Annotated in this window: 55 protein-coding genes (1 of these 55 only partly in view); 30 read left to right on the top strand and 25 right to left on the bottom strand. The window is 60.8% G+C overall.

All coding sequences use genetic code 11. From position 1 onward, the window contains the following. A protein-coding gene (locus tag BP846_RS06805) for a S1C family serine protease (RefSeq protein WP_292393719.1) crosses the window boundary here: on the bottom strand, positions 1 to 540 show its 5' portion. 516 nt of this gene lie to the left of the window's left edge; 540 of the gene's 1,056 nt are visible here — the first part of the coding sequence; the start codon lies at positions 538 to 540; its stop codon lies off the left edge, out of view. Positions 541 to 784: 244 nt separating this feature from the next. Between BP846_RS06805 and BP846_RS06800 the strand changes: the two genes are divergently transcribed. After that, entirely contained in the window at positions 785 to 1,429 is a 645-nt protein-coding gene (locus BP846_RS06800; RefSeq protein WP_292393717.1) for an alpha/beta hydrolase, read from the top strand. A gap of 35 nt (positions 1,430 to 1,464) precedes the next feature. On the opposite strand, the gene BP846_RS06795 is transcribed toward BP846_RS06800, so the two are convergent. Then, positions 1,465 to 2,169, bottom strand: coding sequence for a glycerophosphodiester phosphodiesterase (locus BP846_RS06795; protein ID WP_292393715.1), 705 nt, complete (start codon positions 2,167 to 2,169; stop codon positions 1,465 to 1,467). A 320-nt stretch (positions 2,170 to 2,489) separates the two neighbouring features. Further along, positions 2,490 to 2,744, bottom strand: a complete 255-nt coding sequence (locus BP846_RS06790; protein ID WP_292393713.1) for a DUF2795 domain-containing protein — start codon at positions 2,742 to 2,744, stop codon at positions 2,490 to 2,492. A gap of 352 nt (positions 2,745 to 3,096) precedes the next feature. On the opposite strand from BP846_RS06790, the gene BP846_RS06785 reads away from it, so the two are divergent. Next, positions 3,097 to 4,017: an aldolase gene (locus BP846_RS06785; RefSeq protein ID WP_292393711.1), complete on the top strand. Its 921-nt coding sequence runs from the start codon at positions 3,097 to 3,099 to the stop codon at positions 4,015 to 4,017. Positions 4,018 to 4,021: 4 nt separating this feature from the next. Continuing rightward, positions 4,022 to 5,056 (top strand): 6-phosphofructokinase, encoded by a 1,035-nt coding sequence (locus BP846_RS06780; protein WP_292393709.1) that lies wholly within the window; start codon positions 4,022 to 4,024, stop codon positions 5,054 to 5,056. A 557-nt stretch (positions 5,057 to 5,613) separates the two neighbouring features. Here the strand turns inward: BP846_RS06780 and BP846_RS06775 are convergent. Next, entirely contained in the window at positions 5,614 to 6,417 is an 804-nt protein-coding gene (locus BP846_RS06775; RefSeq protein ID WP_292393708.1) for a hypothetical protein, read from the bottom strand. A gap of 155 nt (positions 6,418 to 6,572) precedes the next feature. Next, positions 6,573 to 7,364, bottom strand: a complete 792-nt coding sequence (locus BP846_RS06770; protein WP_292393706.1) for a DUF5518 domain-containing protein — start codon at positions 7,362 to 7,364, stop codon at positions 6,573 to 6,575. A 183-nt stretch (positions 7,365 to 7,547) separates the two neighbouring features. On the opposite strand from BP846_RS06770, the gene BP846_RS06765 reads away from it, so the two are divergent. Both BP846_RS06765 and BP846_RS06760 read left to right on the top strand, forming a co-directional pair. Then, positions 7,548 to 9,392, top strand: coding sequence for an ABC transporter ATP-binding protein (locus BP846_RS06765; RefSeq protein WP_292393705.1), 1,845 nt, complete (start codon positions 7,548 to 7,550; stop codon positions 9,390 to 9,392). Positions 9,393 to 9,438: 46 nt separating this feature from the next. Further along, positions 9,439 to 10,152: a DUF5714 domain-containing protein gene (locus BP846_RS06760; protein ID WP_292393703.1), complete on the top strand. Its 714-nt coding sequence runs from the start codon at positions 9,439 to 9,441 to the stop codon at positions 10,150 to 10,152. Here the strand turns inward: BP846_RS06760 and BP846_RS06755 are convergent. Then, entirely contained in the window at positions 10,137 to 10,328 is a 192-nt protein-coding gene (locus BP846_RS06755; RefSeq protein WP_292393701.1) for a hypothetical protein, read from the bottom strand. The genes BP846_RS06760 and BP846_RS06755 overlap by 16 nt on opposite strands. 110 nt (positions 10,329 to 10,438) lie before the next feature. Between BP846_RS06755 and BP846_RS06750 the strand changes: the two genes are divergently transcribed. Next, entirely contained in the window at positions 10,439 to 11,125 is a 687-nt protein-coding gene (locus BP846_RS06750) for a metal-dependent hydrolase (protein WP_292393700.1), read from the top strand. Positions 11,126 to 11,130: 5 nt separating this feature from the next. On the opposite strand, the gene BP846_RS06745 is transcribed toward BP846_RS06750, so the two are convergent. Continuing rightward, a complete protein-coding gene (locus BP846_RS06745; protein WP_292393698.1) occupies positions 11,131 to 11,745 on the bottom strand; it encodes an archaellin/type IV pilin N-terminal domain-containing protein in 615 nt (204 codons plus the stop codon). Continuing rightward, entirely contained in the window at positions 11,723 to 12,283 is a 561-nt protein-coding gene (locus BP846_RS06740) for a flagellin (RefSeq protein ID WP_292393696.1), read from the bottom strand. The genes BP846_RS06745 and BP846_RS06740 overlap by 23 nt, the downstream gene beginning before the upstream one ends. 222 nt (positions 12,284 to 12,505) lie before the next feature. Here BP846_RS06740 and BP846_RS06735 point away from each other — a divergent pair, with 222 nt between their 5' ends. Together BP846_RS06735 and BP846_RS06730 are read left to right on the top strand one after the other, a co-directional pair. After that, positions 12,506 to 13,285, top strand: coding sequence for a DUF1616 domain-containing protein (locus tag BP846_RS06735; RefSeq protein ID WP_292393694.1), 780 nt, complete (start codon positions 12,506 to 12,508; stop codon positions 13,283 to 13,285). 206 nt (positions 13,286 to 13,491) lie between these two features. After that, entirely contained in the window at positions 13,492 to 13,986 is a 495-nt protein-coding gene (locus tag BP846_RS06730; RefSeq protein WP_292393692.1) for a hypothetical protein, read from the top strand. 522 nt (positions 13,987 to 14,508) lie between these two features. Here the strand turns inward: BP846_RS06730 and BP846_RS06725 are convergent. From BP846_RS06725 to fdhF (BP846_RS06710), 4 genes are all read right to left on the bottom strand, one after another. After that, entirely contained in the window at positions 14,509 to 15,747 is a 1,239-nt protein-coding gene (locus tag BP846_RS06725; protein WP_292393690.1) for a Coenzyme F420 hydrogenase/dehydrogenase, beta subunit C-terminal domain, read from the bottom strand. A 2-nt stretch (positions 15,748 to 15,749) separates the two neighbouring features. Next, entirely contained in the window at positions 15,750 to 17,816 is a 2,067-nt protein-coding gene (gene fdhF / locus BP846_RS06720) for a formate dehydrogenase subunit alpha (protein WP_292393688.1), read from the bottom strand. A 225-nt stretch (positions 17,817 to 18,041) separates the two neighbouring features. Further along, entirely contained in the window at positions 18,042 to 19,193 is a 1,152-nt protein-coding gene (locus BP846_RS06715; protein ID WP_292393686.1) for a Coenzyme F420 hydrogenase/dehydrogenase, beta subunit C-terminal domain, read from the bottom strand. 2 nt (positions 19,194 to 19,195) lie between these two features. After that, entirely contained in the window at positions 19,196 to 21,262 is a 2,067-nt protein-coding gene (gene fdhF / locus BP846_RS06710; RefSeq protein ID WP_292393684.1) for a formate dehydrogenase subunit alpha, read from the bottom strand. A 431-nt stretch (positions 21,263 to 21,693) separates the two neighbouring features. Here fdhF (BP846_RS06710) and BP846_RS06705 point away from each other — a divergent pair, with 431 nt between their 5' ends. Then, positions 21,694 to 22,296 (top strand): hypothetical protein, encoded by a 603-nt coding sequence (locus BP846_RS06705; RefSeq protein ID WP_292393682.1) that lies wholly within the window; start codon positions 21,694 to 21,696, stop codon positions 22,294 to 22,296. A 74-nt stretch (positions 22,297 to 22,370) separates the two neighbouring features. Here the strand turns inward: BP846_RS06705 and BP846_RS06700 are convergent, their stop codons facing one another. After that, positions 22,371 to 23,294, bottom strand: coding sequence for a hydantoinase/oxoprolinase family protein (locus BP846_RS06700; protein ID WP_292393680.1), 924 nt, complete (start codon positions 23,292 to 23,294; stop codon positions 22,371 to 22,373). Then, positions 23,291 to 24,178, bottom strand: a complete 888-nt coding sequence (locus tag BP846_RS06695) for an ATP-grasp domain-containing protein (protein ID WP_292393678.1) — start codon at positions 24,176 to 24,178, stop codon at positions 23,291 to 23,293. The genes BP846_RS06700 and BP846_RS06695 overlap by 4 nt, the downstream gene beginning before the upstream one ends. A gap of 82 nt (positions 24,179 to 24,260) precedes the next feature. On the opposite strand from BP846_RS06695, the gene surE reads away from it, so the two are divergent. Together surE and rpiA are read left to right on the top strand one after the other, a co-directional pair. Then, the gene (gene surE / locus BP846_RS06690) at positions 24,261 to 25,052 is read left to right on the top strand and encodes a 5'/3'-nucleotidase SurE (RefSeq protein WP_292393676.1); all 792 of its coding nucleotides are present in this window, start codon (positions 24,261 to 24,263) and stop codon (positions 25,050 to 25,052) included. Further along, positions 25,053 to 25,772 (top strand): ribose-5-phosphate isomerase RpiA, encoded by a 720-nt coding sequence (gene rpiA, locus BP846_RS06685; protein WP_292393674.1) that lies wholly within the window; start codon positions 25,053 to 25,055, stop codon positions 25,770 to 25,772. Here the strand turns inward: rpiA and BP846_RS06680 are convergent. The 3 genes from BP846_RS06680 to acs all read right to left on the bottom strand — a co-directional run bounded on the left by BP846_RS06680 (position 25,761) and on the right by acs (position 29,115). After that, positions 25,761 to 26,141, bottom strand: a complete 381-nt coding sequence (locus BP846_RS06680) for an ArsR family transcriptional regulator (protein ID WP_292393671.1) — start codon at positions 26,139 to 26,141, stop codon at positions 25,761 to 25,763. The two genes, rpiA and BP846_RS06680, sit on opposite strands and share 12 nt — an antisense overlap. Positions 26,142 to 26,611: 470 nt before the next feature. Continuing rightward, on the bottom strand, positions 26,612 to 27,175 hold the full coding sequence (locus BP846_RS06675) for a TATA-box-binding protein (protein ID WP_292393669.1): 564 nt from the start codon (positions 27,173 to 27,175) through the stop codon (positions 26,612 to 26,614). Between the two features lie 41 nt (positions 27,176 to 27,216). Then, positions 27,217 to 29,115 carry an acetate--CoA ligase gene (gene acs, locus BP846_RS06670; RefSeq protein WP_292393667.1) on the bottom strand — a complete coding sequence of 633 codons (1,899 nt, stop codon included), beginning with the start codon at positions 29,113 to 29,115 and terminating at the stop codon, positions 27,217 to 27,219. A 688-nt stretch (positions 29,116 to 29,803) separates the two neighbouring features. Between acs and BP846_RS06665 the strand changes: the two genes are divergently transcribed. Then, complete coding sequence (locus tag BP846_RS06665) at positions 29,804 to 29,908, top strand: serpin family protein (RefSeq protein WP_394339963.1); 105 nt, start codon at positions 29,804 to 29,806, stop codon at positions 29,906 to 29,908. Positions 29,909 to 30,200: 292 nt separating this feature from the next. Here the strand turns inward: BP846_RS06665 and BP846_RS06660 are convergent, their stop codons facing one another. Further along, the gene (locus BP846_RS06660) at positions 30,201 to 30,515 is read right to left on the bottom strand and encodes a transcription factor S (protein WP_292393665.1); all 315 of its coding nucleotides are present in this window, start codon (positions 30,513 to 30,515) and stop codon (positions 30,201 to 30,203) included. Positions 30,516 to 30,641: 126 nt separating this feature from the next. Between BP846_RS06660 and artA the strand changes: the two genes are divergently transcribed. Continuing rightward, positions 30,642 to 31,466, top strand: a complete 825-nt coding sequence (gene artA / locus BP846_RS06655; protein ID WP_292393662.1) for an archaeosortase A — start codon at positions 30,642 to 30,644, stop codon at positions 31,464 to 31,466. Between the two features lie 355 nt (positions 31,467 to 31,821). On the opposite strand, the gene BP846_RS06650 is transcribed toward artA, so the two are convergent. After that, positions 31,822 to 32,454, bottom strand: coding sequence for a CDP-alcohol phosphatidyltransferase family protein (locus BP846_RS06650; protein WP_292393660.1), 633 nt, complete (start codon positions 32,452 to 32,454; stop codon positions 31,822 to 31,824). Positions 32,455 to 32,597: 143 nt separating this feature from the next. Here BP846_RS06650 and BP846_RS06645 point away from each other — a divergent pair, with 143 nt between their 5' ends. Beyond that, positions 32,598 to 33,320 (top strand): dihydrofolate reductase family protein, encoded by a 723-nt coding sequence (locus tag BP846_RS06645; RefSeq protein ID WP_292393658.1) that lies wholly within the window; start codon positions 32,598 to 32,600, stop codon positions 33,318 to 33,320. 26 nt (positions 33,321 to 33,346) lie between these two features. Here BP846_RS06645 and truD read toward each other — a convergent pair whose 3' ends face one another. Together truD and pth2 are read right to left on the bottom strand one after the other, a co-directional pair. Beyond that, positions 33,347 to 34,618 (bottom strand): tRNA pseudouridine(13) synthase TruD, encoded by a 1,272-nt coding sequence (gene truD, locus BP846_RS06640; protein WP_292393655.1) that lies wholly within the window; start codon positions 34,616 to 34,618, stop codon positions 33,347 to 33,349. Next, the gene (pth2, locus tag BP846_RS06635; RefSeq protein WP_292393653.1) at positions 34,615 to 34,977 is read right to left on the bottom strand and encodes a peptidyl-tRNA hydrolase Pth2; all 363 of its coding nucleotides are present in this window, start codon (positions 34,975 to 34,977) and stop codon (positions 34,615 to 34,617) included. The genes truD and pth2 overlap by 4 nt, the downstream gene beginning before the upstream one ends. 405 nt (positions 34,978 to 35,382) lie before the next feature. Between pth2 and BP846_RS06630 the strand changes: the two genes are divergently transcribed. From BP846_RS06630 to gyrA, 10 genes are all read left to right on the top strand, one after another. Continuing rightward, positions 35,383 to 35,976, top strand: coding sequence for a hypothetical protein (locus tag BP846_RS06630; RefSeq protein WP_292393651.1), 594 nt, complete (start codon positions 35,383 to 35,385; stop codon positions 35,974 to 35,976). A gap of 4 nt (positions 35,977 to 35,980) precedes the next feature. Next, positions 35,981 to 36,202: a hypothetical protein gene (locus BP846_RS06625; protein ID WP_292393649.1), complete on the top strand. Its 222-nt coding sequence runs from the start codon at positions 35,981 to 35,983 to the stop codon at positions 36,200 to 36,202. Between the two features lie 150 nt (positions 36,203 to 36,352). After that, positions 36,353 to 37,504 carry a geranylgeranyl reductase family protein gene (locus tag BP846_RS06620; protein WP_292393762.1) on the top strand — a complete coding sequence of 384 codons (1,152 nt, stop codon included), beginning with the start codon at positions 36,353 to 36,355 and terminating at the stop codon, positions 37,502 to 37,504. Positions 37,505 to 37,567: 63 nt separating this feature from the next. Next, positions 37,568 to 38,206, top strand: coding sequence for a cobalt transporter CbiM (gene cbiM / locus BP846_RS06615; RefSeq protein ID WP_292393648.1), 639 nt, complete (start codon positions 37,568 to 37,570; stop codon positions 38,204 to 38,206). Continuing rightward, positions 38,206 to 38,556 (top strand): PDGLE domain-containing protein, encoded by a 351-nt coding sequence (locus BP846_RS06610; RefSeq protein ID WP_292393646.1) that lies wholly within the window; start codon positions 38,206 to 38,208, stop codon positions 38,554 to 38,556. Before cbiM ends, BP846_RS06610 begins: the two co-directional genes overlap by 1 nt. Positions 38,557 to 38,586: 30 nt before the next feature. Beyond that, positions 38,587 to 39,420, top strand: a complete 834-nt coding sequence (locus BP846_RS06605) for an ATP-binding cassette domain-containing protein (RefSeq protein ID WP_292393643.1) — start codon at positions 38,587 to 38,589, stop codon at positions 39,418 to 39,420. Further along, a complete protein-coding gene (cbiQ, locus tag BP846_RS06600) occupies positions 39,417 to 40,232 on the top strand; it encodes a cobalt ECF transporter T component CbiQ (protein ID WP_292393641.1) in 816 nt (271 codons plus the stop codon). Before BP846_RS06605 ends, cbiQ begins: the two co-directional genes overlap by 4 nt. Before the next feature lie 55 nt (positions 40,233 to 40,287). Next, positions 40,288 to 40,602, top strand: coding sequence for a hypothetical protein (locus BP846_RS06595; RefSeq protein WP_292393639.1), 315 nt, complete (start codon positions 40,288 to 40,290; stop codon positions 40,600 to 40,602). 252 nt (positions 40,603 to 40,854) lie between these two features. Then, the gene (gene gyrB, locus BP846_RS06590) at positions 40,855 to 42,825 is read left to right on the top strand and encodes a DNA topoisomerase (ATP-hydrolyzing) subunit B (protein ID WP_292393637.1); all 1,971 of its coding nucleotides are present in this window, start codon (positions 40,855 to 40,857) and stop codon (positions 42,823 to 42,825) included. Continuing rightward, complete coding sequence (gene gyrA / locus BP846_RS06585) at positions 42,815 to 45,262, top strand: DNA gyrase subunit A (protein ID WP_292393635.1); 2,448 nt, start codon at positions 42,815 to 42,817, stop codon at positions 45,260 to 45,262. Before gyrB ends, gyrA begins: the two co-directional genes overlap by 11 nt. Before the next feature lie 230 nt (positions 45,263 to 45,492). Here gyrA and BP846_RS06580 read toward each other — a convergent pair whose 3' ends face one another. After that, positions 45,493 to 45,708: a hypothetical protein gene (locus BP846_RS06580; protein ID WP_292393633.1), complete on the bottom strand. Its 216-nt coding sequence runs from the start codon at positions 45,706 to 45,708 to the stop codon at positions 45,493 to 45,495. 210 nt (positions 45,709 to 45,918) lie between these two features. Between BP846_RS06580 and BP846_RS06575 the strand changes: the two genes are divergently transcribed. Further along, complete coding sequence (locus BP846_RS06575) at positions 45,919 to 46,332, top strand: secondary thiamine-phosphate synthase enzyme YjbQ (protein ID WP_292393631.1); 414 nt, start codon at positions 45,919 to 45,921, stop codon at positions 46,330 to 46,332. A 142-nt stretch (positions 46,333 to 46,474) separates the two neighbouring features. Here the strand turns inward: BP846_RS06575 and BP846_RS06570 are convergent, their stop codons facing one another. Further along, positions 46,475 to 46,738, bottom strand: a complete 264-nt coding sequence (locus tag BP846_RS06570) for a UPF0147 family protein (RefSeq protein ID WP_292393629.1) — start codon at positions 46,736 to 46,738, stop codon at positions 46,475 to 46,477. A gap of 66 nt (positions 46,739 to 46,804) precedes the next feature. Here BP846_RS06570 and BP846_RS06565 point away from each other — a divergent pair, with 66 nt between their 5' ends. Further along, entirely contained in the window at positions 46,805 to 47,203 is a 399-nt protein-coding gene (locus tag BP846_RS06565) for an autoantigen p27 domain-containing protein (RefSeq protein WP_292393628.1), read from the top strand. Here BP846_RS06565 and BP846_RS06560 read toward each other — a convergent pair. Together BP846_RS06560 and glyS are read right to left on the bottom strand one after the other, a co-directional pair. After that, positions 47,194 to 49,443 carry a DEAD/DEAH box helicase gene (locus tag BP846_RS06560; protein ID WP_292393627.1) on the bottom strand — a complete coding sequence of 750 codons (2,250 nt, stop codon included), beginning with the start codon at positions 49,441 to 49,443 and terminating at the stop codon, positions 47,194 to 47,196. The genes BP846_RS06565 and BP846_RS06560 overlap by 10 nt on opposite strands. Next, positions 49,440 to 51,170, bottom strand: coding sequence for a glycine--tRNA ligase (glyS, locus tag BP846_RS06555; RefSeq protein ID WP_292393761.1), 1,731 nt, complete (start codon positions 51,168 to 51,170; stop codon positions 49,440 to 49,442). Before glyS ends, BP846_RS06560 begins: the two co-directional genes overlap by 4 nt. A gap of 308 nt (positions 51,171 to 51,478) precedes the next feature. Here glyS and BP846_RS06550 point away from each other — a divergent pair, with 308 nt between their 5' ends. From BP846_RS06550 to BP846_RS06535, 4 genes are all read left to right on the top strand, one after another. Then, entirely contained in the window at positions 51,479 to 52,087 is a 609-nt protein-coding gene (locus BP846_RS06550; protein ID WP_292393626.1) for a response regulator receiver protein, read from the top strand. 64 nt (positions 52,088 to 52,151) lie between these two features. Further along, positions 52,152 to 52,826: a metal-dependent hydrolase gene (locus BP846_RS06545; protein WP_292393625.1), complete on the top strand. Its 675-nt coding sequence runs from the start codon at positions 52,152 to 52,154 to the stop codon at positions 52,824 to 52,826. Positions 52,827 to 53,055: 229 nt separating this feature from the next. After that, positions 53,056 to 54,015: a sulfurtransferase gene (locus BP846_RS06540; RefSeq protein ID WP_292393624.1), complete on the top strand. Its 960-nt coding sequence runs from the start codon at positions 53,056 to 53,058 to the stop codon at positions 54,013 to 54,015. Positions 54,016 to 54,864: 849 nt separating this feature from the next. Continuing rightward, on the top strand, positions 54,865 to 55,872 hold the full coding sequence (locus tag BP846_RS06535; RefSeq protein ID WP_292393623.1) for a phosphate signaling complex PhoU family protein: 1,008 nt from the start codon (positions 54,865 to 54,867) through the stop codon (positions 55,870 to 55,872). The last annotated feature ends 156 nt before the right edge of the window (positions 55,873 to 56,028 follow it).

Genomic DNA, 56,028 nt, shown 5'->3' with positions numbered 1-56,028 from the left:
ACCGTCCCGGCTCCGGAGCGCCCGCCCGAGAGCGCTCAGGACTCCCGTCGAGACGGTCGAGTCAAAGCCGAGCGGGTTGCCGATGGCTATAGCGAGCTGACCAACTGAGAGCGCTCTCGAGTCACCGAACGACACGTAAGAGAGACCCCCCGTATCGGCACGGAGAACGGCGAGGTCGGTCGCCGGGTCGGCCCCCGCCAGGCGTGCAGGAAAGGCGGTCCCATCTGCTGCACGGACCTCGATCCTCTCCGCTCCCTGTACAACATGATTATTAGTCATGATGTAGCCTTCTGGTGCCACGATCACGCCTGATCCTGCCCCCATCTGCTCGCCCCTCCGGCCCTGGAGGTTCTTCCCCACGACCACGCTCACGACCGCGGGTCCCACGGAGCGAACAACCCGGACGACAGCCCGGGAGTAGGCGTCAAGGAGGTCAGCATCGGACTCCCCGGCATCAGGGTGCGCAGCGGACCCGTTTGTAACAGATGCCGAAGGGAAGTCGCCGACCTGCTGGAAGAGATTGTGCCTGATTTTATCCATTGCAGTTTATAATTTTGTAACCAATAGTAATGTACTTTCTGTACAGGCTTGTGAGACAACATCACGAGCGGCTCCCGGGATCGCTCCAATCTCTAGCGCGCGAGAACGCCTGTCCTCATGGGCGGCACCGGACCCCTGCCGATCATGATGTAGCCGCAAAGGACAAATAGCACAATATCTACTCTCCCGCATGCTCGGGACGGCTGCGATTGAAGTGGATACTACGAGGGTTGAGATACGCTCCATGAACGCTAGGAAGGTGCCGCAGGCTGGCGAGGCCTACGACACCGTGGAGATCGAGACCGACCGGGGAACGACCACCTGCCGCTACTACGAGGCGGAGGGGGCCAGAAACGGCGTCGTTATGGTCGGCGGGACCGGCGGCGGGTTTGACACCCCCGCACGGGAACTCTACTCGCAGCTGGCGCAGGGCCTCCGGAACGACAGGATCAGCGCGCTCCGGGTACGGTACCGGCACCCGGCCGACCTTGTGGAGTCGACCGTTGACACGGTCCTCGGTATGCGCTACCTTGAGAGCCAGGGCGTCTCAGCCGTCGGGCTCGTCGGGCACTCGCTCGGGGGGGCGGTGGTGATCCAGGCGGCAGCGAGCGACCCTGCAGTCAGGGTCGTCGTCGCGCTCTCGACCCAGGCCGCCGGGACCGAACCCGTCGCAGGGCTGGCAGGACGTGCGGCGATACTCCTGGTCCACGGGGACTTCGACACGGTTGTCTCTTATCATTCTTCAGAGGAGGTCTACCGGCGTGCTCATGAGCCTAAACGGCTGATCATCTACGAAGGGACGGGCCACACCCTCGATGAGGTGGCGGAGAGCCTCTACGTTGAGGTGAAGGCCTGGCTCCTCAAGCACCTGCCGGGGACGCTCATCTGAACCTGTGGGCCGGATTCCAGGCCCCGCCCGGCCCATCACCTCGCTGGAGTTGCGCTTTTTTGGGTTCCACCCTGCAGGTATTGCCGTGCGGCGCAGGGGTCGTCGCTCGCGAAGCCGTCGACGCCGAGCCGCGCCGCCTCCTTGATATCCTCTTCTCTGTTCAGTGTCCAGGGAATGACGAGCAGCCCTGCCCCGTGCGCCTGTTCCACCACCTCGCGCGAGACCCGGTCCCACCGCGGGAGGATGACGTCCGCCTGCACCGACCGGGCGAGCCCGATGGGATCATCTGTCGCCCCGGAGTAGATGAGGCCCGCCTGTACCCCCGGGAGGAGCCTCTTCGCCATCGTGACGCTCTCCGGGTTGGAAGAGACCAGGAAGAGCCGCTCCGGCAGCCGGTCAATGATCACCGAAACTATGATCGCTTCGGTCCCGGGCTCCTTGATCTCCACTATGAGCCCGGTTTGCCCCTGAATGAGGGCCAGAACCTCCCGGAGCGTTGGGATAGTCTCGCCCTCACCCGCGTCCAGCCTCGTTAAGTCCTCGATGGTATAGCCTTTGACCGGCCCTGTCCCGTCCGTCGTCCGGTCTACGGTTGCGTCGTGGATCGCTACCGGAATGCCGTCTCTTGTGAGGCGCAGGTCGACCTCGACGAGATCGGCACACGCCATACATCTCCGCAGGGCTCGCAGGGTGTTCTCCGGCTCGAGAGCCCTGGCACCGCGGTGTCCGACGATGAGCATGCCACGCCATGCGCCCGTGGATCTGATATAGGTGGCGGGCCCCGGGATCGGAGTGCCCCACGACAGAACCCGGACCATTCTCCGATCCGAAAGAGGGAGCCCAGGCTTTGTGTCTACTACAGGTCGGCACGACCCAGAACCTATCTGGCGCCCTGCCGGAAAAGGTAAGGTAATCCGTGCCCTTGAGGCGCTCCCGGAGTGCGTATGCGGTTCCGTTCCTCAAATACTTCTGAGCACGGAGCGCCGCCGACCTGACGGTTCCAGTCGCCGAGAGCAGGGGGCGGCTGGGGCCGCCTTCGGCATCCGCCGGCCAGAAGAGATCACTTCTGCACGATCTTCTGAAATTCGGATTTCACATCTTCCGGGTCTTTATACTGCCTGTCTTCGAACTGATTTATCGCATCAAGGACGATCTGGGGCGCCTCGCTCTCCTTTGCCCGGGTGATAAGATCACTCTTCGATGCAGGGTAGTTCATTCCGGAGGTGCTCGCCTCGATGATCTGCGGGTCGAGTTCCTGTATGGTCCCGGCGACTTTTGACATCCCGCTCATGGCGGATTCCTTCATGCCTTTCATATCTCTCACCACCATATACGCGCTCCCTTCCGGGAGGTGCCCCCCGGGGAGATGATATGTGATAAATACTTATCGCCCGTAGGCGGCGGAGGGTGTTACACTGCATCGCTTCGGAGAGATCTCATCAGGGAAGGGCTGGAGGTCCTCCCGGCAGGAATGGCAGGGCTACTCCCGGGCCTCTCTGCCGGGGAGGACTCACCTGCACCAGAGAGGAGGTAGACCCCGGTCCGGATGATCCACGGCACCAGCTCCCGGCTCATTCCTTCCCGCCGGGTGGTGGCACGGGGCGGTCCATCTCCTTCTCCCGGGGACCCAGCAAAACTTAAGTAGGTGGGGATTGGGAGGAAGGGGTATGCCACCTGCACCCGATATCAGGATCCCTCTCGATGTGCCCCCGGAGGAGCAGGAGAGGTACCGGGAGAACTACCAGACGATCACGCACGGCACCGGGAGGCTGATGCTCTTTGCCGGGGACCAGAAGATCGAGCACCTCAACGATGACTTCGCCGGAGAAGGTATCCATCCCGAAGACGCTGATCCCGAACATCTCTTCCGGATTGCGAACAGAGGGCGGATCGGGGTCTTTGCAACGCAACTCGGGATGATCGCCCGGTATGGCGGGGATTACCGGGACGTGCCCTACCTGGTCAAACTCAACTCCAAGACCAACCTGGTCGGGACCTCGCAGCGCGACCCGCTCAGTTCGGAACTCCACCACGTCCGGCAGGCCGTCGACCTCCGGGACCGGACGGGGCTTTCGATCCTCGGCGTCGGCTACACGGTCTACCTCGGGAGCGAGTACGAGCCTATGATGCTCTACCAGGCGGCCCAGATCGTCAACCATGCGCACCAGAACGGTCTCGTCACCGTGCTCTGGATGTACCCCCGCGGCAAAGCGGTCAAGGATGAACGGGACCCGCACATGGTTGCAGGCGCGGCGGGTGTCGCAGCGGCCCTCGGGAGTGACTTTGCGAAGGTGAACCCACCGAAAGTTAGCGGGTCGCTCGACGCTACGCTCCTCCGCGAGGCGGTAGCGGCAGCCGGCAGGACGGCCGTGGTCTGTGCGGGCGGGTCACAGGCCAGCGTGCCGGAGTTCCTGCAACAGCTGCACGACCAGATCCATATCGGCGGCACGGTCGGGAATGCGACCGGGAGGAACATTCACCAGCGGTCGCTTGATGAGGCCGTCCGGTTCTGCAACGCTATATCGGCGATCACTCTCGACGACGTGAGTGTGGATGAGGCGAAGAAGATCTACGAGGGAGGAGCGTGATAGGATGACGACGGTCGGCGTACTGACGGGAGGAGGGGACTGCCCGGGTCTGAACGCGGTGATCCGTGCGGTTGTGCGGACGGGGGCAAAGCACGGGTTCGACACGATCGGGATCCGGGACGGATGGCATGGGCTGATCGCCGGAGACGTCGAGCCGCTCACCGATTACTCGGTGACCGGGATCCTCCCGAGAGGCGGGACGATCCTCGGGACGTCGCGGACGAACCCCTTCAAGAGCGAGGCTGACGTCCAGCGGGTCTGCGACAACATCAGGAAGTTCGGGATCGATGCGATCGTTGCTATCGGCGGCGAGGATACTCTCGGTGTCGCAAACAGGCTCTCGAAGATGGGCGTCCCGATTGTGGGGGTCCCTAAGACCATCGACAATGACGTCGCCGCGACTGACTACACCTTCGGGTTCGACACCGCCGTCTCCATCGTCACCGAGGCGATCGACCGCCTCCACACGACGGCGGAGTCGCACCACCGGATCATGGTGGTGGAGGTGATGGGCCGGCATGCCGGGTGGATCGCGACAGTGGCCGGGATCGCGGGCGGTGCCGACCAGATCCTCATCCCGGAGGTCCCGTTCGACCTCGATGAGGTTGCCCAGCATCTCCAGGCGCGCTACGCAAAAGGGAAGAAGTTCAGCATCGTCGTGGTCGCCGAGGGTGCCCAGCCGAAGGGGGCGGAGGGAGCGATAACACAGTCAGCCCGGACTGACGAGTTCGGGCACGTAACGCTCGGCGGCATCGGGACGTTCCTGCGTGACGAACTCGAGAACCGGTTCGGGATGGAGACGCGGGTGACGGTGCTCGGGCACGTCCAGCGGGGAGGCTCTCCAACGGCGCACGACCGGATACTTGCGACCCGGTTCGGTGTGGCGGCGGCGGATCTCATCAAGGAGAGGGACTTCGGGAAGATGGTCGCGCTCCAGGGGACTGATATCGTTGCGGTCCCGCTCGAGGAGGCGGTGGCAAACCTCAAGACTGTGGATATGGACCTCTACAATATCGCAAGCATCTTCTATGGGGGGTGATGGGGGGCCCTCCCCAATCACTTTTAGTCCCGGGAATACGGTTTGTGGCGTGGGGATAACTCTGCACCCGGTGTTGCAAGGCGGGGCCGGGGTCTGCTATCGGGAGAAGCGCAGCGTAGCGAGCGGGAGGATTCGTTGCGGTTGACACGACATCCGAGGCGATAATAAATCCCGATACAGTGGACTGTAGGAGTATCGCCATAGAGGGAGCGACGCTCCTGCGGAGCGGAGTTCGAGCACCGAAGGTGCGAAGTGGGGCTGACGGGGAGTGCGGCTTCCCGAAGGGAAGGAACTTGAGCACCGTTAGGTGCGAGGGGGGAGCATCCCCCCCTCAAAGAACTTCGTTCTTCTCATGCTCGCTACACTCGCACTCCCCTGTCCCCTCCCCCCTAATTGCGATAGCCACCAGGAATCCGTGAATGCGAATTGCAATGAGCAGAACTTCTGGCGCTTAAGCACTGAAAATGCCGGTTACAATACTTCGAAAACAATAGGTGCAAGCGAAGCGAGCGGCAGGGTCACCATGGTCGCTCAGGAAAGACCTCTCCAGTAGCCCTTCAATCCTCTTCACCATCAGCCTCCTCCACCCCAAAACTCTGCCGCACAACCGCGCCGGCAACCCCGGCGGCGGCCCCGAAGAGGGTGAAGAAGTATACCAGGGCGATCGCGACCATCCCCTCGAACATGTCGACGAACCCGAAATCGTGCAACGCGGTCCAGAGCAACGGGATGAAGAAGAGGAGGCCGGCCCCGAAGAGTGCCGCGACAAAACCGGCTTTTAGACCATCTTTTGGCCTGCCCCCGGAGGCATACCCCGCGATGAATCCGCCGGCAAGCGGAGCGGCCACGACCAGCAGACCGAGGAGACCGGATACGGGGGCCAAGCCGGTGATGACGACCAGCAGACCGGGTACGAGGGCCAAACCGACGATGACGACCGTGCCGACGGCGATCCCGTGCCACCCGCCCCGCTCGCCCGCCCCGGCGGCACCGTCTCTCCGGAGAGCGCTACGCACCGCTCTTCCCGCTGCCCCGCCGATGGCGTTGTAGGGGAGGAGGAGCCCCGTGAAGATCAGGGCGTAGAACGCAAAGGTTGACAAGAATGAAGGGTCTCTCGCCGCCAGGCTCGTGAAAGTCGCCGCGATCAGCGCCACGAGCACCCCGCAGACGGCACCGGCAACCGCGCCGTCCCTGACCCTTCCCCGGGTGAAGAGACCGGCGATGAATCCCCCGCCAAAGAGGAACGCCACCGTCATCACCGGGTCCGGGAGGAGACCCGACCGGCCGAGAAGAAAGACACCACCGCCTGCCAGCGCTCCCTGAATCACCCCGGAAAAGCGGCCAGCGGCGAATGAGACCATGGGAGGCTCTCACCGCGCCGCACGATAGCCTTTCCGATTTGTCCCCGGCCGACCGTAGGCTTTTATGGGGTGGTGCAGTGGCAAACCTCAAGACGGTGGATATGGACCTCTATAAAATCGCGAGCATCTTCTACGGGGGTGAAAGGAGCCTCCCCTTAATCCTCAGGCCCTCTCAAGTTCCTGCGCTGCTCTTTCCCAAAACTCGCCCGCACAACCGCGCCGGCAACCCCGCCGGCGGTCCCGAGGAGAGGGAAGAGCAATCCCAGCGCGACTGCGGCCATCCCGGCAAGCCCGGCGACGAACCCCGTAGCGTGCGACGTGGTCCAGAAGAATGGGAGCAGGAAGAGACTGGTCCCGAAGAGAGCCGCGACAAGCCCGGCCTCAAGGCCGTTCCCCGGGTCTTTTCCGGAGGCGAACCCTGCTATGAACCCGCCGATGAGCGGAGGGGCCATGATCAACGGACCGAGAAAGGCGATAATGAGAGCAGAGCCGGCGATGACGGCCGTGCCGATGCCAATCCCGAGCCACCTCTCCCGCTCGCCCACCCCGGCGGTGCCGCGTCTCCGGATGCTGTTTCGCACCGCCATCCCCGCCGCCCCGCCGACGGCGTTGTAGGGGAGGAGGAGTGCCGTGAGGATCAGAGCGTAGAAGCCAAAGGTCATCCAGAACGGGGGATATTGCGGCCTGCTCTCTACCAGGCTCATGAGGGTTATCAAGGAAGCCGCCAGCAGGGCCACGAGCACCCCGCAGACGGCCCCGGCGACGGCGCCGTCCCTGACCGTTCCCGGGGTGAGCAGTCCGGCGACGAGCCCCCCGCCGAAGAGGGCCGCTACCATCATGACCGGATCCGGGAGAAACTCCAGCCGACCGAGGAGCAAGATCGCACCGATCGCCAGCGCTCCCACTATCGCCCCGAAAAAGCGTTCGCCGACGGCACGCAACTCCATGCGGGGATGTCGCCCTGCCGCGGTTTATCTCTTCCGGTTTGCCCGGGGATGCCTGGCCGCCGGAGCGCAGGTATTATATCGGCCGGACTGTATGGAACTGCAACAGAGGCGTGGCGGAAAACCGGAGAGCGACCCCCAGGGTCCGGCCTCGCACTCGCTACTCCTCAACTGGACCTATCTACCATGAGCGTCACAGACTACTGCCGGCGCACCGTCGCCTTCACCCGGGATATCATGCGGCAGCCGGTGAAGGCCGGCAGGGACCTGAACTTCTCCGACCTTGCCTTCTTCCTCCGGTTCGCCCGGCCGATCTGGAGAGTGGGCGCGCTTGCTCTTGTAGCGACCGCTCTTGTCTCCGCTGAGAAAACCGTCCTCCCGCTCAGCATCAAGTTCTTCATCGACAACATCCTGCTCGGCGATGCCCAGGCCCCCGACGCCCTCGTCGCAGGTGCCACCGAGGTCCTCTCGTCGCTCAACGCCCTCATCATCGCCCTCCTGGTGCTCGGGTTCCTCACCGGCGCTACAGACCTGGTCCGGAACTACTACACGGCCCGGTTCCGGGAGAATTATGCCTTCAACCTCCAGACCACGCTCGTAGAGCATGTCTTGAGCTTCCCGCTTTCGTACTTCAAGGCGCAACAGACCGGCTACATCATGTCCCGGCTCTCCGACGACGTCCAGATCCTGCAGTACACCATCTCCCAGTATCTTCCCCAGATCGTTGCAAACGCCCTTTACGCCATCTTCACCTTCGCCATCCTCTGCACCTTAAATCTCAGGCTGACCCTCGTCGTCCTCGCCTTCATCCCCCTCTACCTGCTGGTCAACGCAGTCTTTATTCGGAGGATCCGTGCCGCTACTCACCGGGAGCGCGAGCGGCAAGCCTACGTCTCGCGGGACCTCCAGGAGGTGATATCCGGGATCGATACCGTGAAATCGCATGCCGCGGAGGACCGGGAGGTACGTAAGGTCTCCGGGACGCTCCGGAATATGGTCGATGCCCGGATCCGGAACACGATGCTTTCGGCATTCTCGGAGTATTTCAGGATCGGCACGATGTCGCTCATGCTGATCGCCGTCTTCTGGTTCGGCGGCAACGAGGTGCTCGCCGGCATCATGACCGTGGGGGACTTCGTCGCATTCGCGGTCTACATCCTGACGTTTGCTCCCACCGTCAACACCTTTTTTGCCTTTCCTGTCGTCATGCAGCCTGCGCTCACGTCTGCCGCCCGCCTCCGAGAGCTCTTCCGGATGGACAGCGAGCCGGGCGCCGGCGGGATCGTGCCCGCCGCCGTGCAGGGCCGAATCGAGTTCTCCGGCGTCTGGTTCGGTTACTCGGGGGAGGAAGAGGTTCTCCGGGACGTGAGCTTCGTCGCCCGTTCCGGCGAGGTGGTCGCCGTCGTCGGGCGAACCGGCGCCGGGAAGACGACGCTGATCAACCTGTTCCTCCGGGCGTTCGCACCGCAGGAAGGCACGATCACCCTCGACGGGCGCGACCTCGCGTCGCTCGACCCCCGGTGGCTGCGACGGCAGGTCTCGCTTGTCTCGCAGGATCTCTTCCTCTTCCACACCACCATCGAGGATAACATCCGCTATAGCAGGCCTGATGCTACGTTCGAGGACGTTGCCGGAGCCGCGCAGAAGGCGCAGATCCACGACGACATCGTGCGATTCCCGAAAGGGTACCAGACAATCGTCGGCGAGCGCGGGGCCCAGCTCTCCGTCGGCCAGAGGCAGCGTGTCGCCATCGCCCGGGCGTTCCTGAAGGACGCTCCCATCCTCATCCTCGATGAACCCACATCGGCGCTGGATATGCAGACCGAGGACCGGATCCGCGAGACGCTCCGGGTGTTGATCCGTAACAGGACAACCATCCTCGTCTCCCATCGCCCGTCGCTCCTGGGACTCGCCGACCGTGTCCTCGCGATCGAAGACGGCCGGGTGCGGGAGTGCCGGGGAGCGCGTTCCCCCGTAAAATCCGATGTTGATTCCAGATACCACGTTTCCGGCCAGCCCGCCGCCCCCTGATTCCACGGCCGCAGGCTTATAGGATTTGGCGACGCATCCCTATGGCATGGAGCATACGGTGGGATGCCTCATCTGCGGCAGGGATCTTCTGTATACGGAGAAGCCCCGCGACCTTGCGTGCGCTGTCTGTGGAGAGGTCCAGAGCACCATGGCGGCCTGCGAAGCCGGGCACTTTGTCTGCGACCGGTGCCACAGCCTGGAGGCGCTCAACCTCATCGAACAGTTTTGCATCACGACGGCGCTCGAAGACCCGCATGCCATAGCGTGTATCCTGATGCGATACCCGGCGGTCAGGATGCACGGGCCGGAACACCACTTCCTTGTGCCAGCAAGCCTCATAGCCGCGTACTGCAACCACCAGGGGGAGCCCGGGAGAAAAGGGGCGCTGCTCAAGCAGGCGCGTGCGAGGGCCGGCATGGTCAGGGGAGGGTCCTGCGGGACCCACGGCACCTGCGGCGCGGCGGTTGGGACGGGCATATTCGTGAGCCTGATCACCGGGTCTACGCCCTTAAAGAAGCAGGAGTGGTCGCTCGCAAACCAGATGACCGCACGCAGCCTGATGGCGATCGCCCGGCACGGTGGCCCCCGATGCTGTAAACGCGACTCGTGGCTTGCGATCAGTGCGGCGGTCACGTTCCTTTCGGAGCGGTTCGGGGTAACTCTCCCTGTGGAAGAAGCGGCGCGCTGTGAATTTAGCGACATCAATCGCGAATGCCTGCTGGAGGCGTGCCCCTTCTACGCCGGCTACCCGACCGGGTGATCCGCGGCCCGGAGGGCGGCGACGATGATATAGTAGCCGGCGACGGTCCCGATGAGCATCGATGCGACGGTAACGAGGTCGTTCCCCCAGTGCATGCGGCTCCACCAGCCCGCCGCACTGCCGATGAGGAAGGATGCGAAGATGATGAGGATCTCCCGTCTGTCAAATGAAGCCATGATTGTTTTCCTGCCTGTTAGGTAGTGAAATATCGGTTTTCACCAGCCATATCGTTTGCGTACCCCTGAACCACAGGGGTATAAACCAGCCGGCATCGATTTCATGATGGATGTTCATCGCCTGTCACCTCTTTCTCGGCCTCATCCTGGGCCTCGTGATCGCCGAGCGCCTGGGCGACCGGCGATTCATCGGCTTCGCCGCTCTCGGGGCCGTCCTCCCCGACCTGCTCGATAAACCATTGGGCCACCTCCTGCTCGCGGGATCGCTCAACTCCGGGCGGATAGTCGGGCACGGGCTGCTCTTCCTCGGGCTCCTCCTCCTCGCTGGCATCGTTCTTGAAAGGCGGCGGGGGTCGTTCGCGCTCCTCGCCGTCGCAGCCGGCGCACTCTCTCACCAGGTCCTCGATGCGATGTGGGCGATGCCTGTCACCTGGTACTTCCCGCTCCTCGGCCCGTACAAGCCGTATGAGTTCACCGACTACTTTGGCAACGCCATCCTGGCTGAGGTGTCTTCGCTCTCAGAGTGGATATTCCTCGCTGCATCAGCCGGAATTGCCCTCGCCGCCTGCCGCGGCTTCTGCTCCGACTTCACCGGAGTCGGCCACATACTCACCCGCATGGCCATCCCGCTCCTGGGAGTCCTCGCCGTCGCCTCCCTCTATGCCTGGGCGGCCGGCATACCGGAGAGCATCCTGATGGCCGGGGCCGGGCCGGAGGATTACCTGCTGCTTGCCGTTGTGGGTGTCGTCGGGATCATCGGGGTGATCAGGTGCCGGAATTTCCTGGATTCAGGATAGACCCGTCAGCCGAGGCGGTTCACCCGCTCGATACTCCCCGGGACCGTCCTCTCCACCCGGAGCGCTGCTCTTCCCACCGGTTTGATCTCGACGGCAAACGACCCGTATGGCCTGCAGTCATTCTGGTTTCCCGGCGAAATATTCAACACACACTGCTCCCCGACCTCGAGAAGCATATCGGTGTCACTATTAAACCATTCCTGGACGCTCCAGAACCCATACCCCGGGAATACGTCAACCAGAGGGTTTGCCTGCTCAACTATCTCGCTATGCCGAGGACCGATAAAACGGATAGACACCGTGGTCATATCGATCGGTTCGTTACCTGCAGTGAGGCCAACGGGGATGATAACAGATTCTATGAATCCCGGGGCGCTGCTGATACCATAGATGGTTCCAGTCACGGTGCAGCTTGACCCTGCCTCCTGGATACCCTGGTGGATAACCGACTGGCTCCGTTGAGCAGAAGAGAAACCTGCCTGGAGAGCGACATAGGCAAAGACGGATGCTACGACGATGAATGCAATAAGCACAATCGCCGCTTCCAGGCCGGTGAACCCGGCCTCCGACAGGCCCCGGCTCCGAAAGCCTGTCCCGTCAGAAGAGTTCGACGTACACATTCTTATCGATGCCAGTGGGAATCATTCTGGTCAGCGAAGCGGTCGCCCCTCCCGAGGCGGTCATATCGAGGGTGAACGTATCCCCCCGCTGGATACCCACGCTTCTTACATCCAGGTGCACCGTGACGACTTCTCCAGCTTCCAGGAGAGCGTCGGTATCTCTCCGGTACCGCCAGGAGAGCGTTACGGCGGGGTCTCCGGGAGGAAACGTGATGAGTGTATCCCCCGTAGCGGCGGTATACGTCATGCTCCGCATGTCAATTGCGGCGAGATCAGTCGCGGTCTCAAGGTCAAACGCTATAGATTTGAGGAAACCCTTATCGTTATCCAGTTTGGCAATGACTGTATACCCCGGGCGGAGGGCGGACCCGGCCTCGTCGAGGGCGGCGTGCAGCACCTCCTGGTTCTTCTGCGACGTCGCCATGCCCACCCCGAGAACGACGTAGGCGAAGACGGATGCAACGACAACGAAGGCGATGAAAATGATGGCCGCCTCGAGACCCGTGAAAGCTCGATCGTCCCTATCATCCCGAAGCATACTGATTGGCGGTTGGTCGCACTCTGATTAAAAGTTGCTGATCTCTCCTGCACCGGCAGGACCGCAGGTTCCGCTCCCGGTGCACGCGGGCCGGCCGTATTGCGGATGGAGCCAGCGGGGACGGGATCCCTCTCGTGGGGCCCTTGCGGCGCCGCGGCGGGAACGAGGCAGGGGCCCTGCGCCGGGAACCTATTTATAGTTTGTTTTTCATGGGGTAACAGAATGCCGCCTGAAGCCTCCACGGGTCCTCTCTCCGGTCCCCTGCGCTCCCGCACCGTCTCGCCGGGCGTAACAGGCATCTGCCCCCGGATCGCCCTCGCCCTCCCCGTCATCTATGTTTCGGCCGCCGGTGCGGCCCTCTCTCGCGTGACCGCCGCACTGCCGTCTATCCTCTTCACCACCAGCTGCCTGCTGATCGCGACCCTCTCTCCGGCACGGAGCGACCCGGGTGGGACCGGGAGCCACCGCACGGCAGCGGCCCCGGAAGGACTCTTTGGCAGTTCCGCGTCCCGGGTCAACCGGGTCTTAAGTATCGTCCTCGTTGCTGCCCTCCTCGTGGCCATCGGGACGACGGTCTTCATCGTCGTGACACCGAAAGAGGGAGAGAAGTTCACCGAGTTCTACATTCTCGGGCCGAAGGGGAAGGCAGCCGATTACCCGACCGAGTTCATGGCCGGAACGCCGCAGACGGTCATCATCGGGATCGGGAACCACGAGTACCGGGAAGTTACCTACACGGTAGAGACCTTTGCCGTAGAGAGCAGGTTCGATGATGCGACAAACCAGTCGACGGTCGTCTCGGCGATGCTCCTCGACCGGTTCTCCGTCACGGTACCAAATAACCAGACCGTAGAGCAGCCATACTCCTTCCGGATAATGGATCCGGACACAAATAGGCTCGAGTTTCTTCTCTTTAAGGAGACACCCCCGGTGGACCTCTCGGCTGGAGAACTTACCAGGGCCGGCTACCGCGACCTGCACCTCTGGCTGAGGGTGCACTGAGAGCAGGGGTGTGCTGCCTCAGGGTAAGGTGTCGCCCGCACGGTTCTTCGTCGATTCCATGGCATGGAGCGCAACTTGCGGGCTCTCCGGCGCTCCATGGCGACCCGGGGCGCCTATAAAACCTCTAAACCAGGCTATTGTAAGCATAGGCAATTCTTCAAAATGTTTATACTCTCAAGCAGCACATGGTTGTTCGAGGTACAAGGATGAAACGCGGAATTCTGGTGGCCTCCCTTCTGATCCTGACGTTTATGATAGCCCCGGCCGGGGCTTTCAGCGCAGATAAACTTCTGATAACCGTGGACGAGGATGGGAGCGCCAATATCACTTTCAACTACACCCTCTCGTGGATCGAGAGGATCGCCGTCTTCTTCAAGATCGCCGAGCCGGAGCAGGAACTGAAGTCCGCGCTCGAGGAGGCAACCGGGGCTCCCGTAACAGTGGCTTCGGCCGAGAGCGACGCCGCTACATTCTCAGTCCTGGGTTTTGCGAAGAACAAGAGCACCGAAGATGGCACCATCTACTCCACACCGGGACTTGACTTCACCGGGGCGCAGGAGATGCTCGACCGCTACTGGTTTGCTCCTCTGGTCCAGGCCGACTTCTCCCCCGACCAGACAGTGGTCCGATTCCCTGACGGTCATGAGGAGACCTTCGCAAACCAGAGCACAATCCCGGCTCTCTCTCACGCAACTCTGTGAACCGGCCCTCCCCCTCTCTTCTTTTTCGTCTAACACCGTACTATTGGACCCATTACATCGGATATCCACACCGACTTCGCGTGAGACCTGATCCCGGTCTCCACCCCGGGTTGACGTTCGCGTTGCCGCGGAAGTTCGCGAAGGAGCGCTACGGGATTTGTGAAATGTTAGATGAAACGGAGCAAGAGGCACTCCTGGGCACGGCTTTCTCCCGGGTTGCACACCTAACAGTGCTCGTGCTCCATTCCTGTCGGAACATCGCATATCGCCGGCACTGCCCCCACCCCCAATGGCGATAGCCACCACGGTCCAGTCTCCGGGCTCGCCCGGGAAAAACCCGGGTCCGACACCCCCATTGGGGGTGGGGCAAGCACCCAGACAGAGTCCGATAATTCGGAGTCGTTCCAGTAGTGCTCCCTGCGCGGAGGTACGACGAGCGCCGCCGGGAGAGCGCCCTCCGTGCTGATACCATAGGGCCGGATCCGCGGCTGCAGCCTGCCCAAAAAAAAGAGATGTCTTCCTTTACTGGAAGATGTTGAAGATCTGGTCGCTGCCGGTGTCGGCGAGGCGCTTCCTCTCCGTCCTCTCCTCGACGAGCGCGAGGACCGGGAGCTCCATGTCCACACCCGGGGTGTGGCCGAACATATCCTGAAGGTCGACCTGCAGGGCGTGCATGAAGAGCGAGTTCGGGATATCCATAGCACAGTGCTCTTCACACTGACCGCAGTTGATGCAGGAGTCGGAGATGTGGGCGTAGCGGATCAGGTGGAACATGAACGGCGGCGGAACCTGACCGGGCTCGACCAGGTACGACTTCTTCGTGCTGCACTCGACGCAGTAGCAGATCGGGCAGTTCTCGATGCAGGCGTAGCACTTGATGCACCGGGACGTGTCGTTCATGATCTTCTTTAAGCGGTCCTTCCCTTCGCCGAGGCTCTCGAAGTATCTCTTCCGCCACTTGTCGCCGAGTTTCAGCATGGCACCCTCGACCTTGCCGCGGATCTCGATCCCCTTCGGGTTCGCGGCATCGGTCTTGAGGCTCCCAGCTTTCACCGCCGCGTCGAGGAGGTTTGCGCCCTTCTCGGAGCAGACCTCAACGAACGTGGCCTTCCCGGCCTTATCGCCGATGACGCCCCAGTTCCCGCAGGCGAGGTCCGCCTGGCGCGGGACCTTCATCTTGCACCGGCGGCAGTTGGACCGGCGGCCGAACCCTTCTTCCTCGAGTTCGTCCATCGAGATGCCCTTGTGCTGGCCGTCCTTCGTCACGATGATGAACTGGCCCTTGTCGATCTCTTCCTTGACGACGTCGTCGGGGTCGACCCCGAACTTCTCGCGGATCATCTTCCGGGCGGACACGGGGCTCACCGAGCCGCCGCAGTTGAGGCCGATCATCAGGATGTTGTCCAGGTTGACCTGGTTGCGCTTCGCGAGTTCATACAGGCCCATCGCGTCGCAGCCTTTCACCGGAACGGCGATCCGCATATTCTCGGCTCCGTCGAGATACTGCTTGACCAGCTTCGAGAGCAGGAGCGTTCCGCAGTGGAGCGAACCTGCCGTCTGTGCGATCTCGGCGGGGTCGGTGATGAGTGTCGGGACCGCATCGTAGATGTCCTGTCCCTTCTTGACGGCAAGGACAGCGTCCACCATGCCGGACTTGAGCGCGTGCGTCAGCAGAGCGGTGACCGCTCCACCACACTCGCCCCTCTCCTGGCAGGCGGCATCGGCTGCCCATGCGTAGAACATATCGCCTTTTGCTGCCATCTTCAGGCCTCCGTAATCTTCTCGATCTTCACAGCACAGGCCTTGAACTCAGGGATCTTTGCTATCGGGTCAAGGGCATTGTGGGTCAGTATGTTCGCCGCGCACTCGGCGAAGTGGAACGGCATGAACATGACACCCTTCTTGATGTCGGAGGTCACCTTTGTGGCGACGTCAATGGTCCCGCGCCGGGAGGTCACACGGACCATCTCCTTGTTCTGGATGCCGAGCGCTTTCGCATCCTCGGGGTTGATCTCGATCCAGCCGGTCGGGACCTCGGCATCGAGGGTTGCAGACCGGCGGGTCATGGACCCGGTGTGCCAGTGCCAGATGCAGCGTCCGGTGGTGAAGATATAGGGGTACTCCTCGTCGGGCACCTCTGCCGGCGGTTTCCATTCGATGGCGTGCATCACGCCCATTCCATCGGGGTGCGAGCACTTGCCGATGTGCAGGATGGGCGTTCCGGGGTGCTCTGCTGTGGGGCAGGGCCAGTGGAGTGCTTCAGGCTTGTTGAGCCGCTCGTAGGTCATGCCGTGGTAGGACGGCGTGACCGCGGCGACCTCGGTGAAGATCTCCTCGATATCCTGGTAGGGGAACTGCTTCGCGTAGCCCATCTTTGCGGCGAGTTCGCTGATGATCTGCCAGTCTTCCTTCGCCTCGCCGGGCGGGCTCTGGGCTTTGCGCCACATCTGGACGCGCCGCTCGGTGCTGGTCTGGGTGCCGTCCCGTTCCGCGTAGCAGGCGGCGGGGAGGACGACGTCGGCGAGTTCGGCGGTCTCGGTCAGGAAGATATCCTGGACAACCAGGAATTCCAGGCTCTCGAGGGCATGCTTGACGTGGTTGAGGTCCGGGTCGGAGAGCATCGGGTTCTCGCCCATGATGTACATGCACTTGAGTTCGCCGGGCTTGTCGGTCAGGACGTCCATCATGACGGTGACCTCGTAGCCGTTCTTCGGCTCGCAGATACCGTCAGGGAAGCCCCAGGCGTCGGCGAACTTCTTGTGGGCGGCCGCGTCGGTGACCTTCTGGTAGCCGGTGAAGACGACCGGGAGGGCTCCCATGTCGCAGGCGCCCTGCACGTTGTTCTGGCCACGGAGTGCGTTTACGCCGCCACCGCGCCTGCCGATGTTTCCGGTGAGCATCTGAAGGTTGGCGGTCGACTTGACGTTGTCGACACCCACGGTGTGCTGGGTGATTCCCATCGAGTAAAGGAGTGCGGAGGATTCGGCGGTACCGATCCATTCAGCTGCGGTTTTGAGGTCCTCAGCGGCAATTCCGGAGATCTTCTCGACGTTCTCGGGGAGATACGTATCACTGAGCACCACTGCTTTGAGTTCCTCGTATCCCTTTGCACGGGTCGAAACCCATTCCTTGTCCTCCCATCCGTTCCTGATGATCTCTCCCATCAGGCAGTTGAGGATGGCCACATCGGTGCCGGAGTAGAAGGATGCGTAGAGATCCGCCTGCTTCGCGGTCGGCGTGTAGCGCGGGTCGAATACGATGAGTTTTCCACCGTTCAGCTTGGCCTGCATGGCCTTGCGGCCGATGAGGGGGTGCTGCTCGAAGGTGTTGGACCCGATGATGAAGACGCACTTCGACTCGGCGATGTCGAGAATCGAGTTCGTCATCGCACCGGAGCCGAACGATGCGGCAAGCCCCGCAACAGTGGACGCATGGCAGAGCCGGGCGCAGTGGTCGATGTGCCGGGACTTCATGACGCCGCGGGTGAACTTCATCAGCAGGTAGTTCTCTTCGTTCGAGACCCTGGCCGATGCAAGCGCCGCGAACTCGTCGGGTTTGTAGGACTTGAACTTCTGCGCAATCAGGTCGTAAGCCTCATCCCAGGTCGCCTCGACAAACTTGCCGTCCTTCTTGATGAGCGGCTTTGTGAGACGGTCCGGGCTGTTCACGAACTCGTGAGCATAGGTGCCCTTCGGGCAGACCCTTCCCTCGTTGACGGGAGAACGGGTGTATGGTTGTGTGCCGACAACCTTCCCGTCCTTCACGACGAGGTTAAAGCTGCATCCCGTACCGCAGTACGGGCATGTCGTCTGTACATACTTGAGTTCCATGGTAAAACCTCGGATGTATAAAAATTCGAGGTTAGCCATATTTAATAGTAGTGATTAACATCGGCACTTTTGATGAATAAGTGTGGGTTACACCGCCCGAATTTTCTGGAAAGATCCCATGATACCGGAAACAATCGCCCGGATCCGGGTATGGGCGCGTAACGTCATTCATAATGGGGATGCGCCGCCTGTACGGCGCGGGATAGGTTGCAGGCTGAAAAAAAATTAGTTGGCGTAGGGTGCCTTCCCGAGTTTGGACTCGAATGCGCTGTCACCCTCGGTCCTGATGGCATGGGAGAAGAGCGCAAGCGGGATATCCATCGGGCAGAGTTCCTCGCACTGGCCGCAGTTGATGCAGGAGTCGGAGATGTGCGCAAACCTTCTCAGGTGGAACATGGGGTTTGGCGGAACCTCTCCTGATGTGACCATCCTGGAATTTCCTTTGAATTCCTCTGCAACCGGGAAGCAGACGGGGCAGTTCTCGATGCAGGAGTAGCACTTGATGCACCGGCCCGTCTCGCGGCCGATGGTGCCCCAGAGGTCGGATGCGAGCGCTTCGAAGTTCTTCTTCCGCCACTTATTGCCGAGGTTGAGCATGGCGCCCTCGACCTTGCCGCGGATCTCGATCCCCTTCGGGTTGGCGGCATCGGTCTTGACAGCGCCGGCCGCAACAGCCGCATCGAGGAGGTTTGCGCCCTTCTCGGAGCAGACCTCGACGAACGTGGCCTTCCCGGCGCGCTCGCCGATGACGCCCCAGTTCCCGCAGGCAAGGTCGGCCTGGCGCGGGACCTTGTAGAGGCACCGGCGGCAGTTGGACCGGCGGCCGTAGCCCTCGTCCTCGAGTTCGTCGATCTTGATCCCCGCATGACCGCCCTCATACTCGATGATGAACTGGCCCTTGTCGATCTCCTCTTTGTGGACCAGATCGGGGTCGACCTCGAACTTGTCGCGGATCATCTTCCGGGCCAGGACCGGGCTCACAGAACCGCCGCAGTTCACGCCGAGCAGGAGGAGGCGATCCAGATCGACCGCATTCCGCTTTGCAAGTTCGATGAGACCCATCGTGTCGCAGCCCTTGACGGTGACGCCGAGGCGTGCGGTCTTGTTGCTGTCCAGGTAATCCTTCACCACTTTCGAGAGCAGGAGCGTCCCGCAGTGGAGCGAGCCTGCCGTCTCTGCGAGGTCTGCGGGGTTGGTGACGAGCGTGGGGACCGCATCGTAGATGTCCTGTCCCTTCTTGACGGCAAGGACAGCGTCCACCATGCCGGACTTGAGTGCGTACTGCTGCAGGGCGGTTATCGCACCTCCGCACTCTCCCTTCTTCAGCACATCGGCGTCTGCAGCCCATGCGTAGACCATATCTCCTTTTGCTACCATGTTCAGGCCTCCGTAATCTTCTCAACCTTGACAGCACAAGCCTTGAACTCAGGGATCTTTGCTATCGGGTCGAGTGCGTTGTTCGTCAGTATGTTCGCTGCACATTCGGCGAAGTGGAACGGCATGAACATGATACCCTTCATGATGTCGGGGGTCACCTTCGCGGGGACGTCGACGGATCCACGGCGGGTGATGGCACGGACCTTCTCCTTGTTCTTGATGCCGAGTGCCTTCGCGTCCTCGGGGTTGATCTCGATCCAGCCAGTGGGGACCTCGGCATCGAGGGTTGCGGACCGGCGGGTCATGGACCCGGTGTGCCAGTGCCAGAGGACACGGCCGGTCGTGAGGACGAACGGATACTCCGCGTCGGGGACTTCCGCCGGCGGCTTCCACTCGATCGGGGCAAAGACGCCGATGCCGTCGGGGTGGGAGAACTTCTCCTTGTGGAGGATCGGCGTTCCCGGGTGTTCTGTGGTGGGGCAGGGCCAGTGGAGTGCTTCAGGCCGGTTGAGCCGCTCGTAGTTCATGCCGTGGTAGGACGGGGTGACTGCGGCGACCTCGGTGAAGATCTCCTCGATATCCTGGTAGGGGAACTGTTTTGCGTAGCCCATCCGTGCGGCAAGTTCGCTGATGATCTGCCAGTCTTCCTTCGCCTCGCCGGGCGGGCTCTGGGCTTTGCGCCACATCTGGACGCGCCGCTCGGTGCTGGTCTGGGTGCCGTCCCGCTCTGCATAGCAGGCGGCGGGGAGGACGACGTCGGCGAGTTCGGCGGTCTCGGTCAGGAAGATATCCTGGACAACCAGGAACTCCAGGCTCTCGAGGGCATGCTTGACGTGGTTGAGGTCCGGGTCGGAGAGCATCGGATTCTCGCCCATGATGTACATGCACTTGAGTTCGCCGGGCTTGTCGGTCAGGACGTCCATCATGACAGTGACCTCGTAGCCGTTCTTCGGCTCGCAGATGCCGTCGGGGAAGCCCCAGGCGTCGGCGAACTTCTTGTGGGCGGCTGCATCGGTGACCTTCTGGTAGCCGGTGAAGACGACCGGGAGCGCGCCCATGTCGCAGGCACCCTGCACGTTGTTCTGGCCACGGAGCGCGTTCACGCCGCTGCCGGGCTTGCCCAGGTTACCGGTGAGCATCTGGATATTGGCGGTCGATCGGACGTTGTCCACGCCGACGGTGTGCTGGGTGATCCCCATCGAGTAGAGGATCGCACCGGGCTTCGTGGTGCCGAACCACTCGGCTGCGGTCTTGAGACTCTCGACCGGAATTCCGGAGATCTTCGAGACGTTCTCAAGGCTGTAGGCCTCCTTCATGACGACTTCCTTGAGTTTCTCGTAGTCCTTCGTCCTCCTGGCGATGAACTCCTTGTCCTCCCAGCCGTTCCTGATGATCTGCTGCATCATGCAGTTGAGGATGGCGACGTCGGAGCCGGAGACGAACGGCATGTAGAGGTCGGCCTGCCGGGCGGTTGGGGTGTAGCGCGGGTCGGCTACGATCACCTTTGCGCCGTTCATCTTGGCCTGGACGATCTTGCGGCCGATGAGGGGGTGCTGCTCGAAGGTGTTGGACCCGATGACGAAGACGCACTTCGACTCGGCGATGTCGAGAATCGAGTTCGTCATCGCACCGGAGCCGAACGACGCAGCAAGGCCCGCGACGGTGGATGCATGGCAGAGCCGGGCGCAGTGGTCGATGTGCCGGGACTTCATGACGCCGCGGGCGAACTTCATCAGCAGGTAGTTCTCCTCATTGGAGACCCGGGCCGATGCAAGCGCCGCGAACTCGTCGGGCTTGTAGGACTTGAATTTCTGCGCAATCAGGTCATAAGCCTCATCCCAGGTCGCCTCGACGAACTTGCCGTCTTTCTTGATGAGCGGCTTTGTCAGGCGGTCCGGGCTGTTCACGAACTCGTGAGCATAGGTGCCCTTCGGGCAGACCTTCCCTTCGTTGACAGGTGAACGACGGTACGGTGCTGTTCCAACTACTTTGCCGTCCTGGACGACAAGGTTGAAACTACAGCCAGTTCCGCAGTAGGGACATGTTGTCTGTACATACTTCAACGTCATATTCTTATCACCTCTAAGGCGAACCGAATATCGGATGTTAAGCTACTTAAATTATGGTAGTTAACTGGATCCGCCCCCCAATCTCCAGCAGCATTGGCTGGAGAATAACAATCGGTATCGTTTCTTTGAGTTTTTACGCGAATAATTCTCTGCAGAATGTGGATTTCCACACCGATTTGGCCCAGCCATAAGTGCTAAACCAATGCCACAAGGTGGCGGCTTCTCGGGTCGCTTGCAGAGTCCGGGTGATGCCCCGGACTGAAGTGAGGATGGCAGGGCAGGCAAAAAGCGAGCGTTCTCCGGAGCACCTATTCTGCGGGCTGAAATGACCTCGGAGCTGCCCATCCCCCACTCACTCGGTCTGAGGAAGATGTTATTATCGGTGGAAGTCTATACCTCTCACACAGTTGCAGAGGGAGAGGAATATCATTGTGAAGAAGACACTACCGGTTCCACCGATGCTCACTGACCTGGTGGGGCACGCCCTGGCGTCAATGGACGGCGTGAAATTCACCCGTCTCGATGCCTGCCCGTCGTGCAGCGGTCCGGTGACCGGGCACGACCTGCGGGCAAAGCGGTTTGCCGTCATACTCGAGAACGGAAAGGAGCGCACGATCCGGGTCTCCGTGAAGCGTTTCTACTGCCGGCGGTGCGGAACTCTCTGCTACGCAGACGCACCGTTCTACCCCGATACTCGTCTTGCGTCGCCCGTCGTCGACCTCTGCCTCCTCCTGTCGCAGCAGATGCCCTTCAACCGTGTGGCACAATACCTCCGGGCGATGGGGATCATCGTGGATAGGGGAACCATCCGGAACTACGCCTCCCGGGACTTCGGTGCGATCCCGGCAACCGAACTCTTCGGCCTCCCTCTACCGCTCTCCCTGCTGAACCTCGCCACCTCCACCCTCGGGCGTGAGCGCCGTCCCATCGTAGGGGCAGAAGTGCTCGCTGCCTGTAGTTTCCCATCCGCAGGTAGGGCAGCGCCTCACGACAGGAGGTCTTCCGAAGAGCGGGATCAGCGGTATGAAGAGTAAGAGAAAGAAGAACGGAAAGCCGAGGATCAGTGACACCGCTGTGATGGCGACTGATACCGCCAGCAGGAGAAGAGTCAATCCCCTCCGGCTCGTAGCGCCACCTCCCTGACCGCGTACGCAGGCAGTGCGTCCGAGACCTCTCCGAGTTCCTGCTCCAGCGCGACGCCGTTGAGCTCACGGGCAAAGAGGTCTGCCCCTATTCCTGCTGTGATCACACGCCCGGCACCGCTCTGGAAGAGTGCACGCCCCACTGCGCGGACGATCAGCGTCCGCTGGACCTCCCAGAACTGGCGGGCGACCTGGAGGGCTCCGGAGTTCCCGATCTCATCGATATCGGCGCAGACAACCCGGGCGAGCCTCCTCGCCGCCGCCGCCGGCGTCTTCTCGCCGTTGTCCGGTGCCGGGCAGGTGTAGTCCTCCGGAGTGATGTGACCGAGCACGAGGTGCGCGTCGGCGCTGGTCGCGAAGTACTCGGTGCTCACCGGGGTTACTGTTCCATCCAGCGTGACCGACGACAAGAGCGTGGCGACGTTCGTCCTGAGCATGCCGGTGTAGACGAGGTACTGCTTCTGCAGCCGCCTGGTGTCGGTCAGCCCTTTGAGGTTCTCAAAACGGTTGAGAGGAATGACATCGGCGGTGGTGCTCCCCACATCGAGGAGCACCGCATCGGCGTACTCTTTCCGCAGGTAATCAGCCGATGCCAGCCAGTTCGCGGCGGCAAGGTCCAGGACCGGCCGGGTATGGAACGCCGCGTCGGTGCCGTAGAAGGCGGCATCGGGGATGACCGCGTGAACGGCCCCGACAATCCACCGGATACCTTCGATCTTGCTCGGAAAGCAGTCCGCCAGTTCTCCACTCATCACCACGGCGGCGGATCCGGCATACGGCTCAAGGAGTTCGGCGAGCGGCGCACCCTGCCAGAGCGGGCAGTAATGGATATGCACACCGGCGTCGTCGACGACCTTGAGGTTCGCACCGCCGATATCGATGCCGATCATGGCCGGCTGACCCTCCCGCCCGTATCGAACCGCACCCTCCCGGAGAGGTGCACCTCTGCCGGCGCTTCGCCGTGCGACGCCTTGATGAGGATATCGGCGATCTCCTCCTCCATGACGGCAACGATGCCGACCAGGCTGGTCGTGGGTCTCGGGTTGACATCTACAACGTAGACGCGGTCTCCCACGATGACGTCGATCCCGGCATACCCCTGGCATCCGAGTATGTTCATCGCCCGGACGGCGGTGGCGACGATCTCCTCCTCGCGATCGGGGTGAACGGGTGTCTCACCCCCGAGGTACCGGAAACTCCCATCTTCCGCGACGTCGATCTCCTGCCGGTTGACGGCGAGCACGAGCGGAGGGTTGCCCGAGTAATACTCGCAGACGTTGCCGGTCACCCGGCTCCCTACGAGGCTCACGCTCAGCGTCTCTCCCTCGACGTAAGCCTGGGCGAACTCGCCGGCGCCCGGCTTCTCATCCGTCAGCCTGACACCCTGGGAACCGCAGCCCATAATCGGCTTGACGACCCGTCTCCCCTCGTCGGCGTCGGGGGGGACCTCTATCCCGTGCCGGGCAAGGATCGCTGCCGCCCGCTGTTTATTGGCGCAGACGGCTGCATTCATGCTTCCGCACCCGATGTTGTGGGTGAACTGCTCGAGAAGTTGCGTGTACCGGAAGAGGAGGTGGTCCGGTGCAATGACCATTCCTGCGTCGCATCCCGGCGCGAGGCTCCGGATCCCGTCTTCAAGGTCGGGCCCCTCCGGCGTCACCACATCGTAGCCGCACCTCTCGAAACTCCCGCTTATCGCGGCAAGCATGGCGGCACCCTCAGGCGCAAGCCCGGGGTCGTTGCACACGGAGTATTCAGCGAGAAAAACCTTCATCACAGTACAGGTTGGCTACTGAAGACTTGACCCTGACGATCGGGCAAGTATTTGATGCGCGGGAACAACCCTATAGACAAGGATGAAGCCGAAGATAATGCTCACCAACGATGATGGGATCACGTCCGCGGGACTCTGGGCGGCATATGACGCGCTCGCACCAATCGCCGACGTCACCGTGGTCGCGCCCGCAACCCAGCAGAGCGCTGTAGGGCGATCGATCTCCATCTTCGAGCCGATCCGGGCAACGAGGGTGACGATGAACGGTGTGCCGGCATACTCGGTCGGCGGGAAACCGACTGATGCCGTGATCATCGGGCTGTTTGCACTGCACCTGAACCCGGACCTTGTGGTCAGCGGCGTCAACATCGGTGAAAACCTCTCGTACGAGTCCATCATGACATCGGGGACCGTCGGTGCCGCACTTGAGGCGTCGAACCAGGGAGTGCCGTCCCTTGCCTTCTCGCTCCAGGTGGAAGACCAGGGCGATAAGTTCGATGATCCATCAGGCGTCACGGACCGATTCTGTGAAGCGAAGCGAGTGGTCCGCGAGGTCTGCGAGAAGATCCTCTCAAACGGGTTCCCCGGAGGTGCTCACGTCATCAACGTGAATATCCCGACACCGGTACGCGGCGGCTACGAGATCACCCGCCTTGCCGAGAAACTCTTCTACACCGGCGTGGAGGAACGCCTCGACCCTCGCGGGCGCCCCTACTACTGGATCGACGGACCCCTGCACGAGGATGCGGAAGAAGGGACCGATGTGCATGCTGTGCAGAAGGGCAACATATCCATCACACCCATAACGCTCGATTGCACGGCATTCGGGGCCACGGACGACCTCAGGGGCATCTTTGACGGCACAGGTATCTGAATGAAAGGTGAAGAATACGCTATGAATGCAGCGCAGCAGGTAGAGTCGAAGCGAAACGCAGGTTACCGGGCGGCCGAGATGGTCGAAGACGGGATGGCCGTCGGTCTCGGTACCGGGTCGACCGTCTTCTTTGCTATGGAACGGCTGGGCGAGCGGATTGTCAGAGATGGCCTCCATATTGTAGGCATCCCGACATCCTACCAGGCGGCCATCCGGGCACGCCAGTACGGCATCCCGCTCTCCAGCCTCGATGAGCACCCCGAACTCGATATCGCCATCGACGGGGCCGATCAGGTTGATCCGGCCCTGAACCTGATTAAGGGGCGCGGAGCGGCGCATCTCCGGGAGAAGTGCGTCTGCGACGCGGCCCGGAAGGTGCTCATCGTCGTTGACTCGACAAAGATGGTCGATACGCTGGATGCGCCTGTCCCGGTCGAGGTGCTCCCGTTTGCCTCTGCGGGAGTCTTCCGGCGCCTCGCTCTCCTCGGCGCAGGCCCGGTTCTCCGGGAAGGGGTGAAGAAAGACGGTCCGGTCGTCACCGACAACGGCAACCTCATCCTTGATTGTGACTTCGGAGCGATCGAGAAGCCTCGGGACCTGGAAACTGAGATAGCCACCATTCCAGGTGCACTGGAGTGCGGTCTTTTTACCGCCTATGGAGAAAAGATAACGATTATTGTTGGTGAGGAAACAGGTTGCCGCGTCGTATCACTGCATTGATATACATTCCCGCATCTTCTGGATAAGGTCTAACTGGTGCCGGGCTTCTTTCTTCTTTTCCTTCTCGATCGTATCCATGATCTCTGTTATCGGGCGGGAAAGCGTATAGATCTTCACCGGTCGTCCTTTGCTCTCCGACTTGCTCTCGCGGGTATCAATCCAGTCGCACTCCTTGAGGTAGCGCATGGCGATGCTGACTTCAGGTTGGCGGAGATCGGTGCCCCGCTCGATATCGCGGGATGTCGCTTCCTCTATATTCGCCAGATATACAAGCACTTTAGAGACGTTTCTCTTGATGCCGATACCTATGAGGAGTTCGGCGAGTTCCTCGTCGCGTGGCGTGAAATATCGTACCTTGTCTGACCTCATCCGTTCACCATCAGGTAGTATCTATTGTTTTAAATCTGACTATAAAAATATTATTATTTTAATGGGAGATCTAGCGATTATGGTGGTTTTAAGAGAATCAATAGGGCATTGCGTTGATGTTATCTTTTTTTTCTTCGCCGGATCGCGCTTCCCCGGGCGGTGAGGGTGACCCCCCGGGGAGAGGAGCAGGGTGCGGATCAGCCGGAAAAGCCCGGCTGACGACCCTGGCTCCGGTATACGGTGCCCGAGCCCTCCACGCGCCGGAGAGGGCGGCGGGACCGGCGGTTTCGGGTCGAGCGGCAGGCCCCCGGGGCGACGTTTGCACCTTAACGGGTGTGCAGGCCGGGAGCGAGCATGCGGAGCCGCCGGGCTTTGCAGTGACACGGCGTTTATGCGAAAGAGGGGTTGCCGGACCCGAAGCCCGCGGAGCGTCCTGGAGGTCCCAAAAAGAGGAGAATATTTATCAGAGTTCAGATGAGCCCGAGACTGGAGAGTTCGGAGAGGATCCGTTGCACCGCTCGCCTGGCATCTTCGGGCACCTTGCCGCCCGTGATGATCAGTTTGCCGGATCCGAAGAGGAGGACGACCACCTTCGGGTCGTCGAGCCGGTATACAAGACCAGGAAACTGCTCGGGCTCGTACTCGATCTTGTCCAGGTTGAAACCCACAGCAATCTTGTTTAAGTTGATTGGCGTTCCGAGGTCTGCGGACGTGACGATATTCTGGACCTTGTAGGTCAGGTTTTCGGGAATATCAATGTTGAGCGCCCGCAGCTGCTCGGCGAGGATCTGCAGTCCCCGCGAGAGGCTGTCGATGCTCTTTGCACCCGTCAGGACGACCTTGCCGGAACCGAAGACGAGCGCGGCGATCTTCGGATCCTGCATACGGAGAACGACGCCGGGGAACCGCTTTTTATTGTATTCCGCGTCCTTCAACTGGGAGGCAAGAGAGGGGAGATCAAGAGAATCAGTCACTTTCGCTGAAGCAACGATATTTTCTATCTTGAGGGACTCCTCTGGTTTGTGCTCATTCATATTTATATCATGCTTAAAACAGTATATAAATGGTTGGGTATTTATTCTTCCAGGGTCGAGACGTCCCCGGGGTCCATACCCAGTTCCTGTGCTTTTAAGACCCGCCTCATGATCTTGCCGCTCCGGGTTTTGGGGAGCGACTGGACGAAATCGATCTCGGATGGTATGGCGATGGGCCCGAGCGTCATCCGGACGTGGTAGATGAGGTCGTTCTTCAGTTTTTCACAGGGCTCACGACCGTCCCTGAGGATGACGAAGGCCTTGATGGTGTTCCCCTTCAGGGCATCGGGTTTCCCGATGACGGCCGCCTCCGCCACCGCATCGTGGGAGACGAGCGCACTCTCGACCTCCGCGGTGCCGATGTTGTGCCCGGCGACGACGATCAGGTCATCGGACCGCCCGATGACCATGATGTAGCCGTCCTCGTCCTTCACCGCGAGGTCAGCCGCGGTGTAGCAGCCCGGGACAGTGTGCCAGTACTTGCAGTACCGCTCATCATCGTTCCAGATCGTCCGCATCATCGACGGCCAGGGCTCCTTTATGACCAGGAGGCCGCCCGTGCCCGGGGGGACAGGGTTGCCTGCCGCATCGACGACGTCTGCGACGACACCCGGTATCGGCCTTCCCACGAATCCCGGGCGCATGGGCTCGCCGATCATCGTGGTCAGCATGTGCATCCCGGTCTCGGTCTGCCACCAGGTGTCCATGATCGGGCACCTGTCTTTCCCGATGGTGCGGTAGAACCACTCGAACGCCTCCGGGTTGAGTGGTTCACCGACCGACCCGAGGACACGAAGCGACGAGAGGTTGTGGCGGTTCGGCCACTCTTCACCCACCCGCATGAACATCCGTATGGCGGTCGGGGCGGTGTAGAAGATGGTGACGCCGTACTCCTCGATGAGATCCCAGTAGGTGCCCGGGGTTGGGTAGTCGGGGGTTGTCTCCGTGATGAGGCAGGTGGCGCCGTTCAGGAGCGGGCCGTAGACGCCGTAACTGTGGCCGGTGATCCAGCCGGGGTCGGCAGTGCACCAGTAGATATCGCTGTCCTTGACGTCGAAGACGTGTTTCGTCGTGTAGTAGGTCCCGACCGTATAGCCGCCGCAGGCGTGCACAATGCCCTTCGGAGTTCCAGTGGTGCCGCTCGTATAGAGGATGAAGAGAGGGTCCTCGGCATCCATCGGTTCAGCCGGACATTCCCGCTCCACACCGTCCATCAGGTCGTGGTAGTCCACTTCCATCTCGGGGTGGAGTTCGACGGGCTTGTCGGCGTCGCGCCGGAGGATGACGATTCGCTCGACGCTCGGGGCGTTGACGACCGCCTCCTCCACGATGTTCTTGAGCGGGATTGCCCTGCCGCGCCGGTAGGTGAAGTCGGCGGTGACGACCACCTTCGCGTCGATGCCCCGGATCCGCTGGTTGAGCGCGTTGACGCCGAACCCGCCGAAGACGACCGAGTGGATGGCCCCGATACGGGCGCAGGCGAGCATCGCGATGATCTGTTCGGGCACCACCGGCATGTAGATGCAGACCCGGTCGCCCTTCCCGACGCCGAGGCGTGCGAGACCGTTCGCGAACCGGCAGACCTCCTGCAGGAGCTGGCGGTAGGTGAGGATCCGCTCCTCATCCTCGGTCTCTCCCCGCCACATGAGCGCGACCTTGTTTCGCCGCTGGCTGTGGGCGTGGCGGTCCAGGCAGTTGTGGGTGATGTTGAGTTTCCCGTTCAGGAACCACCTGGCGTGCGGGTAATCCCACTCCTTTACCTTGTCCCAGGGCTGGAACCACTCAAGTTCCCTGGCGACGCTGTCCCAGAATGCGTCGGGGTCCGCGAGGAACTCCCGGTAGGTGCGGTTGTAGTCGCCGATCCAGGAGTGCTCCTTGCAGCTGGCCTCGGGAGTATAGTACTTTGCCTCCTCGAGTTTGACACTGAAATTTTCAGCCATCTGATTACCCCTATTATACATTATTAATAATGTAGATTATATATCAACATTCTGGTTGAGGGGGTGGATACGGCGGGGAAGCGCGCCTCCCGGGAGCGGATACCGGGGTATGCACCGGCGGGGGTGATGGTTATGCCGGAAGGAATCGTCCGGGGGTTCTTGGTGAACGCCCGGAGATCTTAATCCGACGGCCGGTATCGGCGTGAGAAGGAGCGGGTTGTGGGATATCATTCGATGGCGAAGGTTTTCGCCCGCCCGGGAACGATCAGAAGAGGGTCTCCCGGTGCGGCACCGGGGAGGAGCGCCACATCGTCTCCGTGCTCTCATCCTCTCCATAACTCGCCTCTACGACGCCTGGTACCCGGGTGATAGGACCTGCAGCCGTTTGCCGGCCTGAGAGATTGCGAAAACATCAGGGGCGCCCTTCTCCAGGTGGAGAGCAAATGCAAACCCTTTTTGTCGGGCTGTTTCCCGGAGCATCGTACACCGCCTCACGAGGAGCGATGCTTCGAAGCGCACCGGGTAGTGTCAGCGAGGTCACCTATGCCTGAACGGTCGGATATCCGCCCTCCCTGCGGCGATCTTGCCGAGGCCGTCGAGTTGCATCATGCAGTACACTTCGGAGATGACTGAATTATAACACGGTTCAAGACACCCGGTAACTGGAAAATTTGAGGAGGAAATTACTGTGCCCATCTTCCGGGCGGACCACCCGTTCGTCTTCCTGATCCTGGAGAAGAACTCCGGCGCGATCCTTTTCATAGGAAGGGTCGCAAACCCGGAAAACACGTAAGGGCCGGAGGATTAGGACGGGACGGCGGCGGACTGTCCTCACCCATCCGTCGGCGGCAACGGATGCCCGGGTCGTTGCTGGTCGGCACTATCCAGTTGGGCGGATCGAGGTCCCCGCACCGCATCATCTGCTTCACCACGAAGTCGAGCACGCCCGGCGGAGAGACCTTACACCACCCGATTGTGGGGGGTGCGGCGGGGGAGGACGTCTGCTATAATCAATACTTTACAAAATTTGATCAGAATGATTTAAAGGCCCCTTAGGGGCAACAGGATGCGTACACGGCTCCTACTCAATCGTATTCGCGCCATGTCTTACCGCAGGCGGTGCAACGGAAGAACCTGACTTCACTCTCATCTGCTGCCCGCAGCTGTCGTAGCCACCAGAACGCTGTTGTGCAATCGCACTCCGGGCATTTGATGCTCGCAGTCGGGAGCGTTGCTATCTTATCCTCTTCGTCGACGATGGTGATCTCCTTCTCCACGCGTTTGTCTGTCTTCTTCATCCGGTCGAGGTCGTTGAACTCCCTGATATAACCACACTTTTTGCATTTCAACTGACCTCCGGAGGATATCATCAAGCCTTTGCACTGCGGACAGAACATCATTATAATGAATGGGGCACCGACCAAAATTAACCCTTGGTCAGCCGGGTGGCCGGGACTGCGCAGCCGGGGACTCGGCCGGATCGGGCGCACAAATGCTTTAATGCCAGATACGCCGAAAGGTAAAGGATGAAGGATTATCTGGTGCTGATCTCCTGCATCTGCTTTCTCGTCTTCCTTATCCCGGGACGGTTCCGGAAGTACTTCGCCATCGGCGGGTGGGCATGCATCGTCGGATACCTCTTCCTCGAGCTCCCCTACTACTTCTCCATCAATAACTTCATGTATCCAGCAATAGCCATTCTCTCTGTTCCCTTCCTCTATATCACCACAAAATACCTGCTTCGTGGCGATCCGCGGGTAATACAACTCTCGACGATAGCGGCCGTGGCGTTTCTGATCTATGCCCCCTTCGGCTACATACCAGCACTCGGAGACTGGCTGATCGCAGCAGTCGCGGATCAGACATCCGCCGCGCTCGCAATGTCCGGACATCCCGTGAACTTCAGCGCCTGGAACATGATGGAGCGCAACGGTTTCCGGACCGAGATCATCCTCGCCTGCACCGGGATCCAGAGCATAGCGATCATGCTCGGAGTTGCCTGGGGCGTGCGATCGACGGCAGGGCAGAAGATCGCCGGCTTCCTCCTGGTCTTCCCGACGATCTACGTCCTGAACATCGTAAGAAACGTCTTTGTGATCACGGCATACTCCGAGCAGTGGTTTCCGTACCTCTCGACGATCGCCGGCAACGGCGAGATGGGATACGAGAGTTTCTTCTGGGCGCACAACGTCATGGCCGAACTCGGGGCGCTGATATTTCTCGTGATCCTCGCCTACGCTCTCTTCCTGGTCCTCCCCGAACTCGGCAAACTCGCCGACAGCCTCTACCGGCTCTACCGCAGTGAGGTGGAGCGGATCGTCCGGCCAAAGGCCGGGAGATCCGAACTCTGACCCTGCGCAAGAATATGGGGGATCGCCGACGGGCCCGGGGCTCTCCCCGTGACAGCCCACCCGGTCGCCATCGCGTGCCCCGAAGCGCGCGGAGGCGCCTGCCCGTTCAGGCCGGGCCGGCGAGACGTTCGTCACAGATAGCGCTCCAGGGAGAAACCGGCTCCGCCCGCTTCGTACCGGGGCTGACACCCACACACTCCCGGAAAACCCGGGGCTCCGCCATGGCACCCCAAAACTGCTGTTCTTCCTGACAGAATGGTTATGCTGCCGCATGGGCCGAGAGTGGAACAGCGAGATGTTCTACCCCCTCCCAGGAGACAGAAGAGCGTGAAAGGACGGGAAGGGTAGTCTCCCGTCAGGAGTACTGCCGGTAGAGGTAGTAGATCCGCTGGACCGCAGAGAGGTTCGTGCAGACCGCGATGAGGAGCACCGCAACCCATATGTATCCGGTCACGCCGCCGAGCACCAGTGCAAGGATCGTCTCAGGCCTGCCGAAGAAGCCGACCCCCTCGAGTGGATCCTCGATCTTCCCGGCGATCCGCTCGGTGTAGCCGATCTCCGCATACGTGACCGGTTTGATGAACGTGTTGATCAACGATCCGGCGAGCGCCAGCCCCACGATGCCGAAGTCGGCGATCGTCGGGACGTCTATGAGGTGGCTGATGATAGGGATGCCGGAGAACCCCACGGCGAGGATGACCGCCGCATCGACGTACTTATCGGCGACCCAGTCGAAGACAGCCCCGAACTTGCTCTCCGTATGATTCTTCCGGGCGACGTTGCCGTCCACCAGGTCAAGGATCGCCGAGATGACCAGGAGCAGGCTGCCTGCAAGAAAGTACCGCTGGGTGAATGCGAACGCGCACGAGAAGCCGAAGAGCACAGAGAGCACCGACACCTGATTTGGCGTAACACCCAGGCGTATAAAAAACGACGCGACTGGCTCCGTATATTTGATGAATTTCGGCCGTAAAGAGGTTATATTCATCGTATAATTTATCTGCCCGTAAAGAGTTTAACCTTTGCTCCACCGGGCAGGACCGCAACACTTCACCCTGAACGCAGCATACGTCCCGGAATCACCAGATTCATAAACGCTCCCGGCAGATAGATCAGGGAGAAGGAAATTCAATGGCAGATCACGACAGGCCGGACGTGCTCATGATGTCAGAGATCACCGTCGACGGGAAGCTCACCCTGAGACGCGGGGCATCAAGCAAGATCCTCATGAAGTACATGGCGCCCGAGACAGAGATTCTCCTTCATCAGACCCGGGCGGCATGCGACGCTATCATGGTCGGAGCAAATACCATCAGGATCGACAACTCCTTCCTGACGGTCCGGCTGGTAGAGGGTAAAAGCCCGCTCCGTGTCATACCGAGCAGCCTCGCTGATATTCCGCCGGATGCAAACGTCCTTGGACCGGACGCCCGGACGGTCATCGCCGTCAGCGAGGCGGCACCGGCAGAGAAGGTTGCCCGGCTCCGGGCGAGCGGCGTCGATGTCGTTGTGGCGGGCGCGAGCCAGATCGACCTGCCGGAGCTGATGCGGATCCTGAAGGCCGACTACAGTGTCTCGCGGATGATGATCGAGGGCGGACCGACACTGAACTGGTCCATGCTGAATCACCGTCTCGTAGATGAGATACGCCTTATCCACCTGCCGTTCATCGTCGGCGGTGCCGATACGCCCTCCCTTGTCGGCGGCATGCACATCGAGACGGAGAAGGAGATGATCCGGCTCTCCCTGAAACGCCAGTTCATGTGCGGGAGCAACCTGGTCACCGAGTGGAACGTTCTCTACGGGGACACATGTGGTGACAGGGCCTCCTGTGTCCCCGAACCTCAGGACTGATCTTTTTTGCGCCTGGCGGGTCGCCGTCAGATCATCATGTAGGGGTCCGCCTTCATGTACTCACGACAAACCGTCGTCGCGTAGTGGCCGGGGGGGAGCGTAAACCGGAGCCGGACGCTCGCATCGGATACGTCCGCCTGGACATCGGTGGAGAGCGCGACCGGCCGGAGAACCCCGGCAAACTTCGTCTCCACGAACCGGGAGGCGCGCTCGAAGTCTCCGGCATCGACGCCCGACTTCTGCATCAGTTCCTGCATGATCTCATCCATCCGACCGTGCGACACTATCGGCCCGGACCCGGGGATGAATATGGCGATCTGGCACCGGCCGCGGCGGATCTGTAACTCGGCAGCTTTCTGATTTCGGGCTGTAACGATGTCTTCGCGGCCGTTCAAGAAGAGTAACCGATCGCCGACCTCCGGCTGGGAGAGCGACAGACCGGCACCGATACGGCAAGAGAGCGCGCAGTTGAAGAGGTACGACTGAGATGCGCTCACCAGGAGCGAGAGGAGTTTTGGGGGGAGCGCCCGGAGCGCACCGGCGTAGTCGCCGGGGTTTGCGACGATGTGGTTCGCCATCGCTCGCTCGTAGGTCATCTGGATGGGGAGGTCGGCGAGCGCCGCCCGGGCATCCCGTGTTTCAGCGAAATGGGTCCGGGCTCGTTGCGCCTCTTCCGATTCCCGCGGGTACGCCCGGCCTACATACGTGACCACGGCGCCTTCGTAATCGCCCTTGAGGATGCTCTCGCCGACGATGTGGGTGACCGGCCGGACAACGCCGAACCGCTGCAGCCCGTAGTAGTTCGGTATCCCGGCGGATGCGACCTCCGTGACCGCCTGCACCCGCTCCGAGAGGTTCTCCGGTATGCAGTCCTGGATGACGATCTCGAACCGATTACCCGCGAGACCCCCGAGGGCGATCTGGTGTTGCGACCGCCCGACGACCTCGAGGGATATATCCTTGAGGTGTACCCGTCCGGCCTCTTCGGGCGATATATCGTAGATCGATATGAGCTGGGTGGTCACTGCGTTCTTATCTTTGGTTCCCGCCCAGGCGATCCGCCGGTGGCTGATGCCGAGTTGTTTTGCAATCTCTTTGACCGCCCGCTGGAGTTCCCAGTTCTTCTTGGTGAGCTGGCAGATCAGGTACGGCCCGTCCGGATCGCGGATCGGGAGCGGCAGTTCTTCAACGACAAAATCCTCAGGGCTTGAGCGGAGCCGCCCGCCGATGCCCGGGGTAACGGACGCGTAGTAGCGCATCCCGAGTTCCTCTTCCAGGGGATAGGGTGAGGGCATCATAGCAGGGGGAGATCGCCGGTGATCCGGTCGAGGTCTTCGGCGCGGGCGGGCCCGAGACCGAGCGCTGTCACGGTTCCCGGCGGTATCTCGGTCATTCCGGCATCCTGGATGATGGATGCGGGGATGCCCGCCCGCTCTGCAATCGTTTTGAGTTCGAAGAGCTGTCGTTCGTTTTGCGCCTTCAGCACCACCTTCTTCTGTCCTTCGTCGAACCAGGCCTTCCGGGCGATCTTATCAGTCTTCTCGTAGGCCCCTATGGCGGCATGGGCGATCTGCGCACACTTCTTGCCGCAGCTCATCTTGATGTCGGCGCGCACGATCAGGCACTGCTTCCACTTGAACTCCCGTATATCTGGCATTTCGTACTAGTTGGGGCATGATCCGTCAAATACGCATCTATGGGGGCGGCGATCGAAGTGTGTGCCGTGCCGCCTCTCCTCACCTCGTGACTCCCCGCAGCAGAGGGGTTACGTGAAGACCGGAGGGTTTCCACGTGCTCCGGATCCTCTATCTTTGCGGGGCAGAAGGAGCAGAGCGGGAGGACTCCCCCCGGCAAGTGCGAGAGAACAGGCCCCCAAAAGGCGATATCCGGTGGAAAACCGCGTCCTGAGGGCTAAAATCCAGACCTTATCCCAAGGCGTTATGAGATTTAAATGATAAAAAACTGCCCATTTTCCTTTAGCGGCCCTCACAGGACCCATCTTTTCGGGAAACTTATTTATAGGTGGCCGCCTATAATCTGGCATCAAACGAGGTGATTATTTGTGGTAAACCGTGAACAACTACTTGCCGAATCCCGGCATGAGATCTATGATAGTCTCCCAAAGATCGCCGTCGGCCTTGCCATTGCATTCCTCATATGGATCTTTGGCGTGCTCATCTTCCTGCCACTCGCAAAGGTGCTCGGGAACCCGTTCCTCTTTGGCCTGATAGGCCTTGACAGCCTGATCTCAGCGATAATCCTCGTCGCACTCGTGATCGTCGTCTTCGGCATCTTCAGGGAGGTCCTTGATGTCACCGATGCGCTTGCGGGGTATGTTACCGGGGCATACTCTCGGGGAGAGACACCTGACGAGCAGGTGGAGCGCTATCGGCTGGCGTTCCGGGGTATTGCGTACGTGCTCCTTGCCGTCATCGCGTTCCTGTTCTTCCTGCCGTTCATCGCGGGGATCTTCCCGGTTCTCGCGGGCATCATACTGGTCATCCTGGTCCTCTGGGCGATCCTCGTCCTCTTCCGGACCGGCAGGCTCTTCTCCGGGGAGATAGAGCGATGGGCCGCGGAGTTTTCCCAAAAGATCGAGTTGCAGCGACAGGATATGGCCCTGAAGGAACAACTGGCTGAAGACCGTAACGAGTAGACCTATGAGGAAGATATCAGTCTACCTCATTTTTGTGGCGGTATGGGTGCTCGCGTCCGTGGCAGTTGCCGCATGTCCCGCTCTTATGGCCCCGGTCGCCGGGGCGCTCACGCTCACCCTCGATGAAGCGGTCGCGCTCTTCCTCTCCGTGATGGTCGTGCTGACCATGATCTTTCTCGCCCTCATCGGCCTAGAAGCCGGCAGATTCGTGGCAGAGTATCTTTGAGTAGCAGACGACCGACCCTGCCTGCTGCCGACGCGGCGTGATGTGTTCATTTATACTCGTCGAGACCTAGTATAATCAGCAAACGGATCGTCGGCTGCCGGTTTGCAACGCAAAGACAGCCGGAATCTCATTTGTGCGAGGCATGGTAGTCTGACCTGGGATGTTGTTGTTGTGGGCGCAGGCCCCGCCGGAAGTGCCGCCGCGCGGGCGTGTGCAGAGGCGGGGCTCGCGACGCTCTGTATCGAGGAGCACGGGACGATCGGCTACCCGGTGCAGTGCGCAGGATTGCTCTCGGCGTCTGCGTTTGCCGAGTGCGGCGTCTCGAAACGTTCGGTCCAGAACGAGGTGAGCGGTGCGAGGATGGTCTCAGACCTCGGGGGGGAACTCCTCTTCGATGCACGGGCTACAAAGGCCTACGTCGTGGACCGGTGCCTCCTCGACCGGGAGATGGCAGAGGAAGCGGCAGGTGCCGGGGCAGAGTTCCTCCTGAAGACCAGCGTATCAGGCATCAGGGGTTTCTCTCTCCTGACCCGGGGAGTCCGCGGGCGCGAGGAGATCCCCTTCCGCCTCCTGATCGCCGCGGACGGGCCACGGAGTTCCGTCGCCCGTATGCTGGGATTCCGGCGCCCGGGTCTCCACCTCGCCGGGATCCAGGCCGATGTGCCGTGTGCGGTGGACCCTCGCTACGTGGAGCTGCACCCCAACGCTTCGCCCGACTTCTTCGGGTGGGTGATCCCGGTCTCAGCGACCCGGGCACGTATCGGTCTCTGTGCACGAGAGGGCGCAAAGGACCACTTCGACCGGTTCATCGCCCGCTACGGCGAGAACTGCGTCCACCTCGTCAGCGGGGTCATACCGCTTGGAGTTATGCCGCAGACCTACGGGCGCCGTGCACTCTTCGTCGGCGACGCGGCAGGTTTTGCCAAACCCACGTCGGGGGGCGGGGTCTACACCGGCATCCGGTCGGCAAAACATGCGGCCGCGGTCGCGGCGGCCTGCGTAGCGCGCGGAGCGTTTGATGACGGGAGCCTCCGGGACTACGAACGGCTCTGGAAGGAAGACTTCGGGAAAGAACTCGATATCGGCATGAAAGTGCTCAGGATACGGCAGAAGATGACGCCGAAGGATATCGACCGCTTCTGCCGGGCCTTAAACGATCCGGACCTCATCAAGACGATCGTAGAGCACGGCGATATGGACCGGCCGGGCGCCCTGATCCGCAGGCTCGCCCTGAAACCTGCATTGGCCCGGGCAATGGGCATACTTTTCGCATCAGGAGTACGTCAGATTCTTACCGGTTGATACAACCCTCGCGCTTGGTAACACATTTATACCAAAACGTAATACAACTCAATCAGGTGTGTCATGCATATACCTGACTTCATGTTTCCCGTTGCCCAGGGCCTTGTCTACTGGGTCATCGCTCTCATCTTCATCGTACTCGCCCTCCGATGGGCACGGCACTCGATGGGAGAGGAGAAGGTACCGTTAGTCGCCGTGCTTGCGGCAGGCATCTTTGCCATCCAGGCATTGAACATCCCCATCCCCTGGGGAACGAGCGGCCACATGGTCGGTGCGGCGCTCGCGGCAATCGTCCTCGGGTCGCCGTTTGCGGGAGTCTTCGTCCTGACGCTGGTGCTCCTCGTGCAGGGCGTCATATTTGGTGACGGCGGCATCATAGCAATGGGCGCAAACATAATCAACATGGGCGTCATCGGCGGCTTTGTCGGTTACTACGGCTATGTCGCCATCATGGGCGTGACAAAGAACTCATATGCCGCTGCGTTCATCGCCGGATGGGCGTCGCTCTTCCTCTCCGCGATCCTCTGTGCGGTCGAACTCGCCATCGCCGGCACGTTCCCACTCGTTCTTGGACTCACCTTCATGGGGGGATACCACGCCGTCATCGGTCTCATCGAGGGAGGCATAACTGCGGTTGCACTCTACCTGATCGCATCGGCACGGCCCGATATCCTTGAACACCCCAGGGCGGTGAGCACATAATGGAGACGAAACAGTTTGTCATGATCGGTATAGCGATCGCTCTCGCGATCGCTGTTGCCGCGCCGTTCCTCGCGTCCGGGAACCCCGACGGGCTTGAGAGCGCGTTCTTCAGCATCTACGACGCAAAACACTTCACGGGCAGCGAACTGGATGAGGAAGCCGCCGCTGCAGCGGAGGAGCAGGCAATCGCTGCGACCGGAAACGACTTCTCATACGAAGCGCTCATGCCCGATTACACTATCCCCGGCCTGGATAAGACCGGCGAGGTGCTTGCCATCGTACTCGGCACGGTCCTTATGCTAGCCCTGGTCTATGGCGTTGCCCGGGTGGCTGCACGGCCCGATAATTAGATACCCGACAAACTCCCACTTTTTGCTATCATGCACCTGGTCGAGACACGCGATCTCACCCACATCTACCGTGGCAATGTTCCCGCCCTGCAGGGTGTGAACTTCATTGCAGAGAGAAAGTCCCGCATCGCCGTCATCGGGCCGAACGGAGCCGGGAAGAGCACGCTTTTTAAGCACTTCAACGGCATACTCAAACCCACGTCCGGCGAGGTGCTGGTCAGGGGCGAACCGGTCACGAAAGAGAACGTCCGCGAGGTGCGCAAGTTTGTGGGAATCGTCTTCCAGAACTCCGACGACCAGATCTTCTCCCCCACCGTGGAGCAGGACGTTGCGTTCGGCCCGACCAACCTCGGCCTCGACGAGGCGACGGTCGCCCACCGTGTCGGGGAGGCCCTGCACCTCCTCGGGATCGAGGGTCTGCGCGAGCGCGTGCCCCACCACCTCTCGGGCGGTGAGAAGAAACGGGTCGCCATCGCAGGCATCCTCGCTATGGAGCCGCAGGTGCTGGTGCTCGATGAACCGACTGCCGGGCTCGATCCCCAGGGCGTCGCTGATCTGGTGGCGTTCGTCAACCGGCTGCCTGAGGAGTACGGCATGACGGTCATCTTCTCAACGCACCAGGTCAACCTTGTGGCGGAGGTGGCGGACTTCATCTACGTTATGGATCAGGGACAGATTGTGGCCTCCGGGACGGTCGAGGAGATCTTCACCCGACCGGAACTGCTCGCCCGGACCAGGCTCGACGTGCCGGTCATACCGAAACTGATCCGGTCGCTGCAGGAGAGCGGTGTCACCATCGATATGGCCTACACCTATGAGGGTGCGAAGAAGTCGTTCCTCGACGCGTACACGAGAAGAGCATGATCGACGACCTTTACTTCATCGAGAAGCATGCTTACAAGACCAGCATCATTCACCGGCTGGACGCGCGGGTCAAACTCCTCGTAACCCTCGCCGCCATCGTGGCGATCATAGCCATGCCGTACTCGACGAAGGTCTACGAACTCGGTGCCGTCCTCTTTGCTCTCGTTGTCGTCCTCTGGGCCTGCTCCCGGCTCTCGCCGGCCGTCTACATCCGAAGGCTCGCGCTCATCATGCCGTTCGGGATCTTCCTTATCGGGTTTCAGATGTTTGTAAAGAACCCCTATTACGACGTCTTTCACCCTATTGCTGCCCTGCCGTTCGGGATAGAGGTCTACGCCGAGTCTGTGCAGTTTGCTTCTATCCTCCTCGTGAAGTTCATCGTCAGCATATCGTTCATCATCCTGCTCTCATCGACGACGAGGATGCAGGATCTGCTGGAGGCATCGGGGAGGCTTGGCCTGCCCCGCGAGTTCCTCCTCCCGCTTGGGATGATGGTCCGCTACATCTTCGTCTTCGCCGATATGTTCGGCAAGATCCGGTCCGCGATGGATACCCGGTGCTTTGACCCCCTTGACCGCACCCTTCCCTACCGCTACAGGCTCCGCCAGCTCGGCTATACGGTCGGTATGATCTTCATCCGGTCATACGAGCAGGGCGAGCGCACCTACACGAGCATGCTCTGCCGGGGCTACGGGGAGAACGCCTGCCTGCACACAGGACGAAAACCCCTCCGTGCCGGAGAGGTCTCCTTCTTTGCCGGCTCGCTCGCCCTCATCGTGCTCTCAACGGTCCTGATCTACCTGCACCCTTAGACGAGTGCGCGAGAAAGCGGATCGTTCATATCAGCCAGCAGTGTATAGGGTAGGTATGCCCGCAAAGAGCGAATTCGGCAGAGGGTTTGTCGTCAACCTGATGCTGCTTTCACGGCACTTCGGCCTCTCCCCCGAGAAAGCCTTCTTTGGCGCCGCGGATCACCTCAACGACCTCACGGTGCCGGAACCGTTCCGGGGAACCGAGATCGAGGAGCTCGTCGAACGCCTCCGTAAGATGGTGATCTGGCACCAGCCGGGCATCCTGGATAAGGAAGACGCAGCAGATATTCGCAGGCTCCTCAACCGGATCGCGGTCGCAGTCGATAGCGAGCTTGGCATACCTGATCCGGATACAGGGAAATACGACTGACGGGGGCGCTTTCTTCCCTGCCTGAAACCGCCCTCATCAGATTCTTCCCGGGACAGACAGGGGGGGAACCCGGTCGTGATACTCGACCTCTTTGGGCGCGCTCCCGGTGAGGTTTCACCAAACCGCGGACTGGCAGGATAAGCCTGAATCCGTGAATTTTCCGGAGCCATACAGTATAAGTGGTTATAAAATCAATATATACTGTGAGTTTTACTGTGATTCAGGACGCCGCTCGTTCAGCGGAGGTCACAAATGACTGATACCTACGATGCTTCCCACATCACGGTACTGGAAGGCCTGAGGCCCGTGCGGGAACGCCCCGCTATGTACATAGGCAGCACGGGAACCCGGGGACTGCACCACCTCGTCTACGAGGTCGTGGACAACGCCGTAGACGAGGCTCTTGCCGGGTTCTGCGATCTCATACAGGTGGTCATCAACCGTGACGGCTCAATCACGGTGGATGATAACGGGCGTGGTATCCCCGTTGACTACATGCCCCAGTATAGCAAGAGCGCTCTTGAGATCGTTCTCACCGTACTCCATGCTGGTGGAAAGTTCGATAAGAACACCTACCAGGTATCCGGCGGCCTGCACGGTGTCGGTGTCTCGGTCGTCAACGCCCTCGCGAGCTGGCTCGACGCGACGGTCTTCCGGGACGGTAACGTTTACGAGATGCAGTTCCGGCAGGGTCTGGTCGCAAAGCCGCTCGCGAGCCGCCCGGAGACCGAGCACGAGATGAAGGCGCGGTATGAGGAGCGATACGGCGCCCGGCCCGGTCAGCGGTTCGACTACAAGCGCCTTCAGGGAACCAGGATAACGTTCCAGCCTGACCGGTCGATATTCGAGACCGTCGAGTTCGATTATGATGTGCTGGACCACCGGCTCCGCGAGCTTGCCTACTTAAATAGCGGCCTTATGATCAGCCTCCGGGACGAGCGCACCGGGGATTCGGTCACCCACTGTTTCGAGGACGGCATCAGGCAGTTTGTCGCCCACATCGGCGAGGGGAAAGAGAGCCTCCACGATGACATAATCTACTTCCAGAAGCGCGACCCCGAGAGCATGGTCGAGGTTGAAGTGGCCCTGCAGTACAACGACTCGTACGCAGAGACAGTCTACACCTACGTCAACAGTGTGAATACCCGGGAGGGCGGCACCCACCTTGAGGGGTTCCGGAGCGCCATCACCCGGGCGATCAACAGCGCTGCTCGCAGAAACAACCTCCTCAAGAGTAACGACGCTCAGGTCCGGGGCGAAGACGTCAGGGAGGGACTCGCCTCCGTCATCAGCACCCGGGTGGCCAACCCGCAGTTCGAGGGGCAGACCAAGATGCGCCTCGGGAACAGCAACGTCCGGGGCATTGTGGATTCGCTCGTCTACTCGTCGCTCACCGAGTACTTCGAGGAGCACCCGAAGACCCTCCAGGTGATAGTGGATAAAGCGATGACGGCTGCCCGGGCCCGGGAGGCCGCCCGGAATGCACGCGAACTCGCCCGGCGGAAGAGCACGCTCGAGTCGACCGGCCTTCCCGGGAAGCTCGCCGACTGCCAGGAGCGGGACCCGGCAAAGAGCGAGCTCTACATCGTGGAAGGAGACTCTGCAGGCGGTTCCGCAAAACAGGGGCGGGACCGGAAGTTTCAGGCGATCCTTCCCCTGCGAGGGAAGATCCTGAACGTCGAGAAGGCTTCGGAGCACAGGATCCTGAAGAACGCTGAGATCCAAGCGCTGATATCCGCTATCGGCACTGGAGTCAGCGACAGTTTCGACGCGGAGCGGGCCCGGTATCATCACATCATCCTGATGACCGATGCGGATGTCGACGGTGCTCATATCCGGACGCTCCTCCTCACGTTCTTCTACCGCTATATGACGGAACTCGTCGAGAACGGCTACATCTACATCGCCCAGCCGCCCCTCTACCGGGTTGCCCGGGGCAAACAGGAGCAGTACGCCTACCGCGAGGAGGAGATGCGGGAGATCACCGCCGAGTGGGGCGAGAAGGGTGTCACGATCCAGCGCTACAAGGGTCTTGGTGAGATGAACGCCGGGCAGCTCTGGAGCACCACGATGGATCCAGCGCACCGGGTGCTCAAACAGGTGAAGATCGAGGATGCCGTCTACGCGAACGATATATTTGAGAAACTTATGGGAGAGAATGTGGACGCCCGGAGAGACTTCATCCGCCGGCATGCAAAGGAGGTGAACAACCTTGACATCTAATCAGGTTGTCCCGATCAACATAGAAGAGGAGATGAAATCATGCTACATCGACTACGCGATGAGCGTGATCATCGGCCGCGCCATCCCTGACGCGAGAGACGGCTTAAAGCCGGTTCATCGCCGCACTCTCTACGCCATGCGGGAACTCGGCAACACAAGCGACAAGCCCTACAAGAAGAGCGCCCGTATTGTCGGAGACGTGATGGGTAAGTACCATCCTCACGGCGATTCGGCCATCTACGACACGCTGGTGAAGATGGCGCAGCCCTTCTCCTACCGCTACATGCTGGTGGACGGCCAGGGGAACTTCGGGTCGATCGACGGGGACTCCGCTGCCGCCATGCGATACACGGAGGCCAGGCTCACGAAGATCTCGGAGGAACTCCTGGCCGATATCGAGAAGAATACCGTCGACTTCGTCCCCAACTTCGACGAATCGCTCCAGGAGCCTGACGTCCTTCCGGCACGGCTTCCAAACCTCCTGGTGAACGGGTCGAGCGGGATTGCGGTCGGCATGGCGACGAATATGCCGCCCCACAACCTCCGGGAGGTCTGCGAGGCAACCTGCCGCGTCATCGATGATGCGGGCGTATCCACGGAGGAACTGATGCGGGTCATGCCCGGCCCGGATTTCCCGACCGGCGGAGTCATGATGGGTACCGAAGGGATCCGGGATGCTTACCTTACCGGGCGCGGAAAGTGCGTGGTCAGAGGCATCGTGGAGATCGAGGAAGAAGGCAGGACTCCGCAGATCATCATCACCGAGATCCCCTTCCAGGTGAACAAGGCACGCCTGATCGAGAATATCGCCACCCTCGTCCGCGATAAAAGGATCGAGGGGATCAGCGATATCCGCGACGAGTCGGACCGGGACGGCATGAGGGTCGTGATCGACCTGAAGAAGGGCGTCGCGCCCCAGGTGATACTCAACTACCTCTACAAGCACACGGCGCTTGAGTCCTCCTTCGGCATCAACAACCTCGCGATCGTCGACCGCCAGCCCCGCACCTTGAACCTCAAGGAACTCATCCACGAGTTCCTCAAGCACCGGGTGGACGTGGTCCGGCGGCGGACCGAGTTCGATCTCGCGAAGGCAGAGGAGCGGAGGCACATCCTCAACGGTCTCCTTGTCGCGCTCAACAACATCGACGCCGTCATAGCAACCATCCGGGCATCCGGGACGACCGATGAGGCAGGGGCGGCCCTGATAGCGAAGTTCGGGCTGGACGAGGTTCAGGCGGATGCGATCTTAAAGATGCAACTCCGCAGGCTTGCGGCGCTCGAGCACCAGAAGATCCTGGACGAGCGCGATGCCCTCGTAAAGGAGGTTGAGCGGCTCTCCGCTATCCTCGCAAGCGAGACGAGCATCCTCGCCGAGATCAAAAAGGAACTCATCGACATCAGTGCCCGCTACGGTGATGAGCGGAGGACCCGGATCGGGTACGCAGCCGAGGCCTTCGATAGGGAGGACCTCATCGAGGATAAACCGATGCTGGTCTCGCTCACCTCCTCGAACTACATCAAAAGGATTGACCTCGACACCTACCGCAACCAGCGGCGCGGGGGCCGCGGCGTCATCGGCATGGCCACAAAGGACGATGATGGCGTCGAGAACGTCTTCGTCGCGAATATGCACGACAACCTCCTCTGCTTCACCGATCGGGGACGCGTTTACTGGCTGAAGGTCTACGACCTCCCCGAGGGGCAGCGGACGGGCAAGGGCAAGGCCGTTGTCAACCTCTTAAACCTCGATGGCGAGGAACGGGTGACCGCAGTGATCCCGGTACGGGAGTTCCGGTCCGATCACTACCTCTTCTTTGCGACGAGGGCAGGGACGGTTGCGAAGATGGCGCTCGATGAGTTCTCGCGGCCACGGCAGACAGGGATCAATGCCATCAACCTCCGCGACGGCGACGAGCTCGTGGACGTGAAGGCGACAGACGGGGACCAGGAACTGATCCTGACGACAAGGTTCGGGCAGAGCCTCCGGTTCCACGAGGAGGCCGTCCGCCCTGTTCACCGCAACGCCATGGGCGTGCGGGGGATCAGGCTCCGCAACGGCGATGCCCTGCAGGCGATATCCGTGGTCGAGGAGGACCATCTCCTCACCATTACGGAGCAGGGCTTTGGTAAGCGGACGGAGTTCGATGAGTTCCGCGGCCACGGCAGGGGCACGATGGGAGTGCGCAACATCGTCGTCGACGCCCGGGGGGGCTCTGTCATCGGGTCGATGGCGGTCTCCGACGACGACGAGATCATCGTTATGAGCGCGTCAGGCATCGTGATCCGGACGAAAGTTTCCGAGATCTCGATCCAGAAACGGGGCACCCGCGGTGTCAGGATCATGAGGCTCGACGACGGCGACCGCGTCATCGGGTTTACTATTCTTGATTCTGAGGAAGAGGAGGAGGAGGAGGAGGAGGAGGAGGAGGAGTAAGACCTCCTCGTTCCCGTTCTCTTCCGGCCAGAACAGACTCTGGAATCACTTTTTTCTGGCCTCCTGGCAGGCAGGCCTTCGTCCCGGGCCGTATGGGCCCCTCCCGGCGCGGGTATCACAACGGGTGTTGCGATGTCTCGTTGAGGCGGAGCGTGCAGCAGGAGTTCGAGAAGACCAAAAGGCTTCGTTGTGCGGTTTCAGGACAGCCTCCCTCCAGCCCCCAAAAACGGTTAGTGTGTCAGTCTCCCGAAGTATTTGAGCGCCTCGGGCCTGTGCCGCTCAAGCTCCGTGAAGAAGTACTGTGCGAGTTTTGGGTCGGAGTCGTTGACCGCCTGCTGCAGGGTGCGCATCAGCCACCCCCCGATCTCCTGGTTCTGATCGAGCGTATTCATCACGACGACGACTGCCTCATCCACATCCTGTCTGTCATTCCACCGGTAGGGCATGAAATACCATCTCCGGGGAGGAGATGCCCACCTTACCTATAAAGTGTTTACGGGCCACCACACCCCGCAGGGGCCCCTTCCGTATGCAGAAGCATTTCTGTAATGTGCAGGATGAAGCAGGCCATCGGCAAGGCTCCGGCGGCAGCCACCGTTCCGTGGGGTTTATCAGGACAGGAGACAACAGGGCGCGTGGATGAGGTGTCCAATACAATGTTCCGTACAACTATTCAGGTCGAGACGCACGGCGAAGGAGAGATCGTCAACCTCACACCCAGAATAGAGCAGGCGATCGCCGAGAGCGGCGTGCGGGAGGGTCTTGCCAGCATCTTCGTCACGGGGTCGACTGCCGCCGTCACGACCATAGAGTACGAGCCCGGTGTGCTCTCGGATCTCCGTCGGGCGCTCTCGGTCATCGCCCCGGCCGATATTCCCTACGCGCATGATGCGGCATGGGGCGACGGCAACGGGCGGTCCCACGTCAGGGCAGCGGTGGTCGGACCGTCGCTCTCCGCCCCGGTGATCGAGGGCAGGCTCGCGTGCGGCACCTGGCAGCAGATCGTCCTCCTCGAACTGGACGTCCGGTCAAGCCGCCAGAGGACGGTCTACGTAACTGTCCAGGGCTGAACGCAGGAAAGAAGGTGACTGGACGACCCCGGGGTTGCCGAGCGGCAGACGGTGAGCAGAGCGATACGGCGCTTGATTGCAACCTCAAATAGTATCACTCTGCCCTGGCCCTCGCCGGAGTCGTTCAAGAAGAAAGAGCGGTTTAATCGAGAGGTACCGTTTCCAGTTGCGATACCAGTTCCCAGATACGGGTCCGTGCATGGACCGGCATGTTCGGGTCGTTGCTGATCTCGTCGATCATGGAGATCGCGGTTGCGGCACGGAGACCGATACTTCGGGATTCGTCCCGGAGGACCGTTCTGGTCTCATCTGCAACGCGCCGTATATTGCGTGGAATGGTGGAATCCTCGCTGATATTCTGCAGCATCTGGATGCAGATCCGTATTGTTTCGTCTGGACTTGCCATTAGATATACCCCTCTATTATTAGAGGCATCCAGACATATATAAGTTGATTAAGGGAGTCCGACGAAATGACGGCTGATAAGGCTGACGAAGTCATGGCTGAGTATCTCCTGAAGGGAGGAAAGATGCTCGCTAAATCCTGTAAAGTATGCGGGTACCCGCTATTTGAGTACAGGGGAGAGACACAATGCGTGATCTGCCCGCTTGAAACGCCAGAAGAACTCCTGCCCGAACCGGAGCCATCGCGGCCGGTCTCCGCCCCACGGGCACCCGAGGAATCTGTGCGGTCACCCGCACCGGCCGCAACCGCCTCCGGGCCGCAGGACCGGGTCTCCTCGGAACTCGAGCAGACGATCATCCACCTCTGCGAGCGCATCAGGGGCGAGCAGAGGGCCGGCGAATGCCTGACCCTGATGATGGCGGTTGAACGAGGCGCCGAAGCGCTCGCAACATTGGGTCAGCGGTAAGGTCTGCGGGCAAGGTCCCATATGCTGCGTGCGGTCTTCTCCCCGATCCCGTGCACGGATGCCAGGTCCTCCACGTCGGCATCGATGATTGCCTTGAGCGATCCGAAGTGTTCGAGGAGAAGCCGTGCACTCCGGAGACCGATGTTTGGGAACGCGGCGAGCGCATACTCCTGTTCTTCGCGGACCGAACGATAGGATTTCTTTGGGTGCACCTTCCGCTCTCCCCGCTCACTCCCCTCACGCTGTGCGAGGACGTAGAGCATCTCGGCGGTGTCGTCCGCATCTCTCGTGCGTATCAGTGTCACGCCCATATCCACCGTGATAGCAGCAAGCGTGCCTCTCACGGCGTTCGGGTGGATATTGCGCACCTCATAGAGGTCCTCTTCCCCCTCGATGATCAGGACCGGCCGCGGCACCGCGTCGGCCATAGCCCTGATCTGCCCGAAGAGGTCCCGTTCCACCAGGGTGCTCATGAAGTCGTGGGAGGTCTTGCGCTCAACAAGGATACGGTCGCCGATGGCATAGTCGCCGAACTCAAGGCGCTGTAGCGCGATCGATGCCCCGAGTTCGTGCAGGCGCTCGACGACCCGTGACGACGTCTCCCGATCATCTACGGTGATCGCCGGTCCCGGGGGAGCAAACGCAAGGAAGTCTATCTGTTTTGTGGCGGCCGGGATGGGCGGGGGCAGGGCGAATTCCGGCGCGGTGCTCATGCTCTTGATCCCCGTCACCATCGCCCGCTCCCGGGTCTGGCTCACGTACCGGAACGCCTCGTCGGATGTGCCTTTCGTCACCAGCACGACGATCGTGCCGCTGCCGCTCCTTCCGGTCCTCCCCTTCCGCTGGATGCTCCTGATCTCCGAGGGGACGGCCTCATAAAAGATCACCATATCCGTCGAGGGAACATCAAGCCCCTCCTCGCCTACCGATGTCGCGACCAGACACCTGAACTCCCCCTCCCGGAATCGGGCGAGGCTCGCGATCTGCTCTTTCTGCGTAAGCCCCCGTTCCGCATCCCGGGAAGCCTGGCCGACGAACCGCTCGCAGGCGATGCCGCTCTCGGAGAGCGCGTCGACAAGCGTCTGGACGGTGTCGCGGTAGGTGGCAAAGACGATGATCCGGCTCTCCGGGTGCGCTGCAAGTTGTGCCCGCACCAGTTCGAGGACGATCGCGACCTTGGGGTGGAGTTCCTCCTTCCAGCCGCCGGAGACCTCGACGAGGTGCTGGTAGACGGGATCGCCGACGAGGCGCTTGCTCGCCTTGCTCCCTGTGCTCGAGGCCCCTTCAGCGCCGAGCCGGGCCAGGTAGAGTTTGAGCGCCTCGCTTCCTTGCGTCTCGACGAGCGTTATGGCATGGCGGAGTTTCATGCACTCGGCGTGCAGGGATGCCGCGATGAAAGCCGAGGGGTCCCGTGTCCGTATACGCTGCTGGATCTGGGCGTTCAAGCCATTGAGCGCCTTCATCGAGAGTTTATCTGGCTTAGGGACCCGGAAGTTGAGGCTCGCGAGCCTGGTGAGGCGTGACTCTACGAGTCCGCGGAGGGCAAGGAGCGCTGCCTGCAGTTCTTCAGGCAGGTAGACATCGACATACTGGATATCGCGCTCGTGGATGTAGGGGAGGACATCCTCGTCGGTCTCCACCCGTGTCTCGATCGCCTCGATGTGAAGGTTGTTGCAGACATCCTGCACCTTCGCCTGGTCCCCTCCGGGGGAAGCGGTCATAGCGAGGAGCAGGGGGTCGTTTGCAGTGGTGCAGTAGTGCTGGGCAAGGAAGACATACGCGTAGTTCCCCACCGCCCGGTGGCACTCGTCCACGACCAGCAGCACGACGTCGGCGAGGCTGTACCTCCCTGCCAGGCAGTCGTTCTTGATCACCTGTGGGGTGGCGAAACAGATCCGGCACGCCTCCCAGGCTCTGGCCCGTTCATCCGGCGGAGTGTCTCCGGTGAACATGGCAAAATCGGACTCCTGTGGCTCAGAGCCGTTCCGGGAGAGCAGGAACTGCCTGAAGAAACGGAGATGCTGCTCGACAAGGGGTTTTGTAGGCGCAAGCATCAGCACTCTCCCCGGGTGAGAGTAGAGGCGGGACGCCGCGACAAGGAGCGCGACAGCCGTCTTCCCGAGGCCGGTCGGGAGGACGACCATCGTGTTCGCATCAAGCGCCCGGAGCGTAATGGAGAGTTGGTACCGCCGCTCTTCGATGCTCTCCGGCCGGATCAGCGGGTGGGAGACGTAGGTCATGCCCTGAGTTCATGGAACGTGATGGCCCCGGAGATGAGTGCCGAGAGGACCTCCGGCAGCCGCTCGACCGGTATGCGGACCTGCTCCATGCTGTCACGGTCCCTGACGGTCACGGTGTTGTCCTCAAGCGTATCGTAGTCGACGGTGACGGCAAAGGGTGTCCCGATCTCATCCTGCCTCCGATAACGTCTGCCGATGGCGCCGGAGTCGTCATACTGGGCGAGGATGCGGCACCGGGTGAGCCTCTCCGCGATCGTCTGCGCGATTGCATCGAGGCCATCCCGGTTCATCAGCGGGAAGACAGCGGCCTGGACCGGTGATATCGCCGGCGGGAGCCGGAGCACCTTTCTCATCTCGCCGTCGACCTCCTCCTCAGCGTAACTGTGCTCAAGTGCGACGTAGATCATCCGGTCAATGCCGTATGACGGCTCGATGACATGGGGCATCACCTCTTCGCCGCGGATCTCTACTTCCTCCTCCCGGACCTGGTAGAGATCTGCGGGGATGAAGATCTCCTCGCCGTCAAGGGTGATCCGCGCGCCACCCTCTCCCGGGTCCGAAGCGGCCAGAGCGTCCGCGACCGCCTTCGCCCTGCCGCGGAACCGGGGGCCGAGCACGCCCATGTCGGCCACAATCCGCCGTTTCATAACCCGCTTCGGCTCATCGTAGGGCACGAAGACCGTCATCGAGGTGCCGGAGTGCCCGGCGTGCGAGCGCAGGTCGTAGTTGGTGCGGTCGGCGATGCCGACGATCTCGACCCACCCGAACCGGCCGGAGAAGACCTCGGCGTCCCAGCAGTCGGCCGCGTAGTGTGCCCGCTCGTCGGTCAGGTGCTGGCGGAACCGGAGTTTCGCCGGATCCACGCCGATGGCGGTTAAAATCTGGTGCGTGAGCGCGATGTAGTAGGCCACGTACTCGTTTGCGATCAGGCCCTCATCCACGGCGGCACGCATCGTGATTCCGGCCGGTTCCTGGTTGTCGATCTGCCGCGCGATGGTGAGGAGGGGCGCTGCGTAGTCCGCATAGCGGTGGAAGGCGGGATGGTCCTTCTCGTCGGGGTGGACAAAGATCTCGGCCTCTGCCTGCGAGAACTCCCGCAGCCGGATCATGCCCTGGCGGGGGGAGATCTCGTTCCGGTAGGATTTTCCTATCTGGACAGCGCCGAAGGGGAGTTTGTCCCGGTAGAAGCGCAGGAGCCGGGGGAAGTCGGTGAAGATGCCCTGGGCGGTCTCGGGGCGCAGATAGCCCTTCCGTTGCGACCCCGGGCCGATGGTGGTCTCAAACATCAGGTTGAACGCAAAGACACCCGCTTCACCCAGGTGCTCCTTGCATGCAGGGCAGGGCAGTTCGCAGAGCACTGCCTGGAGCGCCCCCGACGAGAGCGTGCCGGCATTCTCGATGCCGTTCTCTGCTGCGACATGGTCGGCGCGGAGGTATTCGCCGCAGTGCGGGCATTGCACCATTTTGTCGGCAAACTCTTTCACGTGACCGGATGCGACGAAGATTGCCTCGTTTCCGACGGTGGGGCATTCGATCTCGTAATAGCCTTCCTGGAAGACGTAGAACGATCGCCAGAGGTTCTCGATATTCCTCTTCATCATCGCCCCGAGCGGCCCATAATCGATAAAACCGGCGATCGACCCGTATATCTCGGATGAAGGCCAGACAAAACCACGTCTTCTGGCTACTTCCATGACTTTTTCGTAAATATCGCTCGTCTCGGCCATAGTCTTGCAGTACATTTGAGCGCCGGTGCTAATAAAGAATGGTTCTCCTCTCGCGGGAGATCAAAACTCTTCGAAAACAGGCTGTATAGGAGAACTTTTTTTCACGGCCGGCAATATCTCGAAAGATATTGTTACATCCCGGAAAACGATCAATCTCTTCCAACGGTTTATATGGCAAGTTTTAAATGTTAGCAGTTGTAATGTAGGGAACGTTACGCCCCGGTTGGGGGATAAGCTATATATATTGGAGATCATCATGGATGACCTCCAAAGCCGGACGGTGGAATATAGAAGAGAGAGATACGGACATGGCAGAAGATACCCGCAAGCAGCAGCTCCTTGAGCTGTTCACGACCATCACGAACAAGAAGACGATCGTTGAGCCGATGAGGAAGGTTCACGGTACACTCCGGGATCGCGACGCTGTTGAGCGCGAGATTGCCCTGATCATGCGGGAGGTCCTCGATCAGGGGTATTTCAAGACCAAACTCGCCCCGCGGCAGCTCGCAAAACTCGTAGTTGCGTACTACGACGGCAAAAACGATACAGAGATAGCGAGGGCTCTCGGCGACGAGAAATTGAGCAAGACCGTGGCACGTGCCCGGGTCCGCCTCAAACTCTTCAGGGAACTCGACTTCAAGATGCCGTTTGATCGCGAGATGATGACTGAGCTTCTTGATTCCGGGAAGACCATGAAGGAGATCAGTGAGGAACTTGATGTGAGTCCCTCCACACTTCGTGAGTACCGCCATGTGATCGAACAGCAGAGGGACACCACCCTGGATCCGTATCTGGAACGGATAAGAGATGTGATGGAAGACCGTGATCTCTCTGAACAGATGACGCGCGGTGTCGTCAACGACGGCCTCTCCGAGGCCATCGATATGGCCGAAGCGATCGATATGGGGGAGTTCTGAACCCCCTGTCCACCCTCTGCAATTTAACTGAACATTTTTTAAACAGCAAGCCGATCTCTTCTCCATGCGGTTGACCTGGCTTGGCCATGCATGTTTCTCGCTCGTTGGATCGCGGACAGTCCTCATCGACCCCTTCATCCCGGAAGGCTCGCTCCCAATAGAGCCCGATATCGTTGCTGTAACGCATGCCCATGCGGACCACCTGGGCATGACTGCGCGGTTGAAGAAGAAGACGGTCGCCATCAACGAAGTGGCGAAGTACCTGGCATCGAAGGGTGTTCCTGCAGAACCGATGAACATCGGCGGCAGCATCACCATCGACGGTGTCCGGTTTACAATGACGCCCGCTCTTCACTCCTCGTGGCTGGAGGACGAGGGTATGGGCTTCTACGGCGGCGTCGCCGCCGGGTTTGTCATCACGATAGACGGCACCAGCGTCTACCATGCCGGTGATACGGCGCTCTTCTCAGATATGCAGATTATCCGGGACCTCTATCGGCCAGACGTGGCGCTTCTCCCCGTCGGCGGGCGCTTCACGATGGGGCCCGACGAGGCGATGGTCGCGGCCCGGTACGTCGGAGCGCCGCTCGTGGTCCCGATGCACTACGACACCTTCCCTGCCATCCGGCAGGATGTCCAGAACTTTAAGCAGGCTATCGAGCGGACGACATCGATGCGGGTCATGGTCCTCTCGCCGGGTGAGAGCATCGATATCAGTCCGGAGAGTCCTCTCGCGTGACCCCTGCAGAGGTCCCCTCCTCATCGCAAGCCAGGAGGGTGCGGGCATCCGCGTATAACGGGGCACCTCTCCGACAGCGGCAATGGCGAATGCATTGATGTGCGCTCACCGCGCTGCAATCAGGCCCCTCCCGCACTCCATCGGATCCTGCAGAAGGTATATGGGATCTCAAGCTCGGAGTGAACCCCGGGCCACTATCCGAAGTGAGATCCAGTACGAGGTGACTGAAATGGAGGAGATGCTTACCCCCCGTGGTAAAGAGCACCTGCAGGCGAGTAGTGACCGGGAGAATGCCCCGTATCCCCGTGGTGACGGGAGAGTCAGACTGGTGACCACAGATTGGCTGGCTGACCACCTGCACGATGACAACCTGACGGTCCTTGATACTCAGCCGGATGTGCACGACTACATCCGTGAGCACATCCCCGGCGCCGTCTACCTAAACGAGGGAGTCCTGCGGGTACCCTACCACGGCTTCCCAACGTCGTATGGTCCGACTGCCTGCCTGCAGGAGTCGTTCCGGCGCATAGGGCTTGAAGCCGGCTCCCCGGTCGTCGTCTATACCGGTAAAGGCGCATTCTCCGGCCGGGGTGACGGGCTTGCGCAGACGATGATGACCTATACGCTGGCGAAATACGGCCATGACAGGGTATACATCCTTGATGGGGGGCTTGATACATGGAAGAGCGAAAATCGGGAACTCTCGCAGGAATACCCAGCCGTCGAGCCATCCAACTTCACCGTGGAGGTTCATGACGACTATCCAATCGGCTATGAGGAGTTTTTGCAGGTCAAAGACAACGATAACGTGATCGTGCTCGATGCACGCCCGGCAAAGTTCTACGAGGGACATGGGCCCTGGCGGAAGGCCGGGCACATCCCCGGCGCTATCAGCCTGCCCTGGAGAGACCTGATGGACGATGCGAATCCGGCGCTGCTCAAATCGAACGACGACCTCGACATGATCCTGGAAGAGCACGGCGTCGACCGGAGCCGGACCGTCATCTGCTCATGCGGGACCGGCCGGGAAGCCACAAACGAGTTTGTCCTCTTCAAGTGGCTCTACCTCTATCCCAATGTCCGGATCTATGAGGGATCGTTCACCGAGTGGGTCACGCATCCGGATAATCCAGTCATAGAGGGGCCTCTACCGCGAGAACATAAAGCAGAGGCGGCTCCTGCACGGTAATCCGTGAACGCCCGGACAACCGGCCAAAACCTTTATTTTACAGTTTTTACAAATGAAAATAATTAAATACTTATATCGAGTAAATACATCCAGAGAGATTTGGATCCGCGCAAGACACTTCCCCCCTTGACGTCGTCTTTTCGTGTATCCTCTTCTCTCTAAACCGCACACAGTGTGGCATCTCTTCTGCCGTCCGGTTACCAGAGAAGTTTCACCCCTCCTCAACTGAGACAGGTCCACAGGCTCGACGGCGCGCACTCTGCCTGTGCTGTCATGCCAGTTCATCTCCACCAGGCCCGTTGAAACCCTGTTCTGGTCGTGGTGGGAGTGCGCTCGAAGGTCTTTGGATCCCGACGAACTTTCCGGCAGTCGTTAGAACGCCCGAAGGGTGCGGAGGGGTTCCCCCCACCCCGCCCCGGCCTCTTCACTCCGGGTACAAGGCGCCCGAAGACTGGTCGGCAGACCCGGTCTTCCTTTCGATGGCTGCAGTACCGCATCGTTCCGCTCCCCCTGCACCCGGAGGGAGCGATGAACCCGCGCAGAACCCTGCACCTGCATCATCCTGCGATCGCTTTTGCCTGGCCCACTGGATCTCCCGGAGTTCACGGTAGCCGCTCCATGCAACCTGATGCTCCCGGACCCGGCGTCCCGGTAACCAGTGGACCCAGAAGAGGGTGGCGAGCATACATCCCCAGGCAGCCACAGCGGAGAGAACCCGCCGGAATATTACAGGGCAAAACCGGAAATTCCAGGTATCTCCGGGGTCTCACAGTGCGGCTATGTTTATATGGTGGGATGGGGCAATCTTTGCATTGCCTTATGCCCAGGGCTCCGGCACAGGTGATGGCTATGGAGATTCGGAAGGTTCAGATAACCGGCGGTTCGTCGTATGTCGTCTCGCTCCCCAAAGAGTGGGCGAGATCTCTCAACATCAGGAAGAATGACCCTCTGGGGCTGATTGCGCAGAGCGACGGCACCCTCCTCATCACTCCGAAGATCACGGGTGAGGCAGTGCAGCGGGTGAAGATATTCGATGCGAGTGCGATCGGCGACCCTGAGTTCTTCTTCCGGTGTCTGGTCGGCGCCTACATCATGGGCTACACGGCTGTGACGATCACCGCGCCGGGGAGGATACCTCCCCGGATGCGGATGGTGGTGCTGGACTTCACCCGGATGGTGATCGGGCAGGAGGTAACAGAAGAGAATGACACCACCATCACCATCAGGGATCTCATCAACCCGGCGGAGATGACCTTCGAGAGTACGCTTCGGCGCATGCACATCCTCGCACGGGGGATGCATGAGGATATCATCAGCGCGCTGAAGATGAAGAGCCGGGCGCTGGCCAAGGATGCTACCGCACGTGATAGAGAACTGGACCGTCTCCACTGGCTGATCGCCCGGCAGTACCACCTCATCCAGAACGACGGAAACCTTGCAAGGCGCATGCAGGTGACCGTTGCCGATGCAGCCTGTTACGCCCTGGTCAGCAGGATCATCGAGCGCATCGGCGATCACGCTGTCAATACCGCGACAACCATTCTCCCGCTGCTGGATTCGGATCTAAACCCGGATCTGTTCGGGGATCTCGAGTCTGTGAGCGCAGAAGCCCTCACTATATTTGATGCCAGCATCTCTGCAATGATTGAGAGAGACATCCGTGGTGCCGACGCAAACATCCGGTCAATCACCGGGCTCGCTGCCAGGTGCGATGCGATCGCCCGCAGTATTCCCCTGCAGTCCGGCAGCGTGGCGCTTGCGGCCGGCAGCATTGTGGAGAGCATACGAAGGCTCGGGGAGTGCTCCAAAGAGATCTCCAAGTGCACGATCAACCGGCTCATCGCCGGGGAGCCCTGACGCGGGGCAGAGTAGTGCCCTACGAAACAACTGGTCATCTGAGATCCCATCCCGGTGTTCCCGCTTGCATGCAATCCGGGGCACTGGGATGGGGTCTCCGATGGGATCGGAAGAGCGTCGTGTAGGGTAAGCGCAGATCTCGGTGGTCGCTGCATC

The organism is Methanoculleus sp. UBA303, from assembly GCA_002501655.1.
Taxonomy (GTDB): domain Archaea; phylum Halobacteriota; class Methanomicrobia; order Methanomicrobiales; family Methanoculleaceae; genus Methanoculleus.
This window is presented reverse-complemented; position numbering and strand designations above follow the sequence as displayed.

What these genes read in the sequence shown, in the direction of transcription:
- BP846_RS06800 (WP_292393717.1), top strand. Translation starts at nt 785, where the DNA reads ATGAACGCTAGGAAGGTGCCGCAGGCTGGCGAGGCCTACGACACCGTG.
- BP846_RS06795 (WP_292393715.1), bottom strand. Translation starts at nt 2,169, where the DNA reads ATGCTCATCGTCGGACACCGCGGTGCCAGGGCTCTCGAGCCGGAGAAC.
- BP846_RS06790 (WP_292393713.1), bottom strand. Translation starts at nt 2,744, where the DNA reads ATGAAAGGCATGAAGGAATCCGCCATGAGCGGGATGTCAAAAGTCGCC.
- BP846_RS06785 (WP_292393711.1), top strand. Translation starts at nt 3,097, where the DNA reads ATGCCACCTGCACCCGATATCAGGATCCCTCTCGATGTGCCCCCGGAG.
- BP846_RS06780 (WP_292393709.1), top strand. Translation starts at nt 4,022, where the DNA reads ATGACGACGGTCGGCGTACTGACGGGAGGAGGGGACTGCCCGGGTCTG.
- BP846_RS06775 (WP_292393708.1), bottom strand. Translation starts at nt 6,417, where the DNA reads ATGGTCTCATTCGCCGCTGGCCGCTTTTCCGGGGTGATTCAGGGAGCG.
- BP846_RS06770 (WP_292393706.1), bottom strand. Translation starts at nt 7,364, where the DNA reads ATGGAGTTGCGTGCCGTCGGCGAACGCTTTTTCGGGGCGATAGTGGGA.
- BP846_RS06765 (WP_292393705.1), top strand. Translation starts at nt 7,548, where the DNA reads ATGAGCGTCACAGACTACTGCCGGCGCACCGTCGCCTTCACCCGGGAT.
- BP846_RS06760 (WP_292393703.1), top strand. Translation starts at nt 9,439, where the DNA reads ATGGAGCATACGGTGGGATGCCTCATCTGCGGCAGGGATCTTCTGTAT.
- BP846_RS06755 (WP_292393701.1), bottom strand. Translation starts at nt 10,328, where the DNA reads ATGGCTTCATTTGACAGACGGGAGATCCTCATCATCTTCGCATCCTTC.
- BP846_RS06750 (WP_292393700.1), top strand. Translation starts at nt 10,439, where the DNA reads ATGTTCATCGCCTGTCACCTCTTTCTCGGCCTCATCCTGGGCCTCGTG.
- BP846_RS06745 (WP_292393698.1), bottom strand. Translation starts at nt 11,745, where the DNA reads ATGTGTACGTCGAACTCTTCTGACGGGACAGGCTTTCGGAGCCGGGGC.
- BP846_RS06740 (WP_292393696.1), bottom strand. Translation starts at nt 12,283, where the DNA reads ATGCTTCGGGATGATAGGGACGATCGAGCTTTCACGGGTCTCGAGGCG.
- BP846_RS06735 (WP_292393694.1), top strand. Translation starts at nt 12,506, where the DNA reads ATGCCGCCTGAAGCCTCCACGGGTCCTCTCTCCGGTCCCCTGCGCTCC.
- BP846_RS06730 (WP_292393692.1), top strand. Translation starts at nt 13,492, where the DNA reads ATGAAACGCGGAATTCTGGTGGCCTCCCTTCTGATCCTGACGTTTATG.
- BP846_RS06725 (WP_292393690.1), bottom strand. Translation starts at nt 15,747, where the DNA reads ATGGCAGCAAAAGGCGATATGTTCTACGCATGGGCAGCCGATGCCGCC.
- fdhF (WP_292393688.1), bottom strand. Translation starts at nt 17,816, where the DNA reads ATGGAACTCAAGTATGTACAGACGACATGCCCGTACTGCGGTACGGGA.
- BP846_RS06715 (WP_292393686.1), bottom strand. Translation starts at nt 19,193, where the DNA reads ATGGTAGCAAAAGGAGATATGGTCTACGCATGGGCTGCAGACGCCGAT.
- fdhF (WP_292393684.1), bottom strand. Translation starts at nt 21,262, where the DNA reads ATGACGTTGAAGTATGTACAGACAACATGTCCCTACTGCGGAACTGGC.
- BP846_RS06700 (WP_292393680.1), bottom strand. Translation starts at nt 23,294, where the DNA reads ATGATCGGCATCGATATCGGCGGTGCGAACCTCAAGGTCGTCGACGAC.
- BP846_RS06695 (WP_292393678.1), bottom strand. Translation starts at nt 24,178, where the DNA reads ATGAAGGTTTTTCTCGCTGAATACTCCGTGTGCAACGACCCCGGGCTT.
- surE (WP_292393676.1), top strand. Translation starts at nt 24,261, where the DNA reads ATGAAGCCGAAGATAATGCTCACCAACGATGATGGGATCACGTCCGCG.
- rpiA (WP_292393674.1), top strand. Translation starts at nt 25,053, where the DNA reads ATGAAAGGTGAAGAATACGCTATGAATGCAGCGCAGCAGGTAGAGTCG.
- BP846_RS06680 (WP_292393671.1), bottom strand. Translation starts at nt 26,141, where the DNA reads ATGAGGTCAGACAAGGTACGATATTTCACGCCACGCGACGAGGAACTC.
- BP846_RS06675 (WP_292393669.1), bottom strand. Translation starts at nt 27,175, where the DNA reads ATGAATGAGCACAAACCAGAGGAGTCCCTCAAGATAGAAAATATCGTT.
- acs (WP_292393667.1), bottom strand. Translation starts at nt 29,115, where the DNA reads ATGGCTGAAAATTTCAGTGTCAAACTCGAGGAGGCAAAGTACTATACT.
- BP846_RS06660 (WP_292393665.1), bottom strand. Translation starts at nt 30,515, where the DNA reads ATGATGTTCTGTCCGCAGTGCAAAGGCTTGATGATATCCTCCGGAGGT.
- artA (WP_292393662.1), top strand. Translation starts at nt 30,642, where the DNA reads ATGAAGGATTATCTGGTGCTGATCTCCTGCATCTGCTTTCTCGTCTTC.
- BP846_RS06650 (WP_292393660.1), bottom strand. Translation starts at nt 32,454, where the DNA reads ATGAATATAACCTCTTTACGGCCGAAATTCATCAAATATACGGAGCCA.
- BP846_RS06645 (WP_292393658.1), top strand. Translation starts at nt 32,598, where the DNA reads ATGGCAGATCACGACAGGCCGGACGTGCTCATGATGTCAGAGATCACC.
- truD (WP_292393655.1), bottom strand. Translation starts at nt 34,618, where the DNA reads ATGATGCCCTCACCCTATCCCCTGGAAGAGGAACTCGGGATGCGCTAC.
- pth2 (WP_292393653.1), bottom strand. Translation starts at nt 34,977, where the DNA reads ATGCCAGATATACGGGAGTTCAAGTGGAAGCAGTGCCTGATCGTGCGC.
- BP846_RS06625 (WP_292393649.1), top strand. Translation starts at nt 35,981, where the DNA reads ATGAGGAAGATATCAGTCTACCTCATTTTTGTGGCGGTATGGGTGCTC.
- cbiM (WP_292393648.1), top strand. Translation starts at nt 37,568, where the DNA reads ATGCATATACCTGACTTCATGTTTCCCGTTGCCCAGGGCCTTGTCTAC.
- BP846_RS06610 (WP_292393646.1), top strand. Translation starts at nt 38,206, where the DNA reads ATGGAGACGAAACAGTTTGTCATGATCGGTATAGCGATCGCTCTCGCG.
- BP846_RS06605 (WP_292393643.1), top strand. Translation starts at nt 38,587, where the DNA reads ATGCACCTGGTCGAGACACGCGATCTCACCCACATCTACCGTGGCAAT.
- cbiQ (WP_292393641.1), top strand. Translation starts at nt 39,417, where the DNA reads ATGATCGACGACCTTTACTTCATCGAGAAGCATGCTTACAAGACCAGC.
- BP846_RS06595 (WP_292393639.1), top strand. Translation starts at nt 40,288, where the DNA reads ATGCCCGCAAAGAGCGAATTCGGCAGAGGGTTTGTCGTCAACCTGATG.
- gyrB (WP_292393637.1), top strand. Translation starts at nt 40,855, where the DNA reads ATGACTGATACCTACGATGCTTCCCACATCACGGTACTGGAAGGCCTG.
- BP846_RS06580 (WP_292393633.1), bottom strand. Translation starts at nt 45,708, where the DNA reads ATGCCCTACCGGTGGAATGACAGACAGGATGTGGATGAGGCAGTCGTC.
- BP846_RS06575 (WP_292393631.1), top strand. Translation starts at nt 45,919, where the DNA reads ATGTTCCGTACAACTATTCAGGTCGAGACGCACGGCGAAGGAGAGATC.
- BP846_RS06570 (WP_292393629.1), bottom strand. Translation starts at nt 46,738, where the DNA reads ATGGCAAGTCCAGACGAAACAATACGGATCTGCATCCAGATGCTGCAG.
- BP846_RS06565 (WP_292393628.1), top strand. Translation starts at nt 46,805, where the DNA reads ATGACGGCTGATAAGGCTGACGAAGTCATGGCTGAGTATCTCCTGAAG.
- BP846_RS06560 (WP_292393627.1), bottom strand. Translation starts at nt 49,443, where the DNA reads ATGACCTACGTCTCCCACCCGCTGATCCGGCCGGAGAGCATCGAAGAG.
- glyS (WP_292393761.1), bottom strand. Translation starts at nt 51,170, where the DNA reads ATGGCCGAGACGAGCGATATTTACGAAAAAGTCATGGAAGTAGCCAGA.
- BP846_RS06550 (WP_292393626.1), top strand. Translation starts at nt 51,479, where the DNA reads ATGGCAGAAGATACCCGCAAGCAGCAGCTCCTTGAGCTGTTCACGACC.
- BP846_RS06545 (WP_292393625.1), top strand. Translation starts at nt 52,152, where the DNA reads ATGCGGTTGACCTGGCTTGGCCATGCATGTTTCTCGCTCGTTGGATCG.
- BP846_RS06540 (WP_292393624.1), top strand. Translation starts at nt 53,056, where the DNA reads ATGGAGGAGATGCTTACCCCCCGTGGTAAAGAGCACCTGCAGGCGAGT.
- BP846_RS06535 (WP_292393623.1), top strand. Translation starts at nt 54,865, where the DNA reads ATGGAGATTCGGAAGGTTCAGATAACCGGCGGTTCGTCGTATGTCGTC.